This window comes from Nocardioides sp. (assembly GCF_030150155.1).
Classification (GTDB): domain Bacteria; phylum Actinomycetota; class Actinomycetes; order Propionibacteriales; family Nocardioidaceae; genus Nocardioides.
In genome coordinates this window covers 1-56,382 of record NZ_JASLGR010000058.1, presented here as the reverse complement: position 1 = coordinate 56,382, position 56,382 = coordinate 1, and the positions used below count along the sequence as shown (strand labels likewise).

Sequence of the window (56,382 nt, the reverse complement as noted above, 5' to 3'; positions counted from 1 at the left end):
CGGGGTCGGTGCGTTCGCGACGGTGTGGCGTGCCTACGACGACGATCTCGACGTCGAGGTCGCGGTCAAGGTGCTCGCCGACAACTGGGCGCACCATGCCGACGTCCGCGAGCGGTTCCTCGACGAGGCCCGGATCCTGCGCCAGATCCGCGACCCCCGGGTGGTCCGGGTGCACGACATCGGGGAGTCGGGCGACCGGCCCTACTTCGTGATGGACTTCCTGCCCGGCGGCACCCTGAACGACGCCATCGCCTCGGACCGTACGCCGTCGCGCGCACTGCACCTCGCCGCGGAGGCAGCCCGGGCGGTCCAAGCGCTGCACGACGCAGGGGTGCTGCACCGGGACGTGAAACCCGCGAACCTGCTGCTCGACGCCGACGGCGGCGTCCACGTCAGCGACCTGGGCAGCGCGAAGCGTCTGGCCGAGGCCAGTGGCTACACCGTCGTGACCGGAACTCCCTCCTTCATGGCCCCCGAGCAGGCACTCGGGCAGCCGCTGGACGGTCGTAGCGACGTGTATTCGCTGGGCGTGATGACGTATGAGTTCCTCACCGGCCGGTTGCCCTTCGCGTCGGCGTTGGGCCGGACTGCGTCAGACCGTCCGCCGGCCACCGGTGCGGGCGCGGCGGTCGACCGGTATCTCTCCTCAGCACTCGCGTTGCGGCCCGCTGAACGCCCGGCCTCACCGGGCACCTTCGCCGCAGTTCTGGAAAACCTGTCCGACGGCCACGCGCCCCGACGCGATCTGAACACCCGGGTCGTCCTAGCCGCCTCGACGCTCTCCTTCTCCGCTGCAGCGGGGCTGACCTGGCTGATACTTCACCGTTAACGCCGCCCGGCGACCAATCGCACGTATACGGCGCTGCCTCGGAAACAGCGCTAGACCACCAGAGCAGGATTCTCCAAGGAATTGACAAAACCTTGACAGGCGGCCACTAGACAGGCAAGGTTGAAACATGTTCCAGTCCAAGCGTCAAGGAATTGGCCCGAGTCCCAGTTGCGGCCAGCGCATCCTGCGGAACAGCATCGAACTACTTCGACGTCGGAATGTCTGCCTATCGGGGTGCGGTTTACGGCGTCCAGGCAAACATCGAGACGAACGACCCCGCGCTTTGCAGCCCCTCAGGCGGCAGCCCGAGCTTTAGCACCGCCTGGGCCATGGTCACGCCAGACCAGCCTTATCACTGGGCTCAATCAGGATATGTGGACGTTGGCGCTGTCAACTCAACTTTCACCCACGGCTTTCATTACATGTCGCAATACACCCAGAGTTGCAGACCAACCTGCAGTGGAGTAACAACCGTCATCACCGGATCGCCAGGCACGACCGTCCACACGTACTCGTCCGCGCTGCGCCCGTCCGACAACCGAATCCACATGACAGTCGGGAGTACCAACCTCGACACCGTGAATTACGACGTTCGCAACTACTGGGCGAGCGCGTGGGGCGGTCAATTTGGCGGAGAAACGATGCACACGGAATCCGATGTTCCGGGCACCTCAAGTGACCACACGACATTCGGTCATATCTATAAGGTCGCGTCCGACGGCAGCCTGGACTTCTTCAGCAATCTGGCATTTGCTGAAACCGGAAGCACCCGGTATCACCACAATCTTGGCAACGCAGACTCCGGCGGACTTTTCGTCGACATCTGGACCAATCCGCTCTAAGGGGAACGAAATGAAGAAGAGTAACAGAGCAACAATAGCGGCCATCGCTGTCGCATGCATCGCAGGGCTGACAACTATATCGGTAGCTGATGCCCACAGTTCCGAAATCGGAAATGCGGACCTCTCCACAGAAACTCCGGCGCCTTCATCTTCCGCAAATGTCGACGCCGAGAAGAGTGCATCGAGCACCCCTGTAACGCAAGGCAAACTGGAAACCACTTCGGTTCCCGACCAAGTCATCGAGGCAGTCAGTGACCACGGCATCAGCATGACGCCGGTGGCAACCACCGACGAGCAGGTCGCTGAACTCAAGGTGGCTATCTCCGCCAAGGCGGCCGATGAGGTGGCCAGATCAAACCTCGGCTTTCCTGCCGATCTGGTTGCGGACACGGCAACTCTGGCCACGGTCACGACGGCGAACTACGGGACGGAACTGGAAGCCGACCCCACCAAACCCTCTCGGATTGATCCGGCCATCGACAAGCGCCTGACCTGGGTCCTGACCTATGCCTCAGCCCCCATGCCCCTCCTGGGGAAGGCGGCATTGGAGAGAACCGACGACGGGCCCAGCACCATCGATTCGCAGGTCCTCGTGCTCGTTGATCCATCGAGTGGCGATTTTCTTTACTCCATCGGGTACTAACGCGTCACCAGCCCCACACGCTGCCCTGCCCCGTCCACTACGGCGGCCACAACCTCTGTCCCCAGGCTCGGCAGCGGGCCGGGATCGACGCCCGGACAACGGCGAAGGTTCTGCGCCATGAGACGACTTCTGCTGGGCGCGCGCCTGTTCATCCTCACGCTGATCCTCAGCCTCACCGCATTGCTGATCGGGCCCGCTCGAGCGGCGGTCATCGGTCCGGGGACGCCCCCGGACCATGGCTTCTCCGGGTACGTCGCTCGCAACGGCGCCGCCCTGGGCGTGGCACGGCTGCCCGACGGCACCTGGGGCATCTGCCTCGACACCGGCAAGGCGTGGCGTTGGCCCACGACGACGCCCCACTCCCGACTCCAGACCGATCCGACGATCGGCTACCTGACCTCGGTCTGTCTGACTCCGGCCCGCCGTGATGCAGCACTGGCCGCCGCGCTGTGGTGGGCGGTCGGTGAGCGGCTCAACAGTCACCCCCGGGCCGTGCGAGAGCATCTGCGCCGCATGCGCCGCGAGAGCCCACGGATCGGTCGCCGGGTCGCGGCGCTGCACCAGAGCCTGCTCTCCGACGCGAAGCGCAACGCACCCCCGGCGGGCGGCTACCAGATGGCAGCACCGGCGCTCTCGCGCACCGACCTGTCCGGCATCGGCGTGCGTTCGGGCACCGGCGCCTGGGTGCCCGGTCTCGCCACCACGATCACGCTGACCGGCGGCACCTTCAGCGACGGCCACACCAGCTGGACTGGCGTGACGTCGACCGCCGGGCTCTCGCTCAGCGTGCAGCCCACGGGGCCTGTCACGATCACGGCGACCGTGGCGGTGTCCGGGCTCCCCTCCCCGCAGTTTCGGATCTTCACCCCGCAGCACGCCCACCGCCAACGTGTCGCGACGGCGGCCGCTCCTGCAAGCCTGCACACCGTGGCGTCGGTCGCGTTCGTGCCCGCCCGTCCCCGCGTCTCGACGGCGGTCAACCTGCAGCGCGCCAACGCCGGAGCCACCGTGACCGACCGCGTCGTGGTCTCTGGCACGTCGGGCGAGCGCGGCGCGCCGCCGGTCGTGCTTGAGTGGCAGTTGCTCGGCCCGGTCCGCGCCGACGCGTCGTCGACCTGCCGGGGTGCGAGGTGGAGTGGTGCTCCGCTGCTCACTGCCGGACGGCTGAGCCTGTCGGGCGACAGCACGGTCACCGTCGGCGCCACCCGGGCCGCTCGGGGCGGCTGCTACGGCTATCGAGAGCGCCTGCTCCCCACGGCATACTCCCTCGGCACCGGGTGGACCACCCTGGGGATCGTGCCCGAGACCTCGCTCGTCAGTCCGCCGGTGCCACGGCTCCCCCGTCATCCGGCCGTCGCCTCGGGTGGAGAGTCCAACGGGACCGACGGCGCCCGGGATCGGATAGCCCGGACGCGTGTGACAGCTCCCGCTCTGGGGCTGGATGCCACCATCTCGCGGGTCGACTTCCGGGGCGCGACCCTGACACCTCCGCACGCGATCTCCACCGCCGGACTCTGGCGGCGTGGTGCGGCTCTGGACGACGTCGCCGGCACCACCGTGCTGGTCGGGCACGTCTCGGACAACCACGACCGCCCGGGGGCCTTCCACCGGCTGCTGCGCGCTCGCGTCGGCCAGAACATCACCACCACCATCGGGTCGCGCACGACAACCTGGCGGATCAGCGCGATCTCGCGGGTGGATCGGGACCGTCTGTCACGGGATCCCTTCCTCCAACGCGTGGCACGGCGCCTGGTGCTGATCACCTGCGCGAACCGCGTCACGACCGCCCGCGGAGGGTTCCACTACGCCAAGAACCTCATCGTCGAGGCAGTGCCACGATGATGAGGTTCTTGGAAGGTGCTACGAGCCGCAGGGCCTCAGAAGATGATGTCGCCCGACTTGCGCCGCGAACGGAGCAGCTGGATGGCCTCTTCGAGGATGTCGGCCGCCTCGGCGTCGCTACGACGCTCCTTCACGTACGCGAGGTGCGTCTTGTAGGGCTCGATCTTCGGCGCCGCCGGAGCGTTGTCGGAGTCGAGACCGGCCGGGAGGCCGCACTTCGGGCAGTCCCACGAGTCCGGCGTCGCCGCCTCGACCGCGAAGGTGATGACCGAGCGGTGCTCGTTCGCGCAGTGGTAGGTGATCGCCTTGCGCGGAGCCGCGTCGCCGCGCTCCGCCTCGCCCATCGGGCCAGCGCCGACCCGGCTGCCCCGGATCGCGTTGCCGCCGCCGGCCATCAGTAGGCCTTCAGGAGGCCGAGGGCGATGACACAGGCGAACCAGATCGTGCCGATGCCAATGGTCAGCCGGTCCAGGTTGCGCTCCGCGATCGAGGAGCCACCCAGCGAGCTGGAGACACCGCCACCGAACATGTCGGAGAGGCCGCCGCCCCGCCCCTTGTGGAGCAGGACCAACAGGATCATCAGCACACTGCTGGCGATCAGGATGATGGTGAAGAGCAGTTCAAGCACGATTCGGAATCCTACGTCACTAACGATCGATCAGAGGACAGGCATGGCGTAGTAACGGCAGATTGCTCCGAACTCGTCAGCCTGGAGGCTGGCACCGCCGACCAGCGCACCGTCGACATCGGCCTGAGCCATGATCGAGGCCACGTTGCTCGACTTCACCGAACCACCGTAGAGGACGCGCACGCCGTCGGCAGCGAGATCGCCGAAGGTCGAGCGAATCTGCTCACGAATCGCGCTCGCGACCTCCTGAGCATCCTCGGGGGTGGCGACCTCGCCGGTGCCGATCGCCCAGACGGGCTCGTAGGCCACGACGAGCTCGGCGACCTGCTCCGCGGTGAACCCGGCCAGCCCGCCGGCGACCTGCGTGGTGCAGTGCGCCACGTGCTCGCCGGCCTGACGAACCGCGAGCGGCTCGCCGACGCAGACGATCGGCGTCATGCCCGCAGCGAGGGCGACGTGCGCCTTCTTGTTCACCAGGGCGTCGTCCTCGCCGTGGAACTCACGACGCTCGGAGTGCCCGACCACGACGTAGGAGCAGCCGAGCTTGCTCAGCATCCCCGCCGACACCTCGCCAGTGTAGGCACCGGACTCGTGCACCGAGACGTCCTGGGCGCCGTACCGAATCGAGAGCCGGTCACCGTCGACCAGGGTCTGGACCGAGCGCAGGTCGGTGAACGGCGGCACCACGACGACCTCGGCGAGGTCGTAGTCGTGCTTCTTGTCCGACAGCGTCCACGCGAGCTTCTGCACCAGCACGACGGCCTCGGCGTGGTTGAGGTTCATCTTCCAGTTGCCCGCCATCAGCGGGACGCGACCGGCCTTCTTCGGCTGCTTGGCCATCTTCACGCCTCCAGAACCGTGACGCCGGGCAGTTCCTTGCCCTCGAGGTACTCCAGGGAGGCACCGCCACCGGTGGAGATGTGACCGAACTGGTCATCGGCGAAGCCGAGCGCACGCACCGCTGCCGCCGAGTCGCCGCCACCGACGACGGAGAGCCCGGAGACCTCCGTCAGCGCCTGCGCGACGGCACGGGTGCCCTCGGCGAAGGCAGGCTGCTCGAAGACCCCCATCGGGCCGTTCCAGAAGACCGTCTTGGAGGCGCGGATCGCCGCAGCGAACGCCTCGCCCGACACCGGACCGATGTCCAGGCCGAGCGCGTCGGCCGGGATCTGGTCGGCGGGCACGACGCGCGCCGAGGCCTCGTCGCCGAAGGAGTCGGCGACGACGATGTCGGTCGGCAGGACGATCTCGACGCCGCTGGCCTTCGCGCGCTCCAGGTAGGACAGCACGGTCGGGATCTGGTCCTCCTCCAGGAGGCTCTTGCCGACCTCGTGACCTTGGGCCTTGAGGAAGGTGAAGACCATGCCGCCGCCGATGAGCAGGGTGTCGGCCTTCTCCAGCAGGTTGTCGATCACGCCGAGTTTGTCGGAGACCTTCGATCCGCCCAGGACGACCGCGTACGGCCGCTCCGGGTTGTCGGTGAGCCGACGCAGGACGTCGATCTCGGCCCCGACCAGGGAACCGGCAGCGTGCGGGAGCCGCAGCGCGACGTCGTACACCGACGCCTGCTTGCGGTGCACGACACCGAAGCCGTCGGAGACGAACGCGTCGGCCAGCCCAGCGAGCTGGTCGGCGAACGCACCGCGGACGGTCTCGTCCTTGGAGGTCTCGCCCGCGTTGAAGCGGACGTTCTCCAGCAGGGCGACCTGGCCGTCGGCCAGGCCCGCCACGACGGCCTTCGCGGAGTCACCGACGGTGTCGGTGGCGAAGGCGACGTCGGCGCCCAGCAGCTCGCCCAGACGGGCTGCCACCGGAGCGAGGGAGTACGCCGGATCCGGCGCCCCGTCAGGACGGCCCAGGTGCGCGGTGACGATCACGCGGGCACCGGCGTCAGCCAGCGCCTTGATCGTCGGCACCGAGGCCCGGATCCGGCCGTCATCACCGATGACACCGTTCTTCAGAGGGACATTGAGGTCGCTGCGCACCAGAACGCGCTTGCCGGCGACCTCACCAAGTCCGGCGTACTCCCCCATGAATCAGAGGGTCTTGCCGATGTAGTCGATCAGGTCGGCGAGGCGGTTGGAGTAGCCCCACTCGTTGTCGTACCACGACGCGACCTTGACCTGGTTGCCGATCACCTTGGTGAGCGGGGCGTCGAAGATCGACGAGGCCGAGTCGGTCACGATGTCGGAGGAGACGATCGGGTCCGTGGAGTACTTCAGGATCTTGCCGTCGGCGGCCGCCTTGACGATCGCGTTGACCTCCTCGACGGTGGTCTCGCGCGAGGCCTCGAAGGAGAGGTCGGTCAGCGAGCCGGTCGGGGTGGGAACGCGCAGCGCGTAGCCGTCGAGCTTGCCCTTGAGCTCGGGCAGGACCAGGCCGATGGCCTTGGCGGCACCGGTCGAGGTGGGGACGATGTTGATCGCGGCGGCACGGGCGCGACGCAGGTCCTTGTGGATGTTGTCCTGCAGGTTCTGGTCGGCGGTGTACGCGTGCACCGTCGTCATCAGACCCTTCTCGATGCCCAGACCCTCGTGCAGGGCCTTGGCGATCGGGCCGAGGCAGTTGGTGGTGCACGACGCGTTGGAGATCACCGAGTGCGCGGCCGGGTCGTAGATGCCCTCGTTGACGCCCATCACGATGGTGGCGTCCTCGTTGGAGGCCGGCGCGGAGATGATGACCTTCTTGGCGCCACCGTTGTCGATGTGGGCGCGGGCCTTGGTGGCGTCGGTGAAGAAGCCGGTGGACTCGACGACGACGTCGACGCCGACCGAGGACCAGGGCAGGTTGGCGGGGTCGCGCTCGGCGAACGCCTTGATCACCTGGTCGCCGACCTTGATCTCGCCGTCGGTGGCGGTCACGTCAGCGTCGAGCACACCCAGGATCGAGTCGTACTTGAGCAGGTGCGCGAGAACGGCGTTGTCGGAGAGGTCGTTCACGGCCACGATCTCGATGTCGAGGCCGGACTGGCGCACGGCCCGGAAGAAGTTACGACCAATGCGGCCGAAGCCGTTGATACCTACGCGAACAGTCACAGCAATGAGCTCCTGCTAGTTGGAACGGACACGCAGACCCTACCGGCCCCGGACCAGCGCTCGGCCGTCCGGGGAGGCACCGTCTCGTGTTGGAGCGATCCAACCAGTGTGACGTAGGACTCGTCAGTCGTCGACGAGCATGTCGGGGGTCAGCGACGCCTCGGTGTCGGGGATCCCCAGGTCCTCGGCGCGCTTGTCCGCCATCGCCAGCAGACGCCGGATCCGGCCCGCGATCGCGTCCTTGGTGAGCACCGGATCGTGCAGCTGCCCGAGCTCCTCCAGGGAGGCCTGCTTGTGCTCCAGACGCAGCGATCCGGCCTGGCGCAGGTGGTCGGGGACCTCGTCGGCGAGGATCTCCAGGGCCCGCTCCACGCGGGCTCCGGCGGCGACGGCCGCGCGGGCCGAGCGGCGCAGGTTGGCGTCGTCGAAGTTCGCCAGCCGGTTGGCGGTGGCCCGGACCTCGCGCCGCAGGCGGCGCTCCTCCCAGGCGAGCAGGGTCTCGTGCGCACCCAGCCGCGTCAGCAGTACGCCGATCGCGTCACCGTCACGGATCACGACCCGGTCCACGCCGCGGACCTCGCGGGCCTTGGCCTGGATGCCCAGTCGACGGGCGACGCCGACCAGGGCGAGTGCCGCCTCCGAACCGGGGCAGGTCACCTCCAGGGAGGACGAGCGTCCGGGCTCGGTGAGCGAGCCGTGCGCGAGGAAGGCCCCACGCCAGGCCGACTCGGCGTCGCAGACACCACCGGCGATGACCGCCGGGGGGAGGCCGCGGACGGGTCGGTTGCGCTGGTCGAGCAGACCGGTCTGGCGGGCGAACGCCTCACCGTCGCGGGTCACCCGCACGATGTAGCGACTGCCCTTGCGCAGGCCGTTGCTCTGCACCACGGTCACCTCGGCGGCATGGCCGTAGACGTCGGCGATGTTCCCCTTGAGCCGTCGGGCCGCAGCACCGGTGTCGACCTCGGCCTCGATCACGATCCGACCGTTGACGATGTGCAGTCCCCCGGCGAAACGCAGGATCGAGGCCACCTCGGCCTTGCGGCAGCAGGTCTTGGTGACCTGGGTGGCCGCAAGCTCTGCCTTCACCTGTGCCGTCATCGCCATGTCGTCGATGATTCCACGTGAGTCAACAACCCCCGAAACGCAGAGGCCAACTTGATCGGATCGTGATGCGCGGTGCCGTCGCCGACGGCCACGTCGGTCAGCAGCAGGGTCGCGCCCGCTGCCTCGACCGCCTCGCGCAGCTCGTCCAGATCGTCGCCGACGGCCGAGACGTCGGCGATCACGGTGTCGACGTTGAGCTCGGGTGAGTGCTCCAGCAGCACCGCGAGATGGTCGGCCGGGCCGAAGCCGGGCGTCTCCCCGGCCTGCTCGTCGAGGTTGAGCACGACCGCCACCCGGGCGTCGGTGGCGACCAGGGCGTCGTGCAGCGCGGGCACCAGCAGGTGCGGGATCACCGAGGTGAACCAGGAGCCCGGGCCCAGCACCACCCAGTCAGCCTCAGCGATCGCGGCCAGCGCCTCCGGCGCTGCCGGAGGATCGACCGGCTCCAGGGCGATCGAGTCGATCACTCCCCCGGTGGTCGCGACCTGCACCTGCCCGCGGACGGTGGTGAGCAGGTTCGGGTCGGCGGCGTCGAGGCCGCGGACCTGGGCGGTGATCTCCATCGGCTCCAGGGCCATCGGGAGCACGCGGCCCTTGGCGCCGAGCAGCCGGCCGACCCAGTCCAGGGCGCTGACGTGGTCCCCGAGCAGCTCCCACAGACCGACGATGAGCAGGTTGCCGAGGCTGTGGCCGTTCATCTCGCCGTCGCCGGCGAAGCGGTGCTGCATCACCTGGGCCCAGGTCTGTCCCCAGTCGTCCTTGCCGCACAGTGCCGCCAGCGCCATCCGCAGGTCGCCGGGCGGGAGCACGTCGAACTCCTGCCGGAGCCGCCCCGAGGAGCCCCCGTTGTCGGCCACCGTCACGACGGCGGTGAGGTCGTCGACCGTCAGGTCGTCCACGAGCAGCCGCAGGGCCGACAGCGTGGCGTGCAGACCGTGACCGCCCCCGAACGCCACGACGCCCTGGGCGCGGTCGTCACTCACGTCCGAGGTCCCGGTGGATGGCTCGTGCCCGCAGTCCGGCCGCGCTGAGCCGTCGTACGATCTCCTCGGCCATCGCGACCGAGCGGTGCTTGCCGCCGGTGCAGCCGATCGCGACCCGCATGAACCGCTTGCCCTCACGGACATAGCCCTCGGCGACGCCTTCGAGGACCGGCACGTAGCCGTCCAGGAACTGCGCCGCGCCGGGGGCCGCATAGACGTAGTCGGCCACCGCCGGGTTGTCCCTGCCGTTGCCGTTGCGCAGCTCGGGCACCCAGAACGGGTTCGGCAGGAAACGCATGTCGGCGACGAAGTCGGCGTCGATCGGGATGCCGTACTTGAACCCGAAGCTGACCACGGAGACCTTGAGCCGGGTGGAGTCGTCGGTGCCGAACGCGTCGGCGATCCGGTCGGTGAGCTGGTGCACGTTGAGGGAGGACGTGTCGATCACGAGCTCGGCCATCGAGCGCAGGTCGGCCAGGGCGGCACGCTCACGGACCAGGCCGTCGAGCAGCCGGTCGGCGCCCTGGAGCGGGTGCGGTCGGCGCGCGGCCTCCTGCCGGCGGACGAGCACCTCGTCGCTGGCGTCGAGGAAGACCATCGTCGTACGTCGACCCAGCAGGCCCCGGCCGAGCTCGTCGCGCAGCTCCTCGAAGAACGACCCCGTGCGTACGTCGATCACGACGGCGACCCGCTGGTGGACCCCGCGACTGCGATCGACCAGCCGGATCACCTCGGGCAGCAGCGAGGGTGGCAGGTTGTCGACCACGAAGTAGCCGAGGTCCTCCAGCTCCTTGGCCGCGGTGCTGCGGCCCGCCCCGGTCATGCCGGTGACGATGACCAGCTCACCCGAGCTCGGCGTCGTCTCGCTCATGTGCCCTCCTGTACTTCACCGGTGGCCGTGTTCACGACCATCCCCGGTCCATTCTTGTCGACGGCGTCCTTGATCGCAGCCGCGATCACCGGCCCGATGCCGGGGACCTCCGCGATCTGCTCCACCGTGGCGGCGCGCAGCTTCTTCAGGGAGCCGAAGTGCTTGAGCAGCGTCTTGCGCCGCACCTCCCCCAGCCCCGAGACGTCGTCGAGGAGTGACTCGACCATCGATTTCGAGCGCCGGTTGCGGTGGTGGGTGATGGCGAAGCGGTGCGCCTCGTCGCGCAGCCGCTGGAGCAGGTAGAGCCCCTCGGAGTTGCGCGGCAGGATCACCGGGTCCTCCTCGCCGGGCACCCAGACCTCCTCCAGGCGCTTGGCCAGTCCGCAGACCGGGACGTCGTCGATGCCGAGCTCGTCCAGCGCTCGCACCGCGGCGGCGACCTGGGGCGCGCCACCGTCGACGACGACCAGCCCCGGCGAGTAGGCGAACTTCCCGGGGCGTCCGGTGTCGGGGTCGATCTCGGTGGCGTTGGCCTGGTCGTCGAGGAGCCGCTTGAACCGGCGGGTGATCACCTCGTGCATGGCCCGGACGTCGTCGGAACCGTCCTGACCCTTGATGATGAAGCGGCGGTACTCCGACTTGCGGGCCAGTCCGTCCTCGAAGACGACCATCGAGGCGACGATCTCGGTGCCCTGGAGGTGCGAGATGTCGTAGCACTCCATCCGCAGCGGGGCGTCGGGCAGATCGAGGGCCTGCTCGATCTCCTCCATCGCCTTGGACCGGGTGGTGAGGTCGGAGGCACGCCGGGTCTTGTGCAGGATCAGGCCCTGCTTGGCGTTGCGTTCGACCGTCTCCAGCAGGGTGCGCTTGTCGCCGCGCTGCGGCACCTTGACGGTGACGCGGGCGCCGCGGATCTCGCTGAGCAGCTCCTCGACGGCCTCGACGTCGGCCGGCAGCGTCGGCACCAGGATCTCGCGCGGGATCGCTTCGCGCTCATCGGCGTCGGTGCCGCCGTACAGCTGGAGGAGGAAGTCCTCGACCAGGGTGTCGGTGTCGCCCTCCTCGACCCGGTCGGCGACCCAGCCTCGCTGGCCGCGGATCCGGCCGCCGCGGACGTGGAAGATCTGGAAGGCGACCTCGAGCGGGTCCTCGGCCAGCGCGATCACGTCGGCATCGGCGCCGTCGCCCAGGACGACGGCCTGCTTCTCCAGTGCTCGGTCGATCGCGGCGAGGTCGTCACGCAGCCGGGCGGCGCGCTCGAACTCGAGCTCCTCGCTGGCGGCGAGCATCTCGCGCTGCAGCCGGCGCTGGATGGTGGTGGTGCGGCCGGCGACGAAGTCGCAGAAGTCGTTGACGATCTCGCGGTGGTCCTCGGGGCTGATGTTGCCCACGCACGGTGCACTGCACTTGTCGATGTAGCCGAGCAGGCACGGCCTGCCGACCTGCTGGCTGCGCTTGAAGACGCCGTTGCTGCACGAACGCATCGGGAAGACCCGCAGCAGGGCGTCGACCGTCTCGCGGATCGCCCAGGCGTGGGAGTAGGGCCCGAAGTACTTGGTGCCCTTGCGCTTGGCGCCGCGGCCCACCATCACCCGCGGGATCTCGTCGCCGACGGTGACGGCCAGCCACGGATAGGACTTGTCGTCGCGGAACATCACGTTGAACCGCGGGTCGAACTCCTTGATCCAGGTCCACTCCAGCTGGAGCGCCTCGACCTCGGTGTTGACCACCGTCCACTCGACGCTCGCGGCGGTGGTGACCATCGTCGCGGTGCGCGGGTGCAGGTTGGCCAGGTCCTGGAAGTAGTTCGAGAGCCGGGCGCGGAGGTTCTTCGCCTTGCCGACGTAGATCACGCGGCCCTGGGGGTCGCGGAACTTGTAGACCCCGGGCTGGGTGGGAATCTCCCCCGACTTCGGGCGATACGTACGGGGGTCCGACACCCCGTCAGTCTAGCGGCGAGGAGGTCACCACCAGGGCAGGAGCACCGCCGCGACAAGGACCCACAGGCCGACGAACACGACCGCCGCGAAGAGCCCGGCGAGCAGCCACACCACGGCCTGACCTCGCCGCCCGTGACCGCGACGGATCACGACAGGTAGATCTCGCCGTTGTCGACGGTGATCGGGAAGGCCGAGAGCGGGGACTTCGCCGGTCCCGACTCGACCGAGCCATCGGAGATGGAGAACTTGCTGAAGTGGCAGGTGCACACGATCTGCTTGTCCTGGACCTTGGAGACCAGGCACTGCTGGTGCGTGCAGACCGCGTCGAAGGCCTTGAACTCGCCCTCGGTCGGCTGGGTGACGACGACCTTCTCGGTGGCGAAGATCTTGCCGCCGCCGACCTCGATGTCGGCGGTGGCGACCAGCGGGGCAGCGACCGGGCGGCCGCTGCTGGTCGCCGAGGACGGCGACGTGGTGCCCGACGGCGTGCTGCTCGCGGCCGGGTCGGTGGCGGTGTCGTTACTACCGCAGGCGGCGACCAGGGGCACCGCGAGACCTGCGGCGATGGCGCTTCGGCGATTGAGGTTCATTCCTGCATCATCCTCATGGTTTCAAGAGCGGGGCGAGGAACCGTCCGGTGTGACTCTCCGCGCAGGCGGCGATCGTCTCGGGCGTGCCCTCAGCGACGACAGTACCGCCCTTGTTGCCACCCTCGGGCCCCATGTCGATGATCCAGTCGGCGGTCTTGATCACGTCGAGGTTGTGCTCGATCACGAGCACGGTGTTGCCCTTGTCCACCAGGGTGTTGAGCACGCCGAGCAGCTTGCGGATGTCCTCGAAGTGCAGACCCGTGGTGGGCTCGTCGAGCACGTAGATGGTGCGACCGGTCGACCGCTTCTGCAGCTCGCTGGCGAGCTTGACCCGCTGGGCCTCCCCACCGGACAGCGTGGTGGCCGGCTGGCCGAGCCTGACGTAGCCCAGGCCGACCTCGACGAGGGTCTTCAGGTGGCGGGCGATCGCGGGCACGGCGGCGAAGAACTCGACCGCCTCCGCGATCGGCATGTCGAGCACCTCGCCGATGTTCTTGCCCTTGTAGCGGACCTCGAGCGTCTCGCGGTTGTAGCGCATCCCCGAGCAGACCTCGCAGGGGACGTAGACGTCGGGCAGGAAGTTCATCTCGATCTTGATCGTGCCGTCACCGGCGCACGCCTCGCAGCGGCCGCCCTTGACGTTGAACGAGAACCGGCCCTGCTGGTAGCCGCGCACCTTCGCCTCCGGCGTGGAGGCGAACAGCTTGCGGACGTGGTCGAACAGACCCGTGTACGTCGCCGGGTTGGAGCGCGGCGTACGACCGATCGGACTCTGGTCGACATGGATCACCTTGTCGACGTGCTCCAGGCCGGTGATGGTCCGGTGACGACCCGGGATGGTGCGGTTGCGGAAGAGCTCCTTGGCCAGCGCCGTGTAGAGGATGTCGTTGACCAGGGTCGACTTGCCCGAGCCCGAGACGCCGGTGACGGCGAGGAAGACCCCGAGCGGGAAGGCGACGTCGATGTTCTTGAGGTTGTTCTCCTTGGCGCCGAGCACCTTCAGCTCGCGGCCCGGAGTGAGCGGGCGACGCTGGTCGGGCACGGGGATCTGGCGCTTGCCGGCGAGGTACTGGCCGGTCATCGAGGCCTCGTTGCGGTAGAGCTCCTCCACGGTGCCGGCGTGCACCACGTGACCGCCGTGCTCACCGGCGCCGGGGCCGATGTCGACCACCCAGTCGGCGACCCGGATGGTGTCCTCGTCGTGCTCGACGACGATCAGGGTGTTGCCCAGCTCCTTGAGCCGGACCAGCGTCTCGATCAGGCGGGCGTTGTCGCGCTGGTGCAGGCCGATGCTGGGCTCGTCGAGGACGTAGAGCACGCCGACCAGGCCGGCACCGATCTGGGTGGCGAGCCGGATCCGCTGGGCCTCGCCACCGGACAGCGACCCCGAGGGCCGGTCCAGGGAGAGGTAGTCCAGACCGACGTCGAGCAGGAACTGCAGGCGCTCCTGGATCTCCTTGAGCACCCGCTCGGCGATCTGGGCCTCGCGCTCGGTGAGGGTGACCTCGTTGAGCCAGGCGCTGGCCTCGTAGATCGGCAGCGCACAGATCTCGGCGATGTTGAGCCCGCCGTGGGCCCGCTCACCGAGGGTGACGGCCATCGAGACCGGCTTGAGTCGGCTGCCGCCACAGGTCGGGCACGGGACCTCACGCATGAAGCCCTCAAACCGCTCCCGGCTGGTGTCGGACTCGGCCTCACGGTGGCGGCGCTCGACGTAGGAGCGCACGCCCTCGAACTCCGCGTCGTACGCGCGCTGGCGTCCGTAACGGTTGACGGTGATGACGTGCACCTTGCGCGGGTGCCCGTCCAGGACGATCTTCTGCACCTCGGGGGTGAGGTCCTGCCACGGGGTGTCGATGTCGAAGCCGAGCTCGTCGCCGAGGGCGCCGAGCAGGCGCAGGAAGTAGTCGGCGATATGGGCGTGGCTCCACGGCTGGATGGCGCCGTCGGCCAGCGTCGCCTCCGGGTTGGGCACGACCAGCTCGGGGTCGACCTCCATCCGGGTGCCCAGGCCACTGCAGGCCGGGCAGGCGCCGAACGGGCTGTTGAACGAGAACGAGCGCGGCTCGAGGTCGTCGGTGTCGATGGCGTGGTCGTTGGGGCACGCCATCTTCTCGGAGAACTTCATCTGCTCGCCGGTGTCAACGAAGTCGACCACGACCAGGCCGCCGGTGAGCACCAGGGCGGTCTCGACCGAGTCGGTCAGACGGCGCTTGCTCGACGCCTTGACCGCGAGCCGGTCGATCACGACCTCGACGGTGTGCTTCTGCTGCTTGTTGAGCTTGGGCAGGTCGTCGAGGGTGTGGGTCTCGCCGTCGATCCGGACCCGGGTGTAGCCGTCGGACTGGAGCTGGGCGAAGAGGTCGACGAACTCCCCCTTGCGGCCACGGACCACCGGGGCGAGCACCTGGAAGCGGCGGCCCTCCTCCAGGGCCAGCAGCCGGTCCACGATCTGCTGCGGGCTCTGCCGCTCGATCGGGGCGCCACAGGTCGGGCAGTGCGCCCGGCCGGCGCGAGCGAAGAGCAGGCGGAGGTAGTCGTAGACCTCGGTGATGGTGCCCACGGTCGAACGCGGGTTCTTCGAGGTCGACTTCTGGTCGATCGAGACCGCGGGGCTGAGCCCCTCGATGAAGTCGACGTCGGGCTTGTCCATCTGACCGAGGAACTGGCGGGCGTACGCCGACAGCGACTCGACATAGCGACGCTGGCCCTCGGCGAAGATGGTGTCGAAGGCAAGGCTCGACTTGCCCGAGCCCGACAGGCCGGTGAAGACGATGAGCGCATCGCGCGGCAGGTCGAGCGAGACATCCTTGAGGTTGTGCTCCCGGGCACCCCGGATCACGATCTGATCTGCCACCTGAATCCCTTCGAACATGTGTTCCACAGCGTAGCACCGGCACGGTGGGGCCTCGCTATCATCGGCGCCATGACCTACACCGGATCGGTGACCCCCGGCGGCCCTGCTGACACCCGCGAGCTTCCCGCTCTGATCATCACCAAGGTCGCCGTCGATGAGAAAATGTCGAACAACTGCTACCTGCTCCGCTGCCGCGCGACCGGCACCCAGGTGCTGATCGACGCCGCCGACGACGCCCCGGTGCTGCTGGCACTGATCGGCGAGGCAGGCGTGGAGTCGGTGATCACCACGCACCAGCACTGGGACCACCACCGCGCCCTGGCCGACGTGGTCGCCGCGACCGGTGCTGCAGTGCTCGCTGGCGAGCCCGACGCCGACGCGATCGAGGAGAAGACGGGCGTCACCGTCACCCGCCGTCTCTCCGACGGGGACCAGGTCCGCTTCGGTGAGATCGTGCTCGACGTGATCGCGATCCGCGGCCACACCCCCGGCTCGGTCGCCCTGTTCTATGCCGACCCCGCCGGCGGCGGCCACCTCTTCACCGGCGACTCGCTCTTTCCCGGCGGTGTCGGCAACACCTTCGGCGACGCCGACGCCTTCGTCCAGCTGATCGACGACGTCTCCACCCGGATATTCGACCGGCTGGGCGACGACACCTGGTTCTACCCCGGGCACGGCAACGACTCGACTTTGGGCGCCGAGCGGCCGCACCTGGAGGAGTGGCGCGAGCGCGGATGGTGACCTGGCGCTTCGGCCTGCGCAGGACTGAGCGCGAGGCGAACAAACGGTCTGGTCGGCTGCTCGCAAACGTCGAGCGCACCTGCACCGTGCTCGGACAGGTCGGCGAGGACCACTGGGGTCAGTGGATGGCAACGGTGCTCAATGAACTGGCCGCTCACGACGCCCACGGTCTCGACCGCCTGCTCAGCGCGTACGGCGGCATGGGCAGTTTCAACGACCTGGTGATCACACCCCTGAACGGCCACACCGTCTCGGCAGGCGACGTCGACCGAGTCAACCGGGAGCTCAGTCGATTGCGGTCCGAGATGTACGACGACGCCGCGGCCCTTCGCCACACCACGCCGGGAACAGAGCTACCGCACTCGGAGTAGTGGCGCGAGCACGGCTGGTGAACGTTCGCCCCGTGCGAACACCCCTCGCCCCCCTGCTCCGATCGACGTAGCGTCAAGGCATGGGCGAAGTGATCGCGTTCCCGGCCCGGCCCCGACCGGCGGTGGTCGAGGCCGCGCCGTTGTGGCGCGAGGCCGTGGGCGGCGTACTGCGCGACGAGCGACGGCTCCAGGAACGGACGCTGGCCGACGTCGCCGGGCGTGCCGGGGTGTCGCCGCAGCACCTGTCCGAGGTGGAGCGCGGCCGCAAGGAGGCCAGCTCCGAGGTGCTGGAGGCAGTCTCCGGCGCGCTCGGACTCGGCCTCGTCGACCTCACCCGGCGGGTGACCCGTCGACTGGAGGACCAGAGCCTGAGCGGACCGGTCTGCCTGGCGGCCTAGGCCGTCCGACCCTCCAGGACCGCATCGGCCAGCCCGTAGGCAACCGCCTCGGAAGCGGTGAGGATCAGGTCCCGTTCCGTGTCGGCGCGCAGCCGTTCGACACTCTGCCCGGTGTGCCGGGCGAGCACCTCCTCGACCTCCGCGCGCAGCCGAACGATCTCCTTGGCCTGCAACGCGAGATCCGGGAGCGTCCCCTGTCCCCCGCCCGAGGGCTGGTGCAGCACGACCCGGGCGCGTGGCAGGACCGTACGCCGGCCCGGCGCGCCCCCGGCCAGCAGCACCGCCGCACTCGACGCTGCCTGGCCGATACAGGTGGTCGCGACCGGAGCCTGGATGAACTGCATCGTGTCGTAGATGCCGAGCATCGCGGTGACCGATCCACCCGGCGAGTTCAGGTAGAGGCCGATCTCGGTGCCGGGCGACTCCGACTCCAGGTAGAGCAGCTGGGCGATCACGACGTTGGCGACACCGTCGTCGATCTCGGTGCCGAGGTAGATGATCCGATCAGTGAGCAGACGACTGTAGATGTCGGTGACGCGCTCCCCCGTCCTGGTCCGCTCCACCACCGACGGGACCGCGTAGCTGCTCATCGGAACCCTCCGGTCACCATCTCGGCGCCGCCGGGTGTCACCGACGCCAGGTCGGCCAGCACGGCGTCGGCCAGCCCGTAGTCCACCGCCTCGGTCGCGGTGAACCACTTGTCCCGTCGGGCATCGCGCTCGACGGTCTCGAACGACTGGCCGCTGTGCTCCGCGGTCAGGCGCATCATCAGGTCCTTCATCCGCTCCAGCCGCGCCGCCTGGATCTCGACGTCGATCGCCGTACCGCCGATCCCGGCCGAGCCCTGGTGCAGCAGCACCTCGGCGTGCGGCAGCACGAAGCGCTTGCCGGGCGTCCCGGCGGTGAGCAGGAACTGGCCCATGCTGGCGGCCAGCCCCATCCCGAGGGTGGAGACGTCGTTCGGGATCAGCCGCATGGTGTCGAAGACGGCCAGGCCCGCCGAGACGGAGCCGCCCGGTGAGTTGATGTACAGGCTGATGTCGCGGTGAGGGTCCTCGGCGCTGAGCAGCAGCAACGCAGCGCAGAGCCGGTGCGCGATGGCATCGTCGACCTCCTGGCCCAGCACGATGATCCGCTGGTGCAGGAGGCGTTGGGTGAGCTGGTCGTCGATCGGCCCGAGGGGCGAGGTGGGTGTGGTGGTCATGGGTTCACCGTGGCTCGCGCCATGCCTCGGTTCCAGGGTTTCCCCTGTCAGCGGATCCGCTCAGAGGCGCGCCTGGGCCGCCTTCGCGTCCAGCTTCGCCTGCAGCTTCTTCCGCGTCGCCCGCCCACCGCGGGCCATGCCGTAGAGCAGCTTGAGCTGCGAGGGCAGGTTCTTCTTCGTGGTCGTGGCCATCCAGTTGTTCGGCAGCGAGAGCCGCACGATCTTGTGCCAGGCGCTGTAGACCTGCGCGGGCAGCGAGGCGGAGTGGTAGTCGAGGGCGTACTGCTCGAAGAGCTCGCGGACCTTGGGCGCGACCTCGGCGTACCGGTTGGAGGGCAGGTCGGGCCAGAGGTGGTGCTCGATCTGGAACGACAGGTTGCCGGTCATCAGGTGCATCAGCTTGGACCCGGAGATGTTGGCCGAGCCGAGCATCTGGCGGACGTACCAGTCACCGCGGGTCTCCTCGGTGGGCAGCTCGGCGACGTCGTACGCCGCGACTCCCTCGGGGAAGTGTCCACACATGATCACCGAGTGGGTCCACACGTTGCGGACCACGTTGGCGGTGACGTTGGCCAGCAGCGTCGGCACCGCTGAGGGCCCTGACAGCAACGGGTGCAGCACGTAGTCACGCAGCGCCTGGGTCCGCATCTTCGCCAGGGTCTGGCGCACCCCCTCGCGGAACTCCTCGGAGCGCTGCTCCTTCGGGATGCGCAGGTTGCGGCCGAGCTCGAGGTCGTAGGCGGCGATGCCGTACTCGAAGACCAGCATGTTGACGAAGTTGAGCAGCGGCTGGACGAGGTACATCGGGTACCACTTCTGACCGTCGTCGACCCGCATGATGCCGTAGCCGAGGTCGTTGTCCTTGCCGATGATGTTGGTGTAGGTGTGGTGCACCTGGTTGTGGCTGTGCTTCCAGCTCTCGGCGGTGGACGCGTTGTCCCACTCCCACGTCGAGGAGTGGATCTTCGGGTCACGCATCCAGTCCCACTGGCCGTGCAGGATGTTGTGGCCGATCTCCATGTTGGACAGGATCTTCGACACGCTCAGGCCGGCGGTGCCGAGCAGCCACAGCGGCGGCAGGATGCTGCCCAGCAGCACCGCGCGACTGCCGAGCTCCAGGTTGCGCTGGATCGTGATGATGCGCCGGATGTACGCCGCGTCCGCAGCGCCCCGCGACTCCATCACCTCGGCGCGGATCGCATCGAGGCGGCGGCCGATCTCCTCGATGTCCTCGCGCGTCAGGTGCGAGATCGGACTCGTGGCGATGTGCTCGGTGACAGTCACAGCTCGAGTCTGCCTGAGGATGAGCAACAAATTCTTGTGTCGCTGGCGTGAGACTGTCGGCGGTTCTTATCATTTGCGAACAATCCGGCCGGCGCTGGGCGGCGCGACGCGCTACTGGCCGTAGGTGTAGCGCAACTCGGCGTAGAGCAGCTGGTTGATCCGGTACGCCAGTCCCCTCCTGGCCACCTCGTCCTCGATCTGCTCAGGACTGAGCAGGGTGAAGCCGAGAGAGGTCTCGTCCCGCCACGGCCTCAGGTCGAGCCGGATCTGATCCTCGGGCCGGTCCTCCCACAACGTCGACCAGACCACCAGCTCGGGCTCGCTGGACTCCAGCACCCGGGGCCGAACCTCCCCCGGGCGCAGCTCCAGCCACACTCGGCTGCCGGTCCGCGCCGGCTCCATCAGATCGGCCCACAGCACGTGCTGCGGTGGCGGCATCCGTTTGGTCCTGCGCGCGATCTCCAGCACGTCCCTACCCTAGGCTCCATGACCTCCCCCGGCGACCGATTTCCTGCTGCCATCACGGTCGTCGGCGAGGCCGTCGTCGACCGGGTACGTCGTGCCGAGGGCACGCTGCGCGAGACACCCGGTGGCAGCCCCGCCAACGTCGCCCTCGGCCTGGCCCGGCTCGGCCACCCGACCACCTTCCTCACCCAGCTCGGGGAGGATGCCGCGGGCGCCCTGCTCCGCGACCACCTCCAGGGCGCCGGGGTGATCCTCGATGTCTCCACGACCCCGAGCGGGCGGACCTCGACGGCGCTCGCGACGCTGGCGGCCGACGGGTCGGCGACCTACGAGTTCGACCTCGCCTTCGCACTGCCGCCCCTGACCACCGCCGAGATCGACAGGCTCTGCGACGTCGCCGTCCTCCACGTCGGCTCGGTCTCCGCGATCCTCGGCGAGGACTGGGGTCGGGTGCGCGACCTGGCCGGGGCGGCCCGCGGTGCGGCGTTGGTGAGCTACGACGTGAACCTGCGCCCGGCCCTGACCGGCGCCGGTGACGACGTACGGGCTCGGGTGGAGGCGCTGGCTGCGACGGCCGATCTGGTGAAGGCCTCCGACGAGGACCTCGCCGCACTCTGGCCCGGCCTGGCCCCGCACGAGTCCGCCGCCCATCTGCTGAGCCTCGGGGCGAGTGCGGTCGTCGTCACCCTCGGTGGGGACGGGTGTCTGGCCATCACGTCCGCCCTCGACGTACGCCGTCCGGCGCACCGCACCACGGTCGTGGACACCATCGGCGCCGGGGACTCGTTCATGGCCGGGCTGCTGCACGCCGTGGCCGGCACCGACCTCGCGCTGCTGGACGCCCCGGCCTGGGAGCGGGTGCTGGACCGTGCGGCAGCGAACGCCGCCTTCACCGTCGCGCACGCCGGGGCTGCGATGCCGAGCCCGGCGGAGGTGGCGAACCCGGATCTCGACGGTGAGTAACCCGGAAGTCGAGGGTGGCGAACCCGGAAGTCGAGGGTGGCGAACCCGGAAGTCAGGCGACCAGGCGCGAGGCCAGCAGGTCGCTCCAGCGCCCCGCCTCCGGGCCACCGTTGCAGGTGCCGTCGGACTCGCCGGGGTGCTTGACCCAGAGGAAGCCGTCCAGCGCACCCCGGTGACGCACCAGCCGCGGCCGGGCACCGAGTCGGGCCCAGGTCGGGTTGCACCACTCCGAGGAACGGGGCATGGCACCGTTGCGCGAGGTGTCGATCACGAACCGCTTGCCCTTGAGCCCCCGGGCGCGCAGGCCGCGCACCACGCTCGCCCCGAAGCGCTTCTCGGCCGCCGTGGACCGGTAGTTGGAGACGTTGAGGCTCACCCCGCGTGCCCACCGCACCCCCGCCGCGCGCAGCCGGGAGACCATCACCGTCGACTTCTCCCAGTTGCTGTGGCCGGCGTCGAGGTAGATCCAGGCGCCGCTGCGAGCGAGCTTGCGGGTGGCCCAGCGCAGCAGCGAGATCCGCCCGGAGCCGCCGCACTTCCCCGCCGAGGCGAGCGCGTCGGGCTCGACCACCACCAGGGCCGAGGAGCCCTGGAGGGCGGCGGCGACCTGCGCGATCCAGCCCCGGTAGCCGGCCGCGTCGGCGAAGCCACCCGAGGAGTACGAGCCACAGTCGCGCCCGGGGATGGCGTAGAGCACCAGCACCGGACGGGCCTTGGCCGCTGCCGCCCGGTCCAGGTAGGCCGCCACCGTCGAGCGCACCGTGGCGGTGGAGAGCGACTCGGTCAGCCACCACGCCTGCGGGACCGTGCGCCAGGCGGCGTACGGACCACTCGCCGGGACCTGGACGGTCGCGGCGTCGGCGTACAACCGCGTCGGCGTGGGGCGAGCCTCGGCACCGGTGACGCTCAGCGTCGTGGTGATGGTCGCCAGGACCAGTGCCAGCACTGCCAGAGCGCTCCGTCGTCGTCCAGGGGTCCATCGCGCCACCGGCCTAGCCTAGAACGTAGGCTGGGGTCGTGATCGAACTGCGTACGCCCACCCAGCTGGAACAGATGAAGCCCGCTGGCCGCTTCGTCGCCGACGTCCTGACGGCGCTGAAGGAGAAGGCCGCCGTCGGCGTCAACCTGCTCGAGCTCGACGCCCTGGCGCACCAGATGATCAAGGACCGTGGCGCGGAGTCGTGCTACATCGACTACCACCCGAGCTTCGGCGCGATGCCGTTCGGCTACGTGCTGTGCACCAGCGTCAACGACGCTGTGCTGCACGGCCTGCCGCACGACTACACCCTGGCCGACGGCGACCTGCTCAGCGTCGACTTCGCCGCCAGTGTCGACGGCTGGGTCTCCGACTCCGCCCTGTCCGTCGTGGTCGGCAACGCCGACCCGAAGGACCTGCAGCTGATCGACGTCACCACCCAGGCCCTGGAGGCCGGCATCGCCGCGGCGAAGGTCGGCAACCGGGTCGGCGACATCAGCCACGCGATCGAGGTCGTCGCCAAGCGCAACGGCCTCAAGGTGAACACGCAGTTCGGTGGTCACGGCGTCGGCCGCACCATGCACGGCGAGCCGCACATCGCCAACGCCGGCAAGCCCGGTCGCGGCTACAAGCTCGAGCCCGGCCTGGTGATCGCGATCGAGCCGTGGTTCCTGCACACCACCGACGAGATCTTCATCGACCCCGACGGCTGGACGATCAAGTCCACCGACGGCTCGCGCGGCGCCCATATGGAGCACACCGTCGCGATCACTGCTGACGGACCGCTGATCCTGACCGCACGCTGACCTCGGCGCGGCGGCTCACCACGGTGTGGGCCGCCAGCACCGCGAAGATCAGCACGCACACCCCGGCACTGACGGCGAAGGTGCCGTCGATGCCGGCATCCGTCGGCTCGCCGAGCGGACCGGCATGGGCTGCCAGGACGGCCGCGGAGATCGCCGTACCGAAGGAGCTGCCGACCGTACGCAGCACCTGGTTGAAGCTCACGGAGCTGCCCAGCTCCTCGGCCGCGACCGAGCGGGCGATCAGTGCCGGCATCGCCGCATAGCTGGAGCCCATCCCGAAGCCGAAGAGCAACATCCCGACCAGCAGCTCGATCAGGTGGCTGTGCGCGAGCCAGAGCAGCGCGGCGGCGACCGTCATCAGCCCGGCCCCGATCGGGAGCAGGGTGGCCAGGTCGATCCGGGCCGAGAGCCGGCGCACGATCCGGTTGGCGGCGAAGCTGCCGATCGACAGCGGCGCGATCACGAAGCCTGCCCACAGCACCGGCATCGCCAGGCCGTAGCCGGTCGAGGCCGGGGCCTGGGCGACCAGACTGCCGACCGAGAGGCCGATGTAGAGCGCTCCCCCGAGCGCGATCGCCGTGCTGTTGGCCAGCACGACGTCCGGGCGTGACATCACCCGCAGGTTGATCAGCGGATGGGTGCTGCGCAGCTCCAGGGCCACCCACGCCGCGAGTACGACGATCGCGCCGACCATCACGGCAGCGAAGGTGACCGAGCCCCAGCCCCAGTGCTCCCCCTCGCTCAGCCCCAGCAGCAGCGCACCAAGGCCGATCCCGAGCAGACTCGCGCCGGGCAGGTCGAAGGGGTGCTGCGGGGCGGCGTCGGGGTCGTCGGTCGGGATGCCGCGCACGACCACGACGATGGCCGTCACGACGAAGAGGGCTGCGAACCAGAACGCGGCCCGGTAGCTGGTGGTCCCCGAGATCACGCCGGTCAGCGGGTAGCCGACGCCGATGCCGGAGGCGACGGTGACCGAGAGGCTGGAGATCGCGCTCTGGCGGTGGGCCGGGGCGACGTAGCGCCGGGCCAGCGAGATCGTCACCGAGACGATCCCGTAGGTCAGCCCCTGCATCGCCCGGCCGAGCAGGAAGACCCAGAACGTGGGCGCCAGGGCGGCGATGATGCAGCCGGCGAGCACGATCACCAGCGAGACCAGCAGCAGCCGCTTCTGGTGCGGGCCGTCGCTGAGCCGCCCCATCACCGGGGTGGCGACCGCTCCGGCGAGCAGGTTGATGGTGAGCATCCACTGGGCGGTGCTCACCGAGACGTCCATGCCGTCGGCGATCGAGGGCACCAACAGCATGCCGAGCGAGGAGACGATCGCGGTCGACAACGCTGCATAGACCAGTACCGGCACGATCCGAGGCGACGCATTCACATAGGTATTCTATGTTCATTGCCGGGTGGGAGCCGCATCGCCGGGTCCCGGTGGGCCAGGGCGTCCATGAAAAGATCGAGGCTATGGAGCGCGAATTCCTGTTCATCGCCGCCGCTGCCCTGGGCATCATGATCGCCGCCTCGGTCTTCGCGCGGCGGACCAACATCGCGACACCGCTCCTGCTCGTCGCCCTCGGCGTCGGGGCGAGCTACGTGCCCGGCACCCCGGCCATCCACCTCGAGCCGGAGCTGATCCTGGCCGGCGTACTGCCACCGCTGCTCTACGCCTCAGCGGTCCAGCTGCCGGTACACGACCTGCGCCGCAACCTCACCCTGATCGGCTGGCTCTCGGTCGGGATGGTGATCATCTCCGCGCTGCTGATCGGCTTCGTCGTCCACCTGGTCTACCCCGGCATCCCGTTCGCCCTCGGGGTCGCGCTCGGTGCGGTGGTGAGCCCGACCGACGCCGTCGCCGCGACCGCGATCGGCCACCGCGTCGGCCTGCCGCCGCGCCTGATGTCGGTGCTGGAGGGCGAGAGCCTGGTCAACGACGCATCGGCCCTGGTGATGCTGCGCACCGCCGTCGCCGGCCTCTCGGCGACCAGTGCGTTCAGCTTCGGCCACACCGTCGTCGACTTCGGCTGGGCCGTCCTCGGCGCCCTGGTGATCGGCGTCGTGATCGGATACCTGAGCGTGCTGCTGCGCGAGCGGCTCGACGACCCGGTGCTCAACACCACGATCTCGTTCGCGGTCCCGTTCCTGGCCTACTTCCCCGCCGAGGAGGTGCACTCCTCCGGCGTGCTCGCCGTCGTCGCGGCCGGCATCGTCAGCGGCTCGCTGGGCAGCAAGCGGCTCAGCGCCCGCGACCGGCACACCCAGTCGACCAACTGGACGACGATCAACTTCATCCTGGAGAGCGCCGTCTTCCTGCTGGTGGGCTACCAGCTCTCCGACATGATCACCACCGCCCAGAAGGACGCCTCGACCTCGGAGCTGATCGGCCTGGTCGCGATCGTGGTCGCGATGCTGATCGGCCTGCGGATGCTCGGATTGGCGTGGCCGGCCCTGCGCGCCCGCTTCACCCCAGGGAATCGGTACGCCGAGACCCGCGCCCGCTATGCCGCGTTCGAGGAGCACCTGGACGCCCTGGAGCCCGCCGACACCCGCGAGATCAACCGGGTCGAATGGGCCCGCCGCCGGCTGGCCCGGGGCCGGGCCGACATGGACTTCGAGCAGCGCGAGCCGCTCACCGCCCGCGGCTACCTGGTGCTCGGCTGGGCGGGGATGCGCGGCGTCGTCACGGTCGCGGCCGCCCAGACCATCCCGGCCGACGCACCCCACCGCGCCACCGTCGTGGTGGCAGCCTTCTTCGTCGCCCTGGTGACCCTGGTGATCTTCGGACTCACCCTGCCCGCCCTGATCTCCCGCCTGGACCTGCGGATGGCCACCGCCCAGGAGAAGCGCAGCTCCCTGGCCGCCCTGATGCGCAGCATCGGCGAGGAGGCGATTGACGAGCTCGGCCCGCTGGCCGAGCAGGACATCGACGGCGAGCCGATCGACCCGCTGGTGATCAAGGCGATGAAGGAGCGGGTCATCCCCCGCCTCACCGCCGGCACCCAGTCGACCAAGGCCAACCGGGACCAGCTCGCCGTCCTGCAGCAGCGCTACCTCGACGCGATGCGCAACGCCCTGGTCGCCGAGCGCAGCATCGGGGCCTACAGCTCCGACACCTTCCGCCAGGTCGAGCACCTGCTGGACTCGATGGAGCAGCGCCCGCACCTGGCCTGAGCCGAGCAGGCCCACGGTCCGCCCGACTCAGCCCCAGCCGAGCCGATGCAGGGTCTCCTCACCGATCCCGAAGTGGTGCGCCACCTCGTGCACGACGGTGATCCGCACCTCCCGGACCAGCTCCTCCTCGCTCTGGCAGAAGTCCAGCAGCGGACCACGGAAGATGAAGATGCGGTCGGGCAGGATGCCGGCGTAGCCGCCGTCACGCTCGGTCAGCGCGACCCCGTCGTAGAGGCCGAGCAGGTCGTCGGGCTCCCCCGCCGGCGGCTCCTCCTCGACGAGCACCACCAGGTTGCTGACCAGCCGGGCGAGCTCGTCGGGGATCGTGTCCAGCGCATCGGCGACGAGCTCCTCGAAGCGCTCGCGACTCACCTCCATCGCAGTCGCCTCAGTCGTGCAGGGCGTGCTCATGCTCGGCATGGGTGGCCGGCTCGATCTGGAACGTGGAGTGCTCCAGGTCGAAGTGGCCGCGCAGGCACTCCTGGACCTGGTCGAGGATGCCGGCGGCCTGGCCGTCGTGGAAGCAGCCCTCCTCGACTACCAGGTGCGCCGACAGGGTCGGCAGGTCCGAGGCGACGCTCCACACGTGCAGGTCGTGGACGTCGACCACGCGCGGCACCTCGCGCAGGTGGTCACGGATCTCCTCCAGTGCCAGGTCGGCCGGAGCGACCTCCATCAGCACCCGCACCGAGGACGCGACCAGGCTGCGCCCGGCATGCACCATCAGCGCCGCCACCACCAGGGAGGCGATCGCGTCGGCCGGCGCCCAGCCGGTGGTCAGGATGACGATGGCTGCCACAGCGGTGCCGACGAAGCCGTACAGGTCGGTGAGGATGTGCTGGTAGGCACCCTCGATGTTGAGGCTGGAGCGGTTGGCCTTGGCCAGCAGCCACGTCGCGACGACGTTGACGGCGATGCCGACGAGCGCGACCACCAGCACCGGGCCACCCTCCACGGAGACGGAGTCGGTCACGAGACGACGTACGGCCTCGAAGGCGATCAACGCCGCGAAGACCAGCAGGGTCACCCCGTTGGCCAGCGCGGAGAGGATCTCCGCCCGCTTCCAGCCGAAGGTCCACGGACCCGACGCGGGGCGGGCCGCGAGCCGCATCGCCCACAGCGCTACCGCGATCGCTCCGGCGTCGGAGAACATGTGCCCCGCGTCGGAGAGCAGCGCGAGCGAGCCGGTCACCAGCGCGACGACGACCTCGCCGACCATGAAGACGACGAGGAGGACGAGCGCGGCGACCAGCAGCCGACGGTCGGCGTCGGCGGCGATGCCATGATCGTGGCCGGCGTGCCCGTCGGAGTGGTGCTCAGCGTGGGTGCTCACGCCCCCATGCTGCCATCCCGGTTCAGGGCAGACGGCGACGTAGCCGCGTCGGCGGACGCTGGTGGAGATGGATCGGCTCGACATGACGGTCGATCGCCATGTCGTGCAGGTCGTGCTCGATGTGCCGCGCCCGGCGCCGCTCGAACAGAGCGACCGCCAGCACCATGCCGACGATGACGATCACCGTGGCCACCAGGCCCCCGGCATCGGCCACCGCCGTGGAGGCCTGGACGACCGCGGTCGTGAGGAGAACCATGACTCTTCCGCCCTTCAAGATGAGGAAGGCTGCTGCGGGGCGACGGCCCCGGCAGAGCCGGACGCCGCGTCATGTGCGATCTCTCTCCACCGTACGCCGTCCCCGCTTTGCCCACCAGCACCCCGCGGCCTAGGCTCGCTGGGTCACGGTGCTCTCCGCACCGTCCCGGACGAGGAACGTCGTACCCGGCCTGCGAAGACGACGTGCACAGGAGATGTCATGTCCCTCGGTTCCGTGATCCAGATCGGCGGTTCGCTGCTCGTCCTGATCCCCTTCATCCTGGTCCAGCTCGGCCGGATGACGCCGTCGTCGCTGCTCTACATCTGGCTCAACCTGATCGGGTCGGGTGTGCTGGCCGCAGACGCCCTCCACGGCCACCAGTGGGGCTTCCTGCTACTGGAGGGCACGTGGGCCCTGGTCTCGGCGTACTCGCTGATCTCGAAGAAGCCCACCGCAGGCCACTGACGCGACGTACCGTGGAGGGGTGGGCCCGACTTCGAGAGGTTCGGTGAGCGACACCTGGCGACGTGATCACCCGTGGGCGGGGATCTACTCGGCAGCGATGGCGCACCCACGCCTCACGCGCCCGCTCTCCCGGCTGACGCTGGGCACCGACCTCGCCGGGCTCGACGACGCGATCGCCTCGATCGCCGCCGTCAGGCCCGGCGGGGTCGTGCTCGACGTGCCGTGCGGCGCCGGGCTCGCGGTCAGCGGGCTGGGCCATGCCTCAGCGGTGCACTACATCGGGGCCGACATCGCACCGGCGATGCTGGAACGCGCCCGGCACGCAGCCGCGCGGACCGCGGCGCCTGCTGACACCCTGCTCACCTTCGCCCAGGCCGACGTCGCCCACCTGCCCTTCGCGGACCGGTCGATCGACCTGTGCCTGAGCCTGACCGGACTGCACTGCTTCCCCGACCCCGAGGCCGCCGTCCGCGAGCTGGCCCGGGTCACCGGGGACCGCCTGGAGCTGACCTGGTTCCGCTCCCGGGTCGCGCTGCACCAGCGCCCGGTCCTGCTGCTCGGCCGCGCTGCAGGCCTGTTCGGTCCCTCGGCCACGGTCCTCGAGGTCACCGGCTGGCTGTGCGAGGAGGGGTTCACGGTGCACGGCCGGACCGAGGGCGCCTTCGGCTTCGTCACCGCCCGGCGCGCCTAGACACCCCACCTAGTGTGGCGCTATGCACTCCTACGACGAGGCGACCGGCGCGATGGCGCGGGCGTTGGCTGAGCTGTGCCTGGAGCGTCTGGAGATGGACGCTCCCCTCGACGAGACGCTCACCCCCGAGCAGCTCCTCACCACCGCCGGACAGACCATCACCGCCGGCGGGCTCGGCGCCACCGAGGCGACCCGGCTCTGGGAGGAGGTGCTCGCGCCGGCCTGTCTGTCGGTCGACCATCCGCGCTACCTCGCGTTCATCCCCGGCGCCCCCTCGAAGGCGGCCGCTGCCTTCGACATGCTGGTCGGCGCCTCGGGGATCTTCGGCGGCTCCTGGCTCGAAGCCAGCGGCGCGGTGTACGCCGAGAACCAGGCCCTGCGCTGGATCGCCGACCTCGCCGGTCTGCCCGTCACGGCCGGCGGCGTCTTCGTCCAGGGCGGCACCAACGGCAACCTGTCGGCCCTGGTCGCGGCCCGCTCGGCGGCCCAGCACCGCCGTGGCGGCCGCCCGGCGCGCTGGTCGGTGGTGGTGACCTACGAGACGCACTCCTCGGTCAAGCACGCCCTGGAGTCGGTGATGGACGTCGACGTGGTCGAGATCCCCGGCGACGAGCGTGGCCGCCTGACCGGCTCCGCGATCAGGGCCTGGCTCGCCACCGCCGACGAGGGGCAGCGTGACGGCGTCTTCGCCGTGGTCGCCACCGCAGGCAGCACCAACCTCGGCGTCGTCGACGACCTGGCCGGGATCGCCGAGGTCGCCCGCGAGCAGGGCTGGTGGTTCCACGTCGACGGCGCGTACGGCGGCGCCGGACTGGCGGCCCCGACCGCCCGGCCCCTCTACGCCGGCATCGACCAGGCCGACTCCTTCATCGTCGACCCGCACAAGTGGCTCTTCGCGCCGTTCGACTGCTGCGCGCTGCTCTACCGCGACCCCGCGCAAGCCCGGGCCGCGCACACCCAGAAGGCGAGCTATCTCGACATCCTCAACGCTGATCCGGGCCAGGTGCAGTGGAACCCCAGCGACCTCGCGATCCAGCTGAGCCGTCGGGCCCGCGGACTGCCGCTGTGGTTCTCCCTCGCCGTCAACGGCACCGACGCCTACCGCGACGCGATCGAGCACACCCTGGCGGTGGCACGGGCCGGCCGGGCGCTGATCGAGGAGGCCGACCACCTGCGGCTGCTGGTGGAGCCGGACCTGACCGTCCTGGTGGTGGAACGGATCGGCTGGAGCGAGGCCGACTACGCGGCCTGGAGCACCTCACTGGCCCACAGCGGGACCGCCTTCGTCACCCCGACCCGGCATCGGGGCCAGGTCTGCACGCGCTTCGCGATCGTCAATCCGCGGACCACGATCGCCGATCTGGAGCTGGTGATCGACTCGATGCGGGAGTCCTTCGCCCTCTGAGTCAGGACCATCGGCCCGGCGCCCTAGTCTTTACGGATCATTCAGGTGCGGATTCCTTGGCAACGCCCTCACCGCCCCGTAACGTTCTTCTTGTTAAGCCCCTGGTGACCCGAGACGCCAGGGGCTTAACTCATTTCTCGGCACCTTCGTCTCGGCCTCGGCTCAGTCCTCGCCGTCGATGGCCCAGTCCTCGTCGTGGGTGCCAGGGCGCGGTGCCCACGGCAGCTCCTTGGCCGGGCGGACCACGACGAGCCGGTCGCCTCGGGCCAGCTGGGTGACCACCGGGTCGAAGTAGCGGAAGACGCGCTCGTCGCGGACCACCGCGATCACCTGGTCGGGCAGCTGCTGGGGCTGCTTGCCGACCTCGTTGACCAGCAGCTCCCGCTCGGCGACCTCCAGCCCCTCGCCGTACGAGAGCAGGTCCTCCATCACCGTGCCGAGCGTCGGCGAGAGCGAGGACAGGCCGAGCAGGCGCCCGACCGCGTCGGCCGAGGTGATCACGGAGTTCGCCCCCGACTGCTTCATCAGCGGGACGTTCTCCTCCTCACGCACGGCCGCGACGATCCAGACCTCGGGGTTGAGCTGGCGCACCGTCAGCGCGGTCAGCACGTTGGTGTCGTCACGGTTGGTCGTGATGATCACCTGGTCGGCGTTGGCCACGGCAGCCTTGGAGAGCACGTCGCGCCGGGTGGCGTCACCGGTGACGACGGCGAGGCCGTCGGTGTGAGCGTCCTGCAGCGCGGCCGCCGACGGGTCGACCACGATGATGTGGTCACGCGACTTCCCGTTGCTGATCAGGGTCTCCACCGCGCTGCGGCCCTTGGTCCCGTAGCCGACGACGACGATGTGGTGGTCCATGTTCTTCCTCCAACGAGCCGCCCGGATCTGCTCCCGCCCCCGGGTCGCTAGGACCTCCAGGGTGGTGCCGATCAACAACACCAGGAAGGCGATGCGGGCAGGGGTGATGATGAGCGCGTTGAGCGCTCGGGCCAGGTCACTGGCCGGCGTGATGTCGCCGTAGCCGGTGGTGCTCAGCGTGACCGTCGTGTAGTAGATCGCGTCCAGCAGCGAGATGGTGTCACCGTTGGAGTCCCGGTAGCCGTGCCGATCGAGGAAGACGATCAGGACCGTCCCCACCAGGATCGCCAGGGCCGCCAACAGCCGTCGGGTCAGCTGCCACCAGGGCGACCGGATGTGCTCTGGCAACGACAACCGACCGAGCCGAAATTGCACATCGTCGCCGACTTCTTCCTCCGCCACGGCACTACGGTAGTGGCATGAGTGCCCCAACCCCCGCAGGCGACCGCTCGGCCCTCCGGGTCGCGCTCAACCAGGCGCCCCCGCTGACCGGCCACAACACCGTGACGGGCGACGTCGCCCTGAGCGAGGCGGTGCTGCGGTACGGCGACACCGACGTGCTCGACTCCCTGGTCGGGCTCGGCTTCGAGGCCGGGTCGGCCGAGGCCCGCGAGCAGGGCATGGCGGCCAACACGCACTCCCCCGTGCTGCGGCCCTACGACCGCTACGGGCACCGGATCGACGAGGTCGACTTCCACCCGTCGTGGCACTGGCTGATGGAGCGGGCCCTGGGCCACGGCCTGGCCGCGACGCCGTGGGAGTCCGGCTCTCCGCACGCCCACCTGCGCCGGGCGGCGGGCTTCTTCGCCTGGTCCCAGACCGAGCCGGGCCACGGCTGCCCGATCTCGATGACGTACGCCGCCGTGCCGGCGCTGCGGGCCGACACCGGGCTCGCCGCACAGTGGACCCCGCTGCTCGCCTCGACGCACTACGACCCCGGCCTGCGCCCGGCGTCGCAGAAGCTCGGCGCCCTCGCCGGGATGGGCATGACCGAGAAGCAGGGCGGCTCCGACGTCCGCGCCAACGTCACCACCGCGACCCCGATCGACGACGGCACGCTGTACCGCCTCAGCGGGCACAAGTGGTTCACCTCGGCGCCGATGAACGACGTCTTCCTGGTGCTGGCCCAGACCGATGCGGGCGTGACCTGCTTCCTGGTCCCCCGGGTCCTGCCCGACGGCGCACGCAATCCGATGGACGTCGTACGACTCAAGGACAAGCTCGGCAACCGGTCCAACGCCTCCTCGGAGCTGGAGTTCACCGACACCGTCGGCTGGCGGCTGGGTGAGGAGGGCCGCGGCGTGCGGACCATCATCGAGATGGTCGCCGCCACCCGCCTCGACTGCGTCCTGGGTTCGGCCTCGCTGATGCGCAAGGCCGTGGCCGAGGCGTCGTGGCACGTCGCGCACCGCTCGGCGTTCGGCGGACTGCTGGCCGACAAGCCGTTGATGCGCAACGTGATCGCCGACCTAGCCATCGAGTCCGAGGCCGCCACCGCGCTGGCGATGCGCCTGGCCGCCGCCGTGGACCGCCGCGACGACCCGCACGAGGCGGCCCTGCGCCGGATCGCGCTGCCGCTGGCGAAGTTCTGGGTCTGCAAGCGCACCCCGGCACTGACCGCGGAGGCCCTGGAGTGCCTGGGCGGCAACGGCTACGTCGAGGAGTCGGGGATGCCGCTGCTCTACCGCGAGGCGCCGGTCAACTCGGTCTGGGAGGGCTCGGGCAACATCAACGCCCTCGACGTCCTCCGGGCGCTGGGCCGCGAGCCGGAGGTGGTCGACGCCTACCTCACCGAGATCGGTCGCGCCCGCGGCGCCGACCCCCGTCTGGACGCCGCCATCGCCGAGCTGCTCCGGATGCTGGGCTCGCTCACGCCAGAGTCGATGGAGCTCAACGCCCGCCGCCTGGCCGGGCGGATGGCGGTGCTGCTGCAAGGCGCCCTGCTGGTCCAGTCCGCCCCGCCGGAGGTCGCCGACCTGTTCTGCGCCTCGCGCCTGGGCGCCGGGATGGAGGGGACCTTCGGGATGCTGGAGGGCGGGGACCTGGCTGCGGTTGTGGCTCGCACCACACCGACCCGCTGAGCCCACTACGCTCATGTCATGACCATTCCGCGCCTGGTGGAGGGCCGCGAGCGGCTCTTCGGGCGGCTCGCCTCGCGTCCTGTCGACACCAACCCGCTCGACGAGTTCAGTGGACCGGCCCGGGCGTGGAAGTGGCTGCGGCTCAAGGAGTGGCAGGGCTGGACGATGGTCCACCCCGAGGTCTACTCCTCGATGATCCTGCAGGACGCGCACTACCTGGCGAGCTCGGAGATCTACGTCCGGGACAAGGCCTCCGGGGTGCTGCACGAGCATGCCGCCAACGCCCGCGGCGGGTCGCTCGGCCTGGCCCGGGAGCTGTGGGGATCGCACCCGCGGATGGCGGCCACGGGGTTCGACCTGCGCTACGACTTCGGTGCCGCCGACGGCCAGCACGTCGTGACGATCGACATCGCGGCGACGAAGAAGGCCCCGGCGTTCTCCGGTGAGCTGGTCCTGGACGGCTCGCGGGCCTCGGCACCGCTCTCGGTCAGCTCGCGGCTGCCCGGCGGCGCGATGTACACCCACAAGGTGCTCTTCCCTGCCGCCGGCCACCTGCGGGTCGGTGACCGCGAGATCGTCTTCGACCCCGAGCGTGACCTCGCCATCCTCGACGAGCACAAGTCGTTCCTGCCCTACCGCACCGAGTGGGTCTGGGGCACGTTCGGCACCCGCACCGCCGACGGCACCCCGATCGGCGCGAACATGGTGGACCGCCCCGAGCTCCCCGGAGAGCCCGAGGAGTCCTGCCTGTGGTTCCCCGGCGTGTGCGAGCCGCTCTCGGACGTGGTCTTCGTCAACCGGGGCGAGGAGTGGCTGGTGAACTCCTTCGACGGTCGCGTCGACGTCATCTTCGTGCCCGACGGGCGCAAGGACGTCCGGCACGAGATGGGGGTCGCCTCGATCGACTACTTCCAGCTCTACGGCCGCTACACCGGCACACTGCGCAGCCTCGACGGGACGACGTACGACATCGACGTCACGGGGGTGCTGGAGTCGATGCGGATGCGCTCGTGACTCCTGACCGGACCAGCATCCCTCCCCGGCCGGCCGTCAGCGCCGCCGACGCGGTGCGGATCGCTGGGGAGCTGTGGGCGTTCCCGCCCGAGACCGAGGTCGTCGAGCTGGGCTCCAACCAGGACCGGAACTTCAGGCTGACGCCGCCCGACAGCATCCACCGGATGGTGCTCAAGGTCGCCAACCCCGCCTGGGAGCGGACCGCCCTGGAGGCCCAGCACGCCGCCCTGCGCGCCGTGATCCATGCCGGGTTGAGGGCACCGGAGCCGATCGGGACCGTCGAGGAGGTCGAGGTCGGCGGCCACCGCTTCCTCACCCACCTCCTGACCTACCTCGAGGGCACCCCGCTGCTGGAGCGCGACGTCTTCGGACTCGAGGAGTGTCGGCTGCTGGGCATCACCGCGGCGCGGACGATCACCGCCCTGGGCGCGTTCGCGGAGATCGTCGAGGCTGCCCCCTCGCAGTGGGACCTGCGGGTCGCCACGGAGGTGATCGACGCCCTGCGCCCCGACCTCACCGAGGTCACCGCCGAGGCCGTACGCCGACTCCGACCGCTCCGCGCAGACCTGCCCCTCCAGGTGATCCACGGTGACCTCACCGACGACAACGTCGTGCTGACCGCCGGCGGCGAGGCCGGCGTGATCGACTTCGGCGATCTGGCCACTGGCTGGCGCTGCGCCGAGCTGGCGGTGACCCTGACCAGCCTGCTCGGCAAGACCCCCGACGACGTCGCCGCGGTGCTGGCCTGCGTCGAGGCGTTCGCCGCCGAGGTGCAGCTCACCGACGTCGAGCTGACCGCACTGTGGCCGCTGGTGGTGCTGCGGGCGGCGGTGCTGGTCGCCAGCGCGTCGAGCATCGCCGAGCACGAGCCCGACAACGCCTACGCCGCCGAGCGGGCCGGGGACGAGGCGGCCGCCCTCGCCGCAGCCCTCGCCCTCGACCCTGAGGAGCTGACCTGGCTGATCCGGGGTGTCGGGCAGCCGCTCGGCGCGCCGCGTCTGGTCGGACCGGTGCCGGGCAACCGGTTCCGTACCGTCGACCTCGGCGTCACCAGCCCCGCCTGGGACGACGGCGCCTGGCTGCGTCCGGAGGCGACCACCCGGATCCCGGCGACGCTGGCGACCCGCTACGGCGAGTACCGCCTCGACCGCGCGGTGCCCCACCATCGCCCGGGCACCGACCCGGTCCTCTCCCTGGCCGGGGAGATCGCCGGTCAGGTGGTGCAGTGCTGCACGCTGCCGGGCACCCCGCCGCGGTTCGTCACCGCCCGGGCCGAGGAGGTCTGGCGCCGGATCTGCCCCGATCCGACGCCGTTCATCAGCACCGACATTGCCGCACCGGTCCCCGACCCGGATCGGCTGCTGGAGCGCCGCGACGCCCACCTGGCCGCGGTGCAGGAGCACTACTACGCCGCTCCCCCGCAGATCGAACGCGGCTGGCGTGAGTTCCTGATCGACACCCGCGCGAACGTCTACATCGACGCGGTCAACAACGTCGCCACCACCGGCCACGCCCACCCGGTGCTGACCCGTGCCGCTACCCGGCAGTGGAGCCTGCTCAACACCAACTCGCGGTTCCACTACGCCGCCGCGGTCGAGCTCTGCGAGCGGCTCGCCGCACTCGCCCCCGACGGCCTGGACCAGGTCTTCCTGGTCAACTCCGGCTCCGAGGCCGTCGACCTGGCGCTCCAGCTGGCCCGGGCCGCCACCGGACGCGAGCGGATCCTCGCTGCCCGGGAGGCCTACCACGGCTGGACGATGGCGTCGGACGCCGTCACCAGCTCCCTCGGCGACAACCCGCAGGCACTGGAGACCCGCCCCGCCTGGGTGGAGCTGATCGACGCCCCCAACCAGGTCCGCGGCACCCATCGTGGACCCGGCTCCGGGCCGGCGTACCTCGCCGACCTCGATGCCCGGCTGGACGCTCTCGACCGGGATCAGATCGCCGGGGTGATCCTGGAGCCGCTCTTCGGCAACGGCGGCGGCGTGCTGCTGCCTGAGGGCTACCTGGCCGGGGTCTTCGAGCGGGTCAGGGCGCTCGGCGGGGTCTGCATCAGCGACGAGGTCCAGGTCGGCTACGGCCGGCTGGGGCACCACTTCTGGGGCTTCGAACAGCAAGGCGCGACGCCCGACATCATCACGATCGCCAAGGCGATGGGCAACGGCCAGCCGCTGGGCGCGGTGATCACCACCCCCGCAATCGCCGCCTCGTACGCCGCCCAGGGGTCGTTCTTCTCCTCCGCGGGCGGCTCCCCGGTGTCGGCCGCGATCGGCCTGGCCGTGCTCGACGTGATGGAGGCCGAGCGGCTGCAGGACAACGCCCGGGTGGTCGGAGACCGGTTCCACGCCGGGCTGACGGCGCTGGCCGAACGCCATCAGGCGATCGGCGCCGTGCACGGGATGGGGCTCTATCTCGGCCTCGAACTGGTCACCGATCGAGCCACGTTCGAGCCGGCCACCGACCTGGCCGCGGCGGTCTGCGAGGCGATGCTGCACGAGGGCGTCATCGTCCAGGCGACCGGCGACTTCAAGAACGTCCTGAAGCTCAAGCCGCCACTGGTGATCACCGCGGAGTCGGTCGACGTCGTCGTCGCCGCGCTGGACCGCGTGCTCGGCCGCCGCGGACGGCGATGACGTCGCGGCGCCTGGAGGTCACCGACCTGCTCTGGTCCTTCGACGCCGACGGCACCCGGCTCCCGGTGCGCCGTCACGAGATCGTCGCCGGTGCCCGGAACCGTGGGCAGCGCCGGGCCGCACAGCTGCTCTCCCGACTGCCGGCGAGCGCCGACGGCACCCTGAACGCACCGCAGGTCGACGCGCTCGGGCTGCGCATCCACGCCGAGCTGCAACGGCTCGGCGAGGAGCTCCAGCTCGGGCGTCGGATCGCCGAGGTGGTCGCGGCCCTGATCGCCGACCTGCCGCCGGGTCCCGGCCCCGTCCGGGTCGTCGACGTCGGCTGCGGCACCGGTCACGTGCTGCGTGAGATCGCCTACCGGGGCGACCTGCCCGGGGTGGAGCTGGTCGGGGTGGACCTCAACCCGGTGCTGATCGCCGAGGCCACCCGCCTGGCCCGCAGCGAGGGTCTGGACTGCACGTTCCTGCGCGGCGACGCGCTCACACCCGGCCTCGCGGTCACCGACGGGCCACGGACGGTGATGATCTCCTCGGGGTTCCTGCACCATCTGGAGGCCGACGAGATCGCGCGGTTCCTGGCCGCGACACAGACCCTAGGCGTGGCGGCGTACGCGCACTGGGACATCGCGCCCTGCCTGTGGTCCACGCTCGGGGCATGGATCTTCCACGCGGCGCGGATGCGGGAGCCGGTCTCGCGTCACGACGGGGTGCTCTCGGCCCTGCGCGCCCACCCCGCCGAGGTGCTGCTGGACGCCGCTCGGCGGGGCTCGCCGGCGTACGACTGCGCGGTCCGCGAGGGCGGGCGCTGGCATCCGCGCGCGCTCGACGTGCTGCGTCCCCTGGTCGGCGTACGCCGATGAGCGCGGCCGACCTCGCAGCGGCCGTCGCGATCGGCACGATCGGCGCCCTGGACGCCGTCTTCAGCGGCCTGCGGGCGAGCCTGGGCCGCACCGGCCTGATCGACCATCGTGCCCAGGACCGGGCGGGCCTGCGTCGCGGCGCCGCGGTCGGCGTACTGGCGCTGGTCCCGGCGACCCTCGTCCTCGCGCTCAGCGCGGGCGGGTGGACCGGAGCCGACCTGGGCCACACCGCGCGCACGATGCTGCTGGCGCTGGCGCCGTACGCAATCCTGGTCGTGGGCGCCCTGATCGTCTACCGGGCGTTGTCATGGCGGCTGACCTATCTGGCCAGCGCGGTCATCCTCGGCCCGATGACGTTCCTCAGACCCGCGATTGCGCTCGCCGCAGCGATCCTTGGGACGCTGGCAGCCGAGTCCGGGTGGCTGGTCGCTACGGTCTGGCTCGGCACCCTGGGGCTGCTGGCCGTGGAGCCGCTCTGTGGCCCCCCACCCAGATGAGGTAACTGCTGGTGAAGGTGGGTAAACCCCGTGCCCGAGGGCCTTTTCACCAGCAGTTAACCCACCATCAGCTCAGGTCGAGACCCGGGTACAGCGGGAACTTGCCCATCAGCTCGGCCGCAGCGGCCTTGGTCTTCTCCGCGACACCGTCGGCGATGTTGTACGACGCCTTGGACGGCGCACCGGCGGCGGTGGTGCCCGGGGTGGTGGACTTCAGGACCGTGGCGATGAGCTCGGCCACGTAGTCGAAGTCGGTGCCACCCAGGCCGCGGGTGGTCAGGGCGGGGGTGCCCAGACGGACGCCGGAGGTGTACCAGGCACCGTTCGGGTCGGCCGGGACGGAGTTGCGGTTGGTCACGATGCCGGAGTCGAGCAGCGCGGACTCGGCCTGGCGACCGGTGATGCCCAGGCCCGAGACGTCGAGCAGCACGATGTGGTTGTCGGTGCCGTCGGTGACGAGCTTGATGCCGCGCTTCTTGAAGCCCTCGGCCAGCGACTGGGCGTTGTCGGCCACGTTCTGGGCGTAGGTCTGGAAGGAGTCCTGGCGGGCCTCGGCGAAGGCGACGGCCTTGGCGGCCATCACGTGCGAGAGCGGGCCGCCGAGCACCATCGGGCAGCCACGGTCGACGCTGGGGGCGTACTCCTCGGTGGAGAGGATGAAGCCACCACGCGGGCCGCGCAGCGACTTGTGCGAGGTCGAGGTGACGACGTGGGCGTAGGGAACCGGGTTCTCCTCGCCGGTGAACACCTTGCCGGCGACCAGACCGGCGAAGTGGGCCATGTCGACCATCAGGGTGGCGCCCACGGAGTCGGCGATCTCGCGCATCTTGGCGAAGTTCACCCGACGCGGGTAGGCCGAGTAGCCGGCGACCAGGATGAGCGGCTTGAACTCCTTGACCTTCGTGGCGACGGCGTCGTAGTCGAGCAGGCCGGTCTCGGGGTCGGTGCCGTACTGGTTCTGGTGGAACATCTTGCCGGAGATGTTCGGGCGGAAGCCGTGGGTGAGGTGACCACCGGCGTCGAGCGACATGCCGAGCAGGCGCTGGTTGCCGAGCTCGTTGCGCAGCTTCTCCCAGTCGGCCTCGGAGAGGTCGTTCATGTTCTTCACGCCGGCGTCCTTGAGCCACGGGCCCTCGACCCGGTGGGCCAGGATCGCCCAGTAGGCGGTCAGGTTGGCGTCGATGCCGGAGTGCGGCTGGACGTAGGCGTACTCGGCGCCGAAGAGCTCGCGAGCGTGCTCGGCGGCCAGCGACTCGACGGTGTCGACGTTCTGGCAGCCGGCGTAGAAGCGGTGACCGACGGTGCCCTCGGCGTACTTGTCGGAGAACCAGGTGCCCATCGCGAGGAGCACGGCCGGCGAGGCGTAGTTCTCCGAGGCGATCAGCTTCAGGGAGGCGCGCTGGTCGGCGAGCTCGGCGCGGGTGGCCTCGGCGACCCGGGGCTCGACCGAGGCGATGACCTCGAGAGCCTGCTGATATGCGGAGGACGTCAAGGAGTTCAGAGCGCTCTGGTCAGCCATGGTCACAGCGTAGTAACGGCGGCGTTTCTCGACCAATCCGGCGTCCATCCTTCCGTGTCTCATATTCTGGATGAAGATTCACGATGTGAGACGCGAAGTTGAAGGCTCACGTCTGATCGGGTTCCAATGGATCCTGTGCCTGACCTCCGCTACAAGCCCACCCCGGCCACCAAGACCGAGATTCCGCGCCCCAAGCGCGGTGAGGGCCAATGGGCACTCGGCTACACCGAGCCGCTCAACAAGAACGAGCAGTCCAAGAAGGACGACGACCCGCTGAACGTCCGGGCGCGGATCATCAACATTTACTCCAAGCGCGGCTTCGACTCGATCGACCCCTCGGACCTGCGCGGCCGGTTCCGCTGGATGGGGCTCTACACCCAGCGCAAGCCCGGGATCGACGGCGGCAAGACCGCGACCCTCGACGAGGAGGAGCTGGACGACCGCTACTTCATGATGCGGGTCCGCTCCGACGGCGCGCTGCTGACCCACCAGGCGGTGCGCGCCCTGGGCACCATCGGCCGCGACTTCGGCCGCGACACCGCCGACGTCACCGACCGGCAGAACATCCAGTACCACTGGATCGAGATCGAGAACGTCCCCGAGATCTGGGAGCGCCTCGAAGAGGCCGGACTCTCCACGGTCGAGGCCTGCGGCGACTCGCCGCGCCCCTTCCTCGGCTCCCCTGTCGCCGGCGTCGCCGCCGACGAGATCATCGACGGCACCTCCGCCCTGGAGGAGATCAAGCGGCTCTACATCGGCGACCCGCGCTTCTCGAACTTCCCGCGGAAGTTCAAGACCGCGCTGACCGGTCACCCCAGCCACGACGTCTCCCCCGAGACCAACGACGTCGCCTTCGTCGCCTCGGTCCACCCCGAGCACGGCCCCGGCTTCGACGTCTGGGTCGGCGGTGGCCTGTCTACCAACCCGCACCTGACCGAGAAGCTCGGCGTCTGGGTGCCGATCGACGAGGTCCCCGACGTGTGGGCCGGTGTCGCGGGCATCTTCCGTGACTACGGCTACCGCCGGCTGCGCTCCAAGGCTCGGCTGAAGTTCCTCGTCGCCGACTGGGGCGGCGCCAAGTTCCGCGAGGTCCTGGAGAACGAGTACCTGGGCCACACCCTGCTCGACAACCCGTCCCCCGAGACGCCGACGGCGCACCGCGACCACATCGGCGTCCACCCGCAGAAGGACGGCAAGGTCTACGTCGGTGTCGCCCCGACCGTCGGCCGGATCTCCGGCTCGCTGCTGGTCGGCCTGGCCGACCTGATCGAGAAGTACGACGCTGCCGGCGCACGCCTCACGGCGTACCAGAAGATCGTCATCCTCGGCGTCGACGCCGACCGGGCCGAGGCTCTCGTCGAGGAACTCGACACGCTCGGCCTCTCGGCGCGGCCGTCGAACTGGCGACGCAACACGATGGCCTGCACCGGCATCGAGTTCTGCAAGCTGGCCATCGTCGACACGAAGAACCGCAGCGCCGACCTGATCACCACCTTGGAGCAGCGCTTCCCGGTGGGCGACTTCGGCGAGCAGGGCATCACCGTCAACGTCAACGGCTGCCCCAACGCGTGCGCCCGCACCCAGGTCGCCGACATCGGCCTCAAGGGCCAGCTCGTCACCGACGAGAACGGCGAGCAGGTCGAAGGCTTCCAGGTGCACCTCGGCGGCGCGATCGGCCTGCAGGCCAACTTCGGCCGCAAGCTGCGCCAGCACAAGGTCACCAGCGCCGGCCTGGACGACTACATCAGCACCCTCGCGACGAACTACCTCGCCGACCGCAACGACGGCGAGTCCTTCACCACCTGGGTCGCCAGAGCAGATGAGGATCTCGTGCGATGAGCACCCTGGCCACCACCGCAGCGCGGGCCTTCCGCGGTGCCACGACGACCGGGCGCAGCTCCGAGGAACTGCGCGAGATCGTCTCGCACTGGGGCGCCGAACTGGAGCTCGCTCCGGCCGAGCACATCATCGAGTGGGCTGCCGCTACCTTCGGCGAGCGGTTCTGCATCACCTCCTCGATGGGTGACGCGGTGCTCGCGCACCTGGCCGCGAAGGTCGTCCCCGGCGTCGACGTCGTCTTCCTCGACACCGGCTACCACTTCATCGAGACCATCGGCACCCGCGACGCGGTGGCGGCCACCCTGGACGTCAACCTGATCACGATCGCCCCGGTGCAGAGCGTGGAGGAGCAGGACGCCCAGTACGGCAAGGACCTCTTCCGCACCGACCCCGACCTGTGCTGCAAGCTGCGCAAGGTCACCCCGCTGGCCGAGTCGCTGTCGGGGTACGACGCCTGGGCGACCGGTCTGCGTCGCGCCGAGACCCATAACCGGGTGATCGCGCCCGTGATCGGCTGGGACGCCAAGCGCGGCAAGGTGAAGGTCTCCCCGATCGCGCGGTGGAGCGACCAGCAGGTCGAGCGCTACATCGCCGAGAACGGCGTGCTGGTCAACCCGCTGGCCTACGACGGCTACCCGTCGATCGGCTGCGCACCGTGCACCCGCCGGGTCGCGCCGGGCGACGACCCGCGCAGTGGCCGCTGGGCCGGCACCGGCAAGACCGAGTGCGGCATCCACTCCTGAACCTTTCGAAAGGAGGCTCGCTGCTATGACAGCACCTGCCCTGGTCGCCCTGGCTCACGGCTCCCGTGATCCCCGGCATGCGGCCACCATCACGGCCCTGGTCGACGAGGTGCGCCGCACCCGTCCCGACCTCACGGTCGTCGAGGCGTTCCTGGAGCTCTCGAAGCCGTCGTTCGAGACGGTGGTGAACCGCCTGGTCAAGGCCGGCCACCGCGAGATCGTGGTCGTCCCGCTGCTGCTCAGCGAGGCCTACCACGCCAAGGTCGACGTGCCCGCCGCGATCGCCGCGGCCGCCGAGCGCCACCCCGAGATCGCGATCCGGGCTGCCGGGATCATCGGTCTGGAGAACACCCTGCTCAACGTCCTCGACGTCCGTCTGCGTGAGGCCTTGCGGGCCCACCGGGTGCGCGAGCTGGACGCCTTGGTGCTGGCCGCGGCCGGCTCCTCGGACATGCTCGCCAACCAGGCGGTCGCGCGTCTGGCCCGGCTGTGGGGCTCGCACCACAAGCTCCCGGTGGTGGCGGCGTACGCCTCCTCGGCGCCGCCGGCGACCGGTGAGGCGGTCCGCGCCTTCCGGGCCGAGGGCAAGCGCCACATCGCCGTGGCCTCGCTTTTCCTCGCGCCGGGCTGGTTGCCCGACCGTGCCGCCGAGCTGGCCCTGGAGGCCGGCGCGGTGGCGGTCTCGGACCCGCTCGGGGCCCACCCGGAGATCGCTCGCACGATCCTGGCGCGCTACGCCGTCGGGTCCCTGGAGCTCGTCCCCGTCTAAAGCACCTCCTAGACCAGAACCGACAGCAGTCGCTCCAGCTCGGCGGCCGGGTCGGCGGTCAGACCGCCGTGCACCGGCCCGGGCTGGAGCACCGTCGAGCGTGGAGCCTTGAGCAGTCCGAACCGTGCGCTCGGGGTGTCCTCCAGGGCCCGCTGGCCGTACGCCGTGGCCCGCATGCCCGCCCCGAACTCCGCGTGGGCGGTGCCCTGACAGATCAGGTCGACTGCCGCCAGCGCCGACTCCACCAGCACCGGGTCGGTGGCGGGAGCGAACGCCTCGAGCCGGGCCCGGTCCAGGCGGGCCGCCATCCCGAGGAACTGGGCCTCAGGGCAGTGCAGCACGACACCCACGTTGAGGAACTCCTCGCGCTCCACCCGTGGGACGCACCGCAGCACGACGTACTGGTAGGGGCTCACGCGCCACCACCGGGCAGCCACGGCCGGCCGCCGTCCAGGCGCGCTCGCAGGAAGGTGACGTAGCGCTCCCGGACCTGCTCGGGGCCCTCAGCCCAGTCGTACTCGTCGAGCCAGGCGTCGGGGACGTCGGCCACGATCGAGCGCAGCGTGGCGTCGTCGAGGGTGGCCGCGGCCTCAGCGTCGACGGCGCGGGCCTGATCGACCAAGCCGGACAGGACGTGCTCGGAGATGTCGAACGGCTGGGCCGCGAACCGCTCGGGGGTGCCGGGCCCGCCGGGCCAGGAGTGGTGGAAGTAGAGCGAGGCGCCGTGGTCGATGGCGTAGATGCCGCCATTCCAGACCAGCATGTTCGGGTTGCGCCAGCTCCGGTCGACGTTGGCGGTGAAGGCGTCGAGCCACAGGATCCGGCCCGCCAGGCCCGGCTCGACGGCGGTGGAGGCGTCGAAGCCGAAGGCGCCGGGCAGGAAGTCGATGCCGAGGTTGAGGCCGGCACTGGCGTTGAGCAGGTCCTGGACCTCCTCGTCGGCCTCGTAGCGTGCCAGGGCCGGATCGAGGTCGAGCACCGCCTGGTCGGGGGTGGGGATGTCGAGTGCCCGGGCCAGCCCGGCCACGATCACCTCGGCGACCAGGACGCGTCGTCCCTGACCGGCGCCGTGGAACTTGCACACCCAGGTGCCGAGGTCGTCGCCCTCGACGATGCCGGGCAGCGAGCCGCCCTCGCGCAACGGGGTCACGTAGCGGGTGACCGTGACCAGGGGCAGCGTCACTCGGAGTCTCCTGAGATGGTGTCGGCGGCGAGGCGGGCCTTCTCGGCCTCCACGTCGAACTCGGCGTCGGGCCAGTCCAGGCTCATCGACTCCAGGGCGTCGAGGAGGAGCTTGGCCACGGCGAGGTTGCGGTACCACTTGTTGTCGCTGGGCACGATGTGCCACGGCGCCTCGTCGGTGTTGGTGCGCTCCAGAGCGATCTCGTAGGCCTTCTGGTACTCGGCCCACAGCTGGCGCTCGTCGACGTCGCCGGGGTTGTACTTCCAGTACTTCGTCGGGTCGTCGAGTCGGGCCTGGAGCCGTTCACGCTGCTCGGCCGGGGAGATGTGGAGCATGCACTTCACGATCGTGGTCCCCTCCTCGCTGAGCCGACGCTCGAAGTCGTTGATCGCGCCGTAGCGCCGTTCGATCTCGTCAGCCGGGGCGAAGGACCGCACCCGCTGGATCAGCACGTCCTCGTAGTGGGAGCGGTCGAAGACGCCGACGAACCCCGCCGGCGGCACTGCCTTCTCGATCCGCCACAGGAAGTCGTGGGCGCGCTCCTCGGCCGAGGGGGCCTTGAACGCGGTGATCTTGAGCCCCTGGGGGTCCATCAGACCCACGGTGTGGACGAGGATGCCGCCCTTGCCCGAGGTGTCCATCCCCTGCAGCACCAGCAGCAGGGAGCGGTGGCTGCCGCTGCGCCCCTCGGCGAAGAGCTTGGTCTGCAGGTCGAGCAGGCGCTCACCGAGCTCGGCGAGCTCGGTCTCGCCGTCCTTCTTCGAGCCGGCCGACTTCGGGGCCGTCGTCGGGTACGTCGTCAGGTCGACCGGACCGGCAGGGACCCGGTGCATCTCAGTGCGCCATCCCGCCGTGACGGTTGACCAGCGGCGGGGTCGAGGACCACGGGAAGTCGATCCAGGAGTCGACCTTGCGCCAGATGTAGTCGGGGTTGATCACGGTCCACGGCTTCTCGTAGATCACGGCGGTGCGGACCTCGGCGACGTGGCCGGAGAGGAACTCGTGGACGACCTCGAGGGTCTTGCCGGTGTCGGCGACGTCATCGGTGACCAGCACCTTCATCCCGGTCAGGTCGATCGCCTGCGGGGTCGGCGGGAGCATGATCGGGACCTCGAGGGTCTCCCCCACACCGGTGTAGAACTCGACGTTGACGGCCGAGAGGTTCTTGACGTCCAGGGCGTAGCCCAGCCCCATGCCCAGACCCAGACCACCGCGGGCAATGGCCAGCACGATGTCCGGCTCGTAGCCCGAGTCGACGACCTGCTGCGCGATGTCGCGCACGGCCGTGCCGAACAGTTCGTAGGTGAGGATTTCGCGCTGCTGAGTCTCGGTCACAGATCCGATTCTGACATGTCCGCGATCTCGCTCTTGATCACGGACATCGCCATCGACCCCGAGTAGCCCTTCCGCGCCAGCATGCCGAGCAGCCGGCGGGTCTTGGTGACGTCGTCGAGGCGACTCATCGACCGCAGCTTGCGTTGGACCAGCTCACGGGCCGCCGACTCCTCGTCAGCGGGGTCGAGATCGTCCAGCGCCGTGCGGGCCACCTCGGCGTCGATCCCCTTGAGGCGTAGCTCCTGGGCCAGCGCTCGCCGGGCCAGCTTCTTGGTCCGCTGACGAGACCCGACCCACATCCGAGCGAACTCGGCGTCGTCGATGAACCCGGCCTGCTCGAACCTGTCGAGAAGCTCGGTGGCCACCTCGTCGGGGATCTCCTTGGCGACGAGCTTGTCGGCCAGCTCCTTGCGGCTACGAGCGCGCAGGGCGAGCTGCTCCAGGATGATCCCCTTGGCCACGCCCCTGACCTCCTCGGCCGGGATCGGCGGCTTCGGCTTGCGCTCCCGGGGTGCGCGGCTGGTGCGGGGGCCCGGGTCGGCGACGAACTCGTCGCCGACCCAGGCCTTGACCCCCAGGCCGACGTCACCGAGCCAGCTCGGCGGCGGCCCCGGTGTCTCAGAAGTCATCGACACCGATCGGCTCATCCGACAGCTCGGAGAGGTCGTCGGGGACGTCGACCTCGGTGACGCCCAGCTTCTCCAGGATCTTGCGCTCGATCTCGTTGGCGAGGTCGGGGTTGTCCCGGAGGAAGGTGCGGGCGTTCTCCTTGCCCTGGCCGAGCTGGTCACCCTCATAGGTGAACCAGGCGCCGGCCTTGCGGATCAGGCCGGCCTCGACGCCGACGTCGATCAGGGAGCCCTCACGCGAGATGCCCTTGCCGTACATGATGTCGAACTCGGCCTGCTTGAACGGCGGCGCGACCTTGTTCTTCACGACCTTGACGCGGGTGCGGTTGCCGACCACGTCGGTGCCGTCCTTGAGCGACTCGATCCGGCGCACGTCGAGACGGACCGAGGAGTAGAACTTCAGGGCCCGACCACCGGTGGTGGTCTCGGGCGAGCCGAACATCACGCCGATCTTCTCGCGCAGCTGGTTGATGAAGATCGCGGTGGTGCCGGAGTTGTTCAGCGCACCGGTCATCTTCCGCAGCGCCTGGCTCATCAGGCGGGCCTGGAGACCCACGTGGGAGTCACCCATCTCGCCCTCGATCTCGGCCCGGGGCACGAGCGCGGCCACGGAGTCGATCACGATCAGGGACAGCGCGCCCGAGCGGATCAGCATGTCGGCGATCTCGAGCGCCTGCTCACCGGAGTCGGGCTGGGAGACCAGCAGGGCGTCGGTGTCGACACCGAGGGCCTTGGCATACTCCGGGTCGAGCGCGTGCTCGGCGTCGATGAAGGCGACCACGCCGCCTGCGCGCTGGGCGCTGGCCACGGCGTGCAGGGCGACCGTCGTCTTACCCGAGGACTCGGGGCCGTAGACCTCGACCACACGGCCGCGCGGGAGCCCGCCGATGCCGAGCGCCACGTCGAGCGCGATCGAGCCGGTCGGGATGACTTCCAGCGGAGCGCGGTTGTCGTCACCCAGACGCATCACCGAGCCCTTGCCAAACTGCTTCTCAATGTTCGCGAGTGCGGCGTCAAGGGCCTTGTCGCGGTCTCCACCAGCCATGCTGCTCACTGCTCCCTTGGGGGTCTTGTTCGTCTTCGCCATCTGCTTCTTCGTTGCCATCAGGAAGGACGCTAGACGCGACCACGGACAAAAGCAGAGTAGTCCGAACACGTGTTCGATCCAAGGAGGATCACCGGAGTGTCGCGGGCAATCCCAACGCACTCCAGACAGCGGCCCAGACCTCCTTCGGAGGCACCCCTGCCGCCAGGGCCTCCTGCGCGGTCCGCGAGCCGAGATCGGCCATCACGAACTGCTCGGCCCAGACATGGCTGTAGCCCGATCCGAGGGCCTCGTCGAGACGGGCCCAGAACTCGGTGTGGCGCACCGCGAGCGCCGGCTCAGGCGGCGGAGGCGACGACGTCGGCGGCGGTCTCCTCGACCGCGACGGCGTCGGAGACCTCGCGCAGGACGACCGAGAGCGGGACGTCCAGGGCGGCACAGAGCGAGGCGAGGAGCTCGGAGGAGGCTTCCTTCTGACCGCGCTCGATCTCGGAGATGTAGCCCAGCGAGACCCGGGCATCGGCCGAGAGCTCCCGCAGGGTCATCCCCCGCTGGATCCGTGCGGCCCGGAGAACGTCACCCAGCATGCGTCGGAACAAGACCATCTGCGCGCACCCCTTTCATGACGTGTGTGCCCAACCTACCCGAGACACTGACACAACGCTCGGGGACCCTCCCCGTTATTCCCGCTCAGTCGCCGAGAGCGTCGATCAGAAGATCGACAGCCGCCGCACAGGTCTGAGCTTGAATCTCGGCCCGGGTGCCCGACAGCGCCAGCTGCACGGCCCGCACACCACCGGGTCCGGCGATGCCGACGAAGACGGTCCCGACCGGCTTGCCCTCCTGCGGATCCGGCCCCGCGACGCCGGTCGTGCTCAGCGCGTACGTCGCTCCCGCCAGGCCCCGCACGCCGGTGGCCATCGCCTCGGCACACGCCGCGGAGACCACGCCGACCGTATCGACGATCTCCTCGGAGACCCCGAGCAACGACTGCTTGAACTCGGTCCAGTAGGTCACTGCGCCGCCGACGTACACGGCGGAGATTCCGGGCACGGAGGTGAAGGTGGCGGCGAGTTGGCCGCCGGTGAGTGACTCGGCGGTGGCCAATGTCAGGCCACGGGCTCGCAGGAGCTCTCCGGCACGCGCCGCCGCCTCCATCTCAATGCGCCGTCCGGAGCGAGCCGCGCTTGCGCCACAGGTCGGCGAAGAACTGGTAGCCCGAGACCAGGGTGAGCACCACCGCGACGGCCAGGGCGGCCTGGAAGCAGTAGTAGAGCACCTCGCCGGCACCGTGCCAGGGCTGGGAGAGGTCGGGGTCGCGCAGCGGCAGGCACAGGCCACCGAGCGCGAGCGCCTGGACGGCGGTCTTCCACTTGCCGAGCGTGTCGGCTGCCAGCACGACCTTGGACACGACCGCGAAGCGGACGACGGTGATCAGCCACTCGCGGCACAGCACCACGATGGTGACCCACCACCAGATGTCGCCCAGGATCGCGAGCCCGACGAAGGCCATCCCGGTGAGGAGCTTGTCGGCGATCGGGTCGGCGATCTTGCCGAAGTTGCTGACCAGGTTGTTCTTGCGCGCCAGGTCGCCGTCGATCTTGTCGGTGATCATCGCCAGCGCGAAGAGCACCCAGGAGAGCAGGCGGAGCCAGGCGTTCTCTCCGTCCTGGGCCAGCAGGGCCCAGCCGAAGAAGGGCACCATGACGATGCGGAACAGCGTCAGGGCGTTGGGGACATGCTTCACGCAAGCACCTTAGCGATCAGGTCGACGCCCTCGGTGCCGACCACCTCGGCCACCACGATCTGGCCGATCGCGACGGCGGAGTCGTCGATCCCGAGCACCAGCGTCGTACCGTCGACGTCGGGACCCTGGTGGGCGGCCCGGCCGTGGGCACCGTCGGCCTCCAGGGACTCGATCAGGACCTCCACGCGCTCCCCCACGCGCTCCTCGGCGCGCTGGGCGTTGAGCTCCTCGACGAGGGCCTGGACGCGGTCGTAGCGCTCCCGGATGACGTCCTCGTCCAGCTTGATCGCCTCGTCGAACGCGGCGGCCTCGGTGCCGTCCTCGTCGGAGTAGGCGAAGATGCCGGTGAAGTCGAGACGGGCGTCGATCAGGAACTGACACAGGATGTCGACGTCCTCCTCGGTCTCGCCCGGGAAGCCGACGATGAAGTTCGAGCGGACGCCGGCCTCGGGGGCCAGCGCCCGCACGTCGGCCAGCAGCGACAGGAAGCTGGTGGGGTCACCGAAGCGCTTCATCCGACGCAGCACCGCGTTGGAGGCGTGCTGGAAGCTCAGGTCGAAGTAGGGCACCACACCCGGCGTCTGGGCGATCGCCGAGATCAGCCCCGGACGGGTCTCGGCAGGCTGCAGGTAGGAGACCCGGACCCGCTCGATGCCCTCGACCGCGGCCAGCTCGGGCAGCAGCGTCTCCAGCAGCCGGAGGTCACCGAGGTCCTTGCCGTACGACGTCGAGTTCTCGCTCACCAGGAAGACCTCCTTGACGCCCTGACCGGCGAGCCACTGGGCCTCGTGCAGCACGTCGGAGGGGCGCCGTGAGACCGAGGAGCCACGGAAGGTCGGGATGGCGCAGAAGGTGCAGCGCCGGTCACAGCCCGAGCCGAGCTTGAGCGGAGCCCAGGGACCGTCGTCGAGCCGCACCCGGAGGTCGTCGAAGCCGGGGGTGGAGACGGCGGCGGCGTCGCGGTCGACCGGGCTGATCGGCAGCAGCAGACGACGGTCCGACGGGGTGTGCGGGTGGTGCGCCTCGCCGTTGACGATCGCACGCAGCTTGGCCGCGATGTCGGGGTAGTCGTCGAAGCCCAGCACCGCGTCGGCCTCGGGCAGCGACTCGGCCAGGTCCTTGCCGTAACGCTCGGCCATGCAGCCGACGGCGACCACCGCCTGGGCCTTGCCGGTCTCCTTGAGATCGGCGGCCTCCAGGAGGGTGTCCACGGAGTCCTTCTTGGCCTGCTCGACGAAGCCACAGGTGTTGACCACGACCGTGTCCGCCTCGGCCGGGTCGGCCACCAACGTGAAACCGCCGGCCGCAAGGCGGCCGGCGAGTTCCTCGGAGTCGACTTCGTTCCTGGTACACCCGAGGGTGACCATTGCGACGGTCAGATCACGGTCAACGACGTCACTCATGGGTCCCAGCGTAGATCCGCTGGCCCGCAACTCCCGTTTCGCCGACAGCACTGGCCTTGCCCCCGTTGACCGAGACGGTGACCGATCCGTCGCTGGACTGGACACGGATCGGCGGGGACGCCTTGAGCGTCTTGGACTGGCCGAAGGCGAGGCTTCCACTGAACACCACGGAGCCGCCGGCGCCACGCACGACGACCTCGGCGCCACCGCTGGCCGCGGTCACCACGACCGGCACGGCATCGGCGGTCTTGCCGTACGGGTTGGTGGTGCCCGAGGAGCCGCTGGACAGGCCGATGGACGGCGTCGGGGCGGGGGTCGCACCGTCGAAGACGAGACGGGCCACCGACCACAGCAGCACGACCGACATCACGGCCGCGACCAGCACCGACCAGTTCGGACCGGACTTGGTGGTACGCAGCGCGCCGCCGGTGGTGCCGGTCAGGCCGGCGAGCTCGGGCTCGAAGACCCGGGCACCCGGGCCGTCGGCGTAGAGCTCGTCGTACTGCCCGACCAGCGAGGCGCCGTCCAGGCCGAGCACGCGGGCCAGGGTGCGGAGGTGTCCCCGGGCGTAGAAGTCGCCGCCACACACGGAGAAGTCGTCACCCTCGATCGCGCTGATGATGTGCGGGCGGATCCGGGTGCGCTCGGAGAGCTGCTCGACGGAGAGGCCGACGTTACTTCGGGCGGCGGTGATGACCGGGCCGACCACGGGGTCGGTGACGCGCTCGGCGACCGCCTCGGCAACCTGCACCGCGACCGGCTCGACCACCGGCGCAGCAACCGGCGCTGCAACAGTCGCCGCAACAGCCTCGGTGACCGGCTCGCTGACGCTCTGGACGGTGCCGTCCACCGCATCGGGGTCGATCTCCACGATCGAGGTCGCGCCCCGGGACAGGTCGGCCAGCTGCGAGGAGAGCGAGCCCACCACGCCCCGCACCCGGGTGGTGATGCCGAGTGGGAGGACCAGCGGAGCGCCGTACAGCTTCTCGGTCAGCACGGTCTGGCGTCGGGCGGCCGGTGCCAGCGAGGCCAGCACCTGCTCCTCGTCGCGCGGCAGCAGGACGAGCTTGCCGTCGCGCAGCCAGCCCGAGCGGGGCAGGTGCTCGACCTCGTCGAGCCCCTCCCACGGCAGGCCGGCCCAGGTGCGGCCCAGCCGCAGCCGGATGCCCTGGGCGTCTGCGATCAGCAGCGGCAGCCGGGCGTCCCAGGCGGTGTAGCCCTGGGCGGCGGCGATGACGAGCAGGATCAGCCCGATGACGAGGTCGGTGGCACCGCCGGAGCGGACCAGGAACGCGACGGCCAGAGCCGCGGCGATCACAGCGATGGCCGCACTGAGGCGACCGTTCCGGGTGATGTCGATCTGCTCCATCACTCCCCCTGAATCGTGAAGAGAACTGCGTCGAGTTCGTCGGGCTTGACCAGCACGTCACGTGCCTTGGAGCCTTCCGAGGGGCCGACGACCCCACGGGACTCCATGATGTCCATCAGTCGGCCGGCCTTCGCGAAGCCGACCCGCAGCTTGCGCTGCAGCATCGAGGTGGAGCCGAACTGGGTCGAGACGACCAGCTCGATCGCCTGGACGACCAGCTCGAGGTCGTCGCCGATGTCGTCGTCGAGCTCCTTCTTCCCACCGGCGGGCGCCGTGACGTCCTCGCGGTAGGTCGGCTGGAGCTGCTCCTTGCAGGCGTTGACCACGGTCTTGATCTCGGCCTCGGAGACCCAGGAGCCCTGCACGCGGATCGGCTTGGAGGAGCCCATCGGCAGGAAGAGCGCGTCACCCTGACCGACCAGCTTCTCCGCACCCGGCTGGTCGAGGATGACCCGGGAGTCGGCGAGGCTGGACGTGGCGAACGCCAGTCGCGACGGCACGTTGGCCTTGATCAGACCGGTGACGACGTCGACGGAGGGCCGCTGGGTGGCGAGCACCAGGTGGATGCCGGCCGCACGGGCGAGCTGGGTGATCCGGACGACCGAGTCCTCGACGTCGCGCGGGGCGACCATCATCAGGTCGGCGAGCTCGTCGACGATGACCAGCAGGTAGGGGTACGGCTCGAGCTTGCGCTCGCTTCCCAGCGGTACCTCGACCTTGCCGGCACGCACGGCCTTGTTGAAGTCGTCGATGTGCTTGAACCCGAAGTTGGCCAGGTCGTCGTAGCGCTGGTCCATCTCGCGCACGACCCACTGCAGGGCCTCGGCGGCCTTCTTGGGGTTGGTGATGATCGGGGTGATCAGGTGCGGAATGCCCTCGTACGCCGTCAACTCGACGCGCTTGGGGTCGACCATGACCATCCGGACCTCATCGGGCGTGGCCCGCATCAGGATCGAGGTGATCATCGAGTTCACGAACGAGGACTTACCGGCACCGGTGGCACCGGCGACCAGGAGGTGGGGCATCTTCGCCAGGTTGGCGACCACGAAGCCGCCCTCGACGTCCTTGCCAAGACCGCAGACCATCGGGTGGGTGGCGTTGCGCGCCGCCGGCGAGCGGAGCACGTCACCGAGGGTGACGATCTCCTTGTCGGTGTTCGGGATCTCGACGCCGACCGCCGACTTGCCGGGGATCGGGGACAGGATCCGGACGTCCTCGCTGGCCACGGCGTAGGCGATGTTCTTCTGGACGCCGAGGATCTTCTCGACCTTGACGCCCTGGCCGAGCTCGACCTCGTAACGGGTGACCGTCGGCCCACGGGTGTAGCCGGTCACCTCGGCGTCGATGTTGAAGTCGTTCATCACCGTCTGCAGCCGGACCACGATGTCGTCGGAGGCCTTCGACCGCTGCTTGGCGACCGTGCCCTCCTTCAGAACGTCGTCGGACGGGAGGTGGTACACGACGTCGCCGGACAGCGGCAGCTGCTCCGAGCGCAGCGGGGCACCGGTGATCGGCGGCGGGGCCAGCTCGGTCCGGCGGCGCTTGACGGTCGGGTCGGGGTCGATGAAGGCCTCGTCGTGGCGCAGGGCCGGCGGGATCTCGTCGACCGGGGCGACGGCCGCGACCGGCGCCAGCGTGCCGACACCGGAGGCGTCGTCGCCCTCGAACGGATCCTCGGCGAAGAGCTCGTCGATGGTGAGCTTGGAGTCCTTCTTGCGACGCCGCTTGGGCTTCTCGATCTCCTCGATCGGCGTCTCGTAGGCGTCGGGACCCATCTCGGGGTCGATGAAGGAGTCGTCGATCGCGGGGTGCAGCTCGGTGTCGTCGCCGACGTACTCCCGCGGGCCGAGGATGCGGTCGCGCAGGGCGGCCAGCTTGGTGGGCACCTCGTAGACCGGGGTGGCCGTGATCACCAGGATGCCGAAGAAGGAGACCAGGAGGAGCAGCGGGACGACGACGTACGCCGTCCGCAGCAGGTCCAGCAGGAGCGCGGAGACCACGTAGCCGATCGCGCCACCGGCGTCCTGCAGCGCGGCGGCGTTGCCGTTCTCGGGCTGCGGGTTGCCGTTGGCGATGTGCACGATGCCGAGCACGCCGAGGCCGAGCGCCGACCAGCCGACGACCTGACGGCCCGCAGGACCGACGCCGACGGGGTCGCGCATGATCCGCGCCGAGGTGTAGACCAGCGCCAGCGGGACCAGCCAGCCGACCTTGCCGACGCAGCCGGTGACGACGGTCCTGACGAAGCCGAGGAACCCGCCCTCGAAGCCGAACCAGACCGAGGCGGCCACGACCAGGGCGACCCCGAGGATGGTCAGGCCGAGGCCGTCGCGGCGGTGCTCGGGCTCGAGGTCACGGGCGGTGGTGCCGACCGAGCGCGCGACGGCACCGATGCCGTGCGCGATGCCGAGCCAGATCGCGGCGACCGCGCGGGCCAGCGCGACGAAGACGGTGGCGACGGGTCCACGCCCGGTGCGCACCGCCCGCGGGGCAGGGCGCTTCGCCGCGGCCTGCTTGGGCGCGGGGCGTTTCTGGGTGGCCTGACTACGAGGACGCGAGGACGCGGGCTTTTTGGCCGTGCTTCGCGAACCCGTCGGGGAAGACGTACGGGTCGCCATAGGTCCAACCTATTTCATCGTCCCACCAGTCACACGCACCACACGGCGCGTGTCGCGTTACGCCTCCAAGACGACGGGAATGATCATCGGCCGACGACGGTGGGTGTCGGAGACCCACCGGCCGATGGTGCGGCGCACGATCTGCTGCAGCTGGTAGGTGTCGTTGACACCCTCCGACAGAGCCGTGTTGATCGAGTCCAGGATCTTGCGGCCGATCTCGTCGAACGCGTCGTCCTCCCAGGCGTTGCCCCGGGCCTTGATCTCGGGGCCGACGACGACCTTGCCGTTGGTCGAGTCGACCACCAGGATCACCGAGACGAAGCCCTCCTCGCCGAGGATGCGGCGGTCCTTGAGCTCGGTCTCGGTGACGTCGCCGACGGACTGACCGTCGACGTAGACGTAGCCGACGTCGACCTTGCCCGCGATCCGGGCGACCCCGTCGATCACGTCGACGACGACGCCGTCGTCGGCGATCACGACGTTCTCGATCCCGACCTGGCGGGCCAGGTCGCCGTTGGCGAGCAGGTGCCGCACCTCGCCGTGGACCGGCATCACGTTCTTCGGCCTGACGATGTTGTAGCAGTAGAGCAGCTCACCGGCGCTGGCGTGGCCCGAGACGTGCACCAAGGCGTTGCCCTTGTGCACGACCTTGGCGCCCAGCCGGGCCAGACCGTTGATCACGCGGTAGACGGCGTTCTCGTTGCCGGGGATCAGGCTGCTGGCCAGCAGCACCGTGTCGCCGGGCTCGATGAAGACGAAGTTGTGGGTGCGCTGCGCGATCCGGCTCAGCGCACTCATCGGCTCACCCTGGGAGCCGGTCGAGATCAGGACCTGCTTCTCCGGCGGGTAGTCGGGCAGCTTCTTGGCCTCGATCAGGACGCCCTCGGGCACGTGCAGGTAGCCCAGCTCGGCGGCGATCTGCATGTTGCGCACCATCGAGCGGCCGACGTAGCCGACCTTGCGGCCGTGCTCGGCGGCGGCGTCGAGGATCTGCTGGACGCGGTGGATGTGGGAGGCGAAGCAGGCCACGATGATGCGCTGCGTGGACTCGCGGAAGACCTGCTCGATCGCCGGGGTGATCTTGCGCTCCGACGTGGTGAAGCCGGGCACCTCGGCGTTGGTGGAGTCGGGCAGGAAGAGGTCGACGCCCTCCTCCCCCAGGCGCGCGAACGCACGCAGGTCGGTGATCCGACCGTCGAGCGGGAGCTGGTCCATCTTGAAGTCGCCGGTGGCCAGCGCGAGGCCGGCCGGGGTGCGGATGGCGACGGCCAGAGCGTCGGGGATGGAGTGGTTGACCGCGACGAACTCGAGGTCGAAGGGCCCGACCTGCTCGCGCTGCCCCTCCTTCACGGTGAGCGTGAAGGGCTTGATGCGGTGCTCCTTCAGCTTCGCCTCGACCAGCGCGAGGGTGAGCCCGGATCCGATCAGCGGGATGTCGCCGCGCTCGCGCAGCAGGTAGGGCACGGCGCCGATGTGGTCCTCGTGGCCGTGGGTCAGCACGACCGCCTCGACGGCGTCGAGGCGGTCCCGGATCGCGTCGAAGTCCGGGA

Annotated in this window: 57 protein-coding genes and 1 riboswitch (1 of these 58 only partly in view); of the genes, 21 read left to right on the top strand and 36 right to left on the bottom strand. The window is 69.8% G+C overall.

Translation table 11 applies throughout. The features are described 5' to 3' along the window. The 4 genes from Q1V88_RS17390 to Q1V88_RS17375 form a co-directional block, all read left to right on the top strand. A protein-coding gene (locus Q1V88_RS17390; RefSeq protein WP_300682698.1) for a serine/threonine-protein kinase crosses the window boundary here: on the top strand, positions 1–829 show its 3' portion. It extends 38 nt beyond the left edge of the window; 829 of the gene's 867 nt are visible here — the last part of the coding sequence; the start codon falls outside the window, past its left edge; its stop codon occupies positions 827–829. A 218-nt stretch (positions 830–1,047) separates the two neighbouring features. Then, the gene (locus Q1V88_RS17385; RefSeq protein WP_300682695.1) at positions 1,048–1,671 is read left to right on the top strand and encodes a hypothetical protein; all 624 of its coding nucleotides are present in this window, start codon (positions 1,048–1,050) and stop codon (positions 1,669–1,671) included. 10 nt (positions 1,672–1,681) lie between these two features. Continuing rightward, on the top strand, positions 1,682–2,314 hold the full coding sequence (locus Q1V88_RS17380; protein ID WP_300682692.1) for a hypothetical protein: 633 nt from the start codon (positions 1,682–1,684) through the stop codon (positions 2,312–2,314). Between the two features lie 117 nt (positions 2,315–2,431). Continuing rightward, entirely contained in the window at positions 2,432–4,156 is a 1,725-nt protein-coding gene (locus Q1V88_RS17375; RefSeq protein ID WP_300682690.1) for a class F sortase, read from the top strand. 35 nt (positions 4,157–4,191) lie between these two features. On the opposite strand, the gene Q1V88_RS17370 is transcribed toward Q1V88_RS17375, so the two are convergent. From Q1V88_RS17370 to uvrA, 11 genes are all read right to left on the bottom strand, one after another. Further along, positions 4,192–4,551: an RNA polymerase-binding protein RbpA gene (locus Q1V88_RS17370; RefSeq protein WP_300682687.1), complete on the bottom strand. Its 360-nt coding sequence runs from the start codon at positions 4,549–4,551 to the stop codon at positions 4,192–4,194. Continuing rightward, entirely contained in the window at positions 4,551–4,784 is a 234-nt protein-coding gene (secG, locus tag Q1V88_RS17365; RefSeq protein WP_300682684.1) for a preprotein translocase subunit SecG, read from the bottom strand. Before secG ends, Q1V88_RS17370 begins: the two co-directional genes overlap by 1 nt. Before the next feature lie 30 nt (positions 4,785–4,814). Continuing rightward, entirely contained in the window at positions 4,815–5,624 is an 810-nt protein-coding gene (tpiA, locus tag Q1V88_RS17360; RefSeq protein WP_300682681.1) for a triose-phosphate isomerase, read from the bottom strand. Between the two features lie 2 nt (positions 5,625–5,626). Further along, a complete protein-coding gene (locus Q1V88_RS17355) occupies positions 5,627–6,817 on the bottom strand; it encodes a phosphoglycerate kinase (protein ID WP_300682678.1) in 1,191 nt (396 codons plus the stop codon). Positions 6,818–6,820: 3 nt separating this feature from the next. Next, positions 6,821–7,819: a type I glyceraldehyde-3-phosphate dehydrogenase gene (gene gap, locus Q1V88_RS17350; RefSeq protein ID WP_300682675.1), complete on the bottom strand. Its 999-nt coding sequence runs from the start codon at positions 7,817–7,819 to the stop codon at positions 6,821–6,823. A gap of 123 nt (positions 7,820–7,942) precedes the next feature. Continuing rightward, positions 7,943–8,926 (bottom strand): DNA-binding protein WhiA, encoded by a 984-nt coding sequence (gene whiA / locus Q1V88_RS17345; RefSeq protein WP_300682673.1) that lies wholly within the window; start codon positions 8,924–8,926, stop codon positions 7,943–7,945. Continuing rightward, the gene (yvcK, locus tag Q1V88_RS17340; RefSeq protein WP_300682670.1) at positions 8,917–9,909 is read right to left on the bottom strand and encodes a uridine diphosphate-N-acetylglucosamine-binding protein YvcK; all 993 of its coding nucleotides are present in this window, start codon (positions 9,907–9,909) and stop codon (positions 8,917–8,919) included. Before yvcK ends, whiA begins: the two co-directional genes overlap by 10 nt. Further along, on the bottom strand, positions 9,902–10,780 hold the full coding sequence (gene rapZ / locus Q1V88_RS17335; RefSeq protein ID WP_300682668.1) for an RNase adapter RapZ: 879 nt from the start codon (positions 10,778–10,780) through the stop codon (positions 9,902–9,904). Before rapZ ends, yvcK begins: the two co-directional genes overlap by 8 nt. After that, entirely contained in the window at positions 10,777–12,720 is a 1,944-nt protein-coding gene (gene uvrC / locus Q1V88_RS17330; RefSeq protein ID WP_300682667.1) for an excinuclease ABC subunit UvrC, read from the bottom strand. The genes rapZ and uvrC overlap by 4 nt, the downstream gene beginning before the upstream one ends. A 146-nt stretch (positions 12,721–12,866) precedes the next feature. Beyond that, positions 12,867–13,310 carry a Rieske (2Fe-2S) protein gene (locus Q1V88_RS17325; RefSeq protein WP_300682666.1) on the bottom strand — a complete coding sequence of 148 codons (444 nt, stop codon included), beginning with the start codon at positions 13,308–13,310 and terminating at the stop codon, positions 12,867–12,869. 13 nt (positions 13,311–13,323) lie between these two features. Beyond that, positions 13,324–16,167, bottom strand: coding sequence for an excinuclease ABC subunit UvrA (gene uvrA, locus Q1V88_RS17320; protein WP_300682664.1), 2,844 nt, complete (start codon positions 16,165–16,167; stop codon positions 13,324–13,326). 69 nt (positions 16,168–16,236) lie between these two features. On the opposite strand from uvrA, the gene Q1V88_RS17315 reads away from it, so the two are divergent. The 3 genes from Q1V88_RS17315 to Q1V88_RS17305 all read left to right on the top strand — a co-directional run bounded on the left by Q1V88_RS17315 (position 16,237) and on the right by Q1V88_RS17305 (position 17,677). Continuing rightward, entirely contained in the window at positions 16,237–16,908 is a 672-nt protein-coding gene (locus Q1V88_RS17315; protein WP_300682662.1) for an MBL fold metallo-hydrolase, read from the top strand. Then, a complete protein-coding gene (locus tag Q1V88_RS17310) occupies positions 16,902–17,279 on the top strand; it encodes a hypothetical protein (RefSeq protein ID WP_300682660.1) in 378 nt (125 codons plus the stop codon). The genes Q1V88_RS17315 and Q1V88_RS17310 overlap by 7 nt, the downstream gene beginning before the upstream one ends. 80 nt (positions 17,280–17,359) lie before the next feature. After that, complete coding sequence (locus Q1V88_RS17305; protein WP_300682658.1) at positions 17,360–17,677, top strand: helix-turn-helix transcriptional regulator; 318 nt, start codon at positions 17,360–17,362, stop codon at positions 17,675–17,677. Here Q1V88_RS17305 and Q1V88_RS17300 read toward each other — a convergent pair. From Q1V88_RS17300 to Q1V88_RS17285, 4 genes are all read right to left on the bottom strand, one after another. Next, entirely contained in the window at positions 17,674–18,267 is a 594-nt protein-coding gene (locus Q1V88_RS17300) for an ATP-dependent Clp protease proteolytic subunit (protein WP_300682655.1), read from the bottom strand. The genes Q1V88_RS17305 and Q1V88_RS17300 overlap by 4 nt on opposite strands. Continuing rightward, positions 18,264–18,881, bottom strand: a complete 618-nt coding sequence (locus Q1V88_RS17295; protein ID WP_300682653.1) for an ATP-dependent Clp protease proteolytic subunit — start codon at positions 18,879–18,881, stop codon at positions 18,264–18,266. Before Q1V88_RS17295 ends, Q1V88_RS17300 begins: the two co-directional genes overlap by 4 nt. Before the next feature lie 60 nt (positions 18,882–18,941). Next, on the bottom strand, positions 18,942–20,165 hold the full coding sequence (locus tag Q1V88_RS17290; protein ID WP_300682651.1) for an acyl-CoA desaturase: 1,224 nt from the start codon (positions 20,163–20,165) through the stop codon (positions 18,942–18,944). A 111-nt stretch (positions 20,166–20,276) separates the two neighbouring features. Next, positions 20,277–20,633, bottom strand: coding sequence for a hypothetical protein (locus tag Q1V88_RS17285; protein ID WP_300682648.1), 357 nt, complete (start codon positions 20,631–20,633; stop codon positions 20,277–20,279). A gap of 18 nt (positions 20,634–20,651) precedes the next feature. On the opposite strand from Q1V88_RS17285, the gene Q1V88_RS17280 reads away from it, so the two are divergent. Then, positions 20,652–21,593, top strand: coding sequence for a carbohydrate kinase (locus tag Q1V88_RS17280; protein WP_300682646.1), 942 nt, complete (start codon positions 20,652–20,654; stop codon positions 21,591–21,593). A 52-nt stretch (positions 21,594–21,645) separates the two neighbouring features. Here Q1V88_RS17280 and Q1V88_RS17275 read toward each other — a convergent pair whose 3' ends face one another. Then, the gene (locus Q1V88_RS17275; protein ID WP_300682643.1) at positions 21,646–22,581 is read right to left on the bottom strand and encodes a glycoside hydrolase family 6 protein; all 936 of its coding nucleotides are present in this window, start codon (positions 22,579–22,581) and stop codon (positions 21,646–21,648) included. Positions 22,582–22,610: 29 nt separating this feature from the next. Between Q1V88_RS17275 and map the strand changes: the two genes are divergently transcribed. Further along, positions 22,611–23,375: a type I methionyl aminopeptidase gene (gene map, locus Q1V88_RS17270; protein WP_300682641.1), complete on the top strand. Its 765-nt coding sequence runs from the start codon at positions 22,611–22,613 to the stop codon at positions 23,373–23,375. On the opposite strand, the gene Q1V88_RS17265 is transcribed toward map, so the two are convergent. After that, entirely contained in the window at positions 23,338–24,753 is a 1,416-nt protein-coding gene (locus Q1V88_RS17265) for an MFS transporter (protein ID WP_300682638.1), read from the bottom strand. The two genes, map and Q1V88_RS17265, sit on opposite strands and share 38 nt — an antisense overlap. Before the next feature lie 83 nt (positions 24,754–24,836). Here Q1V88_RS17265 and Q1V88_RS17260 point away from each other — a divergent pair, with 83 nt between their 5' ends. Beyond that, positions 24,837–26,540, top strand: coding sequence for a sodium:proton antiporter (locus Q1V88_RS17260; RefSeq protein ID WP_300682636.1), 1,704 nt, complete (start codon positions 24,837–24,839; stop codon positions 26,538–26,540). Between the two features lie 27 nt (positions 26,541–26,567). Here the strand turns inward: Q1V88_RS17260 and Q1V88_RS17255 are convergent, their stop codons facing one another. The 3 genes from Q1V88_RS17255 to Q1V88_RS17245 form a co-directional block, all read right to left on the bottom strand. After that, complete coding sequence (locus Q1V88_RS17255; RefSeq protein WP_300682634.1) at positions 26,568–26,918, bottom strand: metallopeptidase family protein; 351 nt, start codon at positions 26,916–26,918, stop codon at positions 26,568–26,570. Between the two features lie 10 nt (positions 26,919–26,928). After that, complete coding sequence (locus tag Q1V88_RS17250; RefSeq protein WP_366914103.1) at positions 26,929–27,792, bottom strand: cation diffusion facilitator family transporter; 864 nt, start codon at positions 27,790–27,792, stop codon at positions 26,929–26,931. A 103-nt stretch (positions 27,793–27,895) separates the two neighbouring features. Next, on the bottom strand, positions 27,896–28,129 hold the full coding sequence (locus Q1V88_RS17245; RefSeq protein WP_300682630.1) for a hypothetical protein: 234 nt from the start codon (positions 28,127–28,129) through the stop codon (positions 27,896–27,898). 142 nt (positions 28,130–28,271) lie between these two features. Beyond that, positions 28,272–28,337: riboswitch (guanidine-III (ykkC-III) riboswitch) on the top strand. A gap of 11 nt (positions 28,338–28,348) precedes the next feature. Between Q1V88_RS17245 and Q1V88_RS17240 the strand changes: the two genes are divergently transcribed. The 3 genes from Q1V88_RS17240 to Q1V88_RS17230 are packed head-to-tail and all read left to right on the top strand — an operon-like array spanning position 28,349 to position 30,690. Continuing rightward, positions 28,349–28,594: a hypothetical protein gene (locus Q1V88_RS17240; protein ID WP_300682628.1), complete on the top strand. Its 246-nt coding sequence runs from the start codon at positions 28,349–28,351 to the stop codon at positions 28,592–28,594. Between the two features lie 43 nt (positions 28,595–28,637). Beyond that, positions 28,638–29,285 carry a methyltransferase domain-containing protein gene (locus Q1V88_RS17235; protein WP_300682625.1) on the top strand — a complete coding sequence of 216 codons (648 nt, stop codon included), beginning with the start codon at positions 28,638–28,640 and terminating at the stop codon, positions 29,283–29,285. A 22-nt stretch (positions 29,286–29,307) separates the two neighbouring features. After that, positions 29,308–30,690 carry an aminotransferase class V-fold PLP-dependent enzyme gene (locus tag Q1V88_RS17230; protein WP_300682622.1) on the top strand — a complete coding sequence of 461 codons (1,383 nt, stop codon included), beginning with the start codon at positions 29,308–29,310 and terminating at the stop codon, positions 30,688–30,690. A 162-nt stretch (positions 30,691–30,852) separates the two neighbouring features. Here Q1V88_RS17230 and Q1V88_RS17225 read toward each other — a convergent pair whose 3' ends face one another. Beyond that, the gene (locus tag Q1V88_RS17225) at positions 30,853–31,902 is read right to left on the bottom strand and encodes a TrkA family potassium uptake protein (protein WP_300682619.1); all 1,050 of its coding nucleotides are present in this window, start codon (positions 31,900–31,902) and stop codon (positions 30,853–30,855) included. Positions 31,903–31,967: 65 nt separating this feature from the next. Here Q1V88_RS17225 and Q1V88_RS17220 point away from each other — a divergent pair, with 65 nt between their 5' ends. From Q1V88_RS17220 to Q1V88_RS17200, 5 genes are read left to right on the top strand one after another with little or no spacing between them, the layout of a single operon-like run. Further along, entirely contained in the window at positions 31,968–33,629 is a 1,662-nt protein-coding gene (locus Q1V88_RS17220; protein WP_300682617.1) for an acyl-CoA dehydrogenase family protein, read from the top strand. Between the two features lie 18 nt (positions 33,630–33,647). Then, positions 33,648–34,643, top strand: a complete 996-nt coding sequence (locus tag Q1V88_RS17215) for a DUF2804 family protein (protein ID WP_300682615.1) — start codon at positions 33,648–33,650, stop codon at positions 34,641–34,643. Continuing rightward, a complete protein-coding gene (locus Q1V88_RS17210) occupies positions 34,640–37,276 on the top strand; it encodes an aminotransferase class III-fold pyridoxal phosphate-dependent enzyme (protein ID WP_300682613.1) in 2,637 nt (878 codons plus the stop codon). Before Q1V88_RS17215 ends, Q1V88_RS17210 begins: the two co-directional genes overlap by 4 nt. Next, positions 37,273–38,136: a class I SAM-dependent methyltransferase gene (locus Q1V88_RS17205; RefSeq protein WP_300682610.1), complete on the top strand. Its 864-nt coding sequence runs from the start codon at positions 37,273–37,275 to the stop codon at positions 38,134–38,136. Before Q1V88_RS17210 ends, Q1V88_RS17205 begins: the two co-directional genes overlap by 4 nt. Further along, positions 38,133–38,633, top strand: a complete 501-nt coding sequence (locus Q1V88_RS17200; protein ID WP_300682608.1) for an oxidoreductase — start codon at positions 38,133–38,135, stop codon at positions 38,631–38,633. The genes Q1V88_RS17205 and Q1V88_RS17200 overlap by 4 nt, the downstream gene beginning before the upstream one ends. A gap of 67 nt (positions 38,634–38,700) precedes the next feature. On the opposite strand, the gene Q1V88_RS17195 is transcribed toward Q1V88_RS17200, so the two are convergent. Next, on the bottom strand, positions 38,701–40,152 hold the full coding sequence (locus tag Q1V88_RS17195; RefSeq protein ID WP_300682606.1) for a glycine hydroxymethyltransferase: 1,452 nt from the start codon (positions 40,150–40,152) through the stop codon (positions 38,701–38,703). A 126-nt stretch (positions 40,153–40,278) separates the two neighbouring features. Between Q1V88_RS17195 and Q1V88_RS17190 the strand changes: the two genes are divergently transcribed. From Q1V88_RS17190 to Q1V88_RS17180, 3 genes are read left to right on the top strand one after another with little or no spacing between them, the layout of a single operon-like run. After that, on the top strand, positions 40,279–41,991 hold the full coding sequence (locus Q1V88_RS17190) for a nitrite/sulfite reductase (protein ID WP_300682603.1): 1,713 nt from the start codon (positions 40,279–40,281) through the stop codon (positions 41,989–41,991). Continuing rightward, positions 41,988–42,734: a phosphoadenylyl-sulfate reductase gene (locus Q1V88_RS17185; RefSeq protein WP_300682600.1), complete on the top strand. Its 747-nt coding sequence runs from the start codon at positions 41,988–41,990 to the stop codon at positions 42,732–42,734. The genes Q1V88_RS17190 and Q1V88_RS17185 overlap by 4 nt, the downstream gene beginning before the upstream one ends. A 25-nt stretch (positions 42,735–42,759) precedes the next feature. After that, a complete protein-coding gene (locus tag Q1V88_RS17180; protein WP_300682598.1) occupies positions 42,760–43,503 on the top strand; it encodes a sirohydrochlorin chelatase in 744 nt (247 codons plus the stop codon). Positions 43,504–43,511: 8 nt separating this feature from the next. Here Q1V88_RS17180 and Q1V88_RS17175 read toward each other — a convergent pair whose 3' ends face one another. From Q1V88_RS17175 to Q1V88_RS17110, 14 genes are all read right to left on the bottom strand, one after another. Continuing rightward, on the bottom strand, positions 43,512–43,919 hold the full coding sequence (locus tag Q1V88_RS17175) for a DUF3037 domain-containing protein (protein WP_300682595.1): 408 nt from the start codon (positions 43,917–43,919) through the stop codon (positions 43,512–43,514). Next, entirely contained in the window at positions 43,916–44,686 is a 771-nt protein-coding gene (locus Q1V88_RS17170) for a HipA family kinase (RefSeq protein ID WP_300682593.1), read from the bottom strand. The genes Q1V88_RS17175 and Q1V88_RS17170 overlap by 4 nt, the downstream gene beginning before the upstream one ends. Then, on the bottom strand, positions 44,683–45,519 hold the full coding sequence (locus tag Q1V88_RS17165; RefSeq protein WP_300682591.1) for a PPK2 family polyphosphate kinase: 837 nt from the start codon (positions 45,517–45,519) through the stop codon (positions 44,683–44,685). Before Q1V88_RS17165 ends, Q1V88_RS17170 begins: the two co-directional genes overlap by 4 nt. Position 45,520: 1 nt before the next feature. Then, positions 45,521–46,021 (bottom strand): phosphoribosyltransferase, encoded by a 501-nt coding sequence (locus tag Q1V88_RS17160; protein ID WP_300682588.1) that lies wholly within the window; start codon positions 46,019–46,021, stop codon positions 45,521–45,523. Next, positions 46,018–46,650, bottom strand: coding sequence for a regulatory protein RecX (locus Q1V88_RS17155; protein ID WP_300682586.1), 633 nt, complete (start codon positions 46,648–46,650; stop codon positions 46,018–46,020). Before Q1V88_RS17155 ends, Q1V88_RS17160 begins: the two co-directional genes overlap by 4 nt. Continuing rightward, a complete protein-coding gene (gene recA, locus Q1V88_RS17150; RefSeq protein ID WP_300682732.1) occupies positions 46,640–47,695 on the bottom strand; it encodes a recombinase RecA in 1,056 nt (351 codons plus the stop codon). The genes Q1V88_RS17155 and recA overlap by 11 nt, the downstream gene beginning before the upstream one ends. Before the next feature lie 130 nt (positions 47,696–47,825). After that, positions 47,826–48,020, bottom strand: a complete 195-nt coding sequence (locus Q1V88_RS17145) for a DUF3046 domain-containing protein (protein WP_300682584.1) — start codon at positions 48,018–48,020, stop codon at positions 47,826–47,828. A gap of 13 nt (positions 48,021–48,033) precedes the next feature. Continuing rightward, positions 48,034–48,300, bottom strand: coding sequence for a helix-turn-helix transcriptional regulator (locus tag Q1V88_RS17140; RefSeq protein ID WP_300682582.1), 267 nt, complete (start codon positions 48,298–48,300; stop codon positions 48,034–48,036). A gap of 85 nt (positions 48,301–48,385) precedes the next feature. After that, entirely contained in the window at positions 48,386–48,853 is a 468-nt protein-coding gene (locus Q1V88_RS17135; protein ID WP_300682580.1) for a CinA family protein, read from the bottom strand. Position 48,854: 1 nt separating this feature from the next. Continuing rightward, on the bottom strand, positions 48,855–49,442 hold the full coding sequence (pgsA, locus tag Q1V88_RS17130; RefSeq protein ID WP_300682579.1) for a CDP-diacylglycerol--glycerol-3-phosphate 3-phosphatidyltransferase: 588 nt from the start codon (positions 49,440–49,442) through the stop codon (positions 48,855–48,857). After that, positions 49,439–50,821: a 30S ribosomal protein S12 methylthiotransferase RimO gene (gene rimO, locus Q1V88_RS17125; RefSeq protein ID WP_300682729.1), complete on the bottom strand. Its 1,383-nt coding sequence runs from the start codon at positions 50,819–50,821 to the stop codon at positions 49,439–49,441. Before rimO ends, pgsA begins: the two co-directional genes overlap by 4 nt. A 16-nt stretch (positions 50,822–50,837) precedes the next feature. Further along, positions 50,838–52,214, bottom strand: a complete 1,377-nt coding sequence (locus Q1V88_RS17120; protein ID WP_300682578.1) for a helix-turn-helix domain-containing protein — start codon at positions 52,212–52,214, stop codon at positions 50,838–50,840. Beyond that, the gene (locus tag Q1V88_RS17115) at positions 52,214–54,832 is read right to left on the bottom strand and encodes a DNA translocase FtsK (protein ID WP_300682576.1); all 2,619 of its coding nucleotides are present in this window, start codon (positions 54,830–54,832) and stop codon (positions 52,214–52,216) included. The genes Q1V88_RS17120 and Q1V88_RS17115 overlap by 1 nt, the downstream gene beginning before the upstream one ends. A 57-nt stretch (positions 54,833–54,889) precedes the next feature. Further along, on the bottom strand, positions 54,890–56,382 hold a 1,493-nt coding region (locus Q1V88_RS17110), incomplete at its 5' end, for a ribonuclease J (RefSeq protein WP_300682575.1).

Excerpts from the sequence above, each read along its gene's own strand:
- Q1V88_RS17385 (WP_300682695.1), top strand. The coding sequence starts at position 1,048 with ATGTCTGCCTATCGGGGTGCGGTTTACGGCGTCCAGGCAAACATCGAG.
- Q1V88_RS17380 (WP_300682692.1), top strand. The coding sequence starts at position 1,682 with ATGAAGAAGAGTAACAGAGCAACAATAGCGGCCATCGCTGTCGCATGC.
- Q1V88_RS17375 (WP_300682690.1), top strand. The coding sequence starts at position 2,432 with ATGAGACGACTTCTGCTGGGCGCGCGCCTGTTCATCCTCACGCTGATC.
- Q1V88_RS17370 (WP_300682687.1), bottom strand. The coding sequence starts at position 4,551 with ATGGCCGGCGGCGGCAACGCGATCCGGGGCAGCCGGGTCGGCGCTGGC.
- tpiA (WP_300682681.1), bottom strand. The coding sequence starts at position 5,624 with ATGGCCAAGCAGCCGAAGAAGGCCGGTCGCGTCCCGCTGATGGCGGGC.
- Q1V88_RS17355 (WP_300682678.1), bottom strand. The coding sequence starts at position 6,817 with ATGGGGGAGTACGCCGGACTTGGTGAGGTCGCCGGCAAGCGCGTTCTG.
- whiA (WP_300682673.1), bottom strand. The coding sequence starts at position 8,926 with ATGGCGATGACGGCACAGGTGAAGGCAGAGCTTGCGGCCACCCAGGTC.
- rapZ (WP_300682668.1), bottom strand. The coding sequence starts at position 10,780 with ATGAGCGAGACGACGCCGAGCTCGGGTGAGCTGGTCATCGTCACCGGC.
- Q1V88_RS17325 (WP_300682666.1), bottom strand. The coding sequence starts at position 13,310 with ATGAACCTCAATCGCCGAAGCGCCATCGCCGCAGGTCTCGCGGTGCCC.
- Q1V88_RS17315 (WP_300682662.1), top strand. The coding sequence starts at position 16,237 with ATGACCTACACCGGATCGGTGACCCCCGGCGGCCCTGCTGACACCCGC.
- Q1V88_RS17310 (WP_300682660.1), top strand. The coding sequence starts at position 16,902 with ATGGTGACCTGGCGCTTCGGCCTGCGCAGGACTGAGCGCGAGGCGAAC.
- Q1V88_RS17305 (WP_300682658.1), top strand. The coding sequence starts at position 17,360 with ATGGGCGAAGTGATCGCGTTCCCGGCCCGGCCCCGACCGGCGGTGGTC.
- Q1V88_RS17300 (WP_300682655.1), bottom strand. The coding sequence starts at position 18,267 with ATGAGCAGCTACGCGGTCCCGTCGGTGGTGGAGCGGACCAGGACGGGG.
- Q1V88_RS17295 (WP_300682653.1), bottom strand. The coding sequence starts at position 18,881 with ATGACCACCACACCCACCTCGCCCCTCGGGCCGATCGACGACCAGCTC.
- Q1V88_RS17280 (WP_300682646.1), top strand. The coding sequence starts at position 20,652 with ATGACCTCCCCCGGCGACCGATTTCCTGCTGCCATCACGGTCGTCGGC.
- Q1V88_RS17260 (WP_300682636.1), top strand. The coding sequence starts at position 24,837 with ATGGAGCGCGAATTCCTGTTCATCGCCGCCGCTGCCCTGGGCATCATG.
- Q1V88_RS17255 (WP_300682634.1), bottom strand. The coding sequence starts at position 26,918 with ATGGAGGTGAGTCGCGAGCGCTTCGAGGAGCTCGTCGCCGATGCGCTG.
- Q1V88_RS17245 (WP_300682630.1), bottom strand. The coding sequence starts at position 28,129 with ATGGTTCTCCTCACGACCGCGGTCGTCCAGGCCTCCACGGCGGTGGCC.
- Q1V88_RS17240 (WP_300682628.1), top strand. The coding sequence starts at position 28,349 with ATGTCCCTCGGTTCCGTGATCCAGATCGGCGGTTCGCTGCTCGTCCTG.
- Q1V88_RS17230 (WP_300682622.1), top strand. The coding sequence starts at position 29,308 with ATGCACTCCTACGACGAGGCGACCGGCGCGATGGCGCGGGCGTTGGCT.
- Q1V88_RS17220 (WP_300682617.1), top strand. The coding sequence starts at position 31,968 with ATGAGTGCCCCAACCCCCGCAGGCGACCGCTCGGCCCTCCGGGTCGCG.
- Q1V88_RS17215 (WP_300682615.1), top strand. The coding sequence starts at position 33,648 with ATGACCATTCCGCGCCTGGTGGAGGGCCGCGAGCGGCTCTTCGGGCGG.
- Q1V88_RS17205 (WP_300682610.1), top strand. The coding sequence starts at position 37,273 with ATGACGTCGCGGCGCCTGGAGGTCACCGACCTGCTCTGGTCCTTCGAC.
- Q1V88_RS17200 (WP_300682608.1), top strand. The coding sequence starts at position 38,133 with ATGAGCGCGGCCGACCTCGCAGCGGCCGTCGCGATCGGCACGATCGGC.
- Q1V88_RS17195 (WP_300682606.1), bottom strand. The coding sequence starts at position 40,152 with ATGGCTGACCAGAGCGCTCTGAACTCCTTGACGTCCTCCGCATATCAG.
- Q1V88_RS17190 (WP_300682603.1), top strand. The coding sequence starts at position 40,279 with ATGGATCCTGTGCCTGACCTCCGCTACAAGCCCACCCCGGCCACCAAG.
- Q1V88_RS17185 (WP_300682600.1), top strand. The coding sequence starts at position 41,988 with ATGAGCACCCTGGCCACCACCGCAGCGCGGGCCTTCCGCGGTGCCACG.
- Q1V88_RS17180 (WP_300682598.1), top strand. The coding sequence starts at position 42,760 with ATGACAGCACCTGCCCTGGTCGCCCTGGCTCACGGCTCCCGTGATCCC.
- Q1V88_RS17165 (WP_300682591.1), bottom strand. The coding sequence starts at position 45,519 with ATGCACCGGGTCCCTGCCGGTCCGGTCGACCTGACGACGTACCCGACG.
- Q1V88_RS17155 (WP_300682586.1), bottom strand. The coding sequence starts at position 46,650 with ATGACTTCTGAGACACCGGGGCCGCCGCCGAGCTGGCTCGGTGACGTC.
- recA (WP_300682732.1), bottom strand. The coding sequence starts at position 47,695 with ATGGCTGGTGGAGACCGCGACAAGGCCCTTGACGCCGCACTCGCGAAC.
- Q1V88_RS17140 (WP_300682582.1), bottom strand. The coding sequence starts at position 48,300 with ATGGTCTTGTTCCGACGCATGCTGGGTGACGTTCTCCGGGCCGCACGG.
- Q1V88_RS17135 (WP_300682580.1), bottom strand. The coding sequence starts at position 48,853 with ATGGAGGCGGCGGCGCGTGCCGGAGAGCTCCTGCGAGCCCGTGGCCTG.
- Q1V88_RS17120 (WP_300682578.1), bottom strand. The coding sequence starts at position 52,214 with ATGGAGCAGATCGACATCACCCGGAACGGTCGCCTCAGTGCGGCCATC.
- Q1V88_RS17115 (WP_300682576.1), bottom strand. The coding sequence starts at position 54,832 with ATGGCGACCCGTACGTCTTCCCCGACGGGTTCGCGAAGCACGGCCAAA.